The 56282-nt window shown below is 47.8% G+C and carries 55 protein-coding genes and 4 tRNA genes; 23 read left to right on the top strand and 36 right to left on the bottom strand.

Translation table 11 applies throughout. The annotated features are described in order from the left end of the window. The 5 genes from ACJB0T_RS18910 to ACJB0T_RS18890 all read right to left on the bottom strand — a co-directional run. A partial coding sequence (locus ACJB0T_RS18910) for a GTP-binding protein (RefSeq protein ID WP_244183175.1) occupies positions 1-388 on the bottom strand: 388 nt, incomplete at its 3' end. Between the two features lie 136 nt (positions 389-524). Next, positions 525-600: transfer RNA gene (locus ACJB0T_RS18905), tRNA-Thr, on the bottom strand. A gap of 13 nt (positions 601-613) precedes the next feature. Continuing rightward, positions 614-688 (bottom strand) — tRNA-Gly (locus tag ACJB0T_RS18900). A 35-nt stretch (positions 689-723) separates the two neighbouring features. Further along, positions 724-808, bottom strand: a tRNA-Tyr gene (locus ACJB0T_RS18895). A gap of 48 nt (positions 809-856) precedes the next feature. Further along, a tRNA-Thr gene (locus tag ACJB0T_RS18890) sits at positions 857-932 on the bottom strand. A 209-nt stretch (positions 933-1141) separates the two neighbouring features. On the opposite strand from ACJB0T_RS18890, the gene coaA reads away from it, so the two are divergent. Continuing rightward, positions 1142-2065 carry a type I pantothenate kinase gene (coaA, locus tag ACJB0T_RS18885; protein WP_479291932.1) on the top strand — a complete coding sequence of 308 codons (924 nt, stop codon included), beginning with the start codon at positions 1142-1144 and terminating at the stop codon, positions 2063-2065. Positions 2066-2111: 46 nt separating this feature from the next. Here the strand turns inward: coaA and birA are convergent, their stop codons facing one another. Both birA and murB read right to left on the bottom strand, forming a co-directional pair. Beyond that, positions 2112-3074, bottom strand: coding sequence for a bifunctional biotin--[acetyl-CoA-carboxylase] ligase/biotin operon repressor BirA (gene birA, locus ACJB0T_RS18880; protein ID WP_479291934.1), 963 nt, complete (start codon positions 3072-3074; stop codon positions 2112-2114). Beyond that, positions 3071-4105 (bottom strand): UDP-N-acetylmuramate dehydrogenase, encoded by a 1035-nt coding sequence (gene murB / locus ACJB0T_RS18875; protein WP_479291935.1) that lies wholly within the window; start codon positions 4103-4105, stop codon positions 3071-3073. Before murB ends, birA begins: the two co-directional genes overlap by 4 nt. 59 nt (positions 4106-4164) lie before the next feature. Here murB and ACJB0T_RS18870 point away from each other — a divergent pair, with 59 nt between their 5' ends. Then, positions 4165-4596, top strand: a complete 432-nt coding sequence (locus ACJB0T_RS18870; RefSeq protein WP_479291937.1) for a GNAT family N-acetyltransferase — start codon at positions 4165-4167, stop codon at positions 4594-4596. A 90-nt stretch (positions 4597-4686) separates the two neighbouring features. Continuing rightward, positions 4687-6027, top strand: coding sequence for a CDP-diacylglycerol--serine O-phosphatidyltransferase (pssA, locus tag ACJB0T_RS18865; RefSeq protein WP_479291939.1), 1341 nt, complete (start codon positions 4687-4689; stop codon positions 6025-6027). Between the two features lie 248 nt (positions 6028-6275). On the opposite strand, the gene typA is transcribed toward pssA, so the two are convergent. Beyond that, positions 6276-8108, bottom strand: coding sequence for a translational GTPase TypA (gene typA / locus ACJB0T_RS18860; protein ID WP_112461843.1), 1833 nt, complete (start codon positions 8106-8108; stop codon positions 6276-6278). 511 nt (positions 8109-8619) lie between these two features. On the opposite strand from typA, the gene glnA reads away from it, so the two are divergent. The 5 genes from glnA (at position 8620) to ACJB0T_RS18835 (ending at position 16098) form a co-directional block, all read left to right on the top strand. Next, on the top strand, positions 8620-10029 hold the full coding sequence (glnA, locus tag ACJB0T_RS18855; RefSeq protein ID WP_006074981.1) for a glutamate--ammonia ligase: 1410 nt from the start codon (positions 8620-8622) through the stop codon (positions 10027-10029). A 134-nt stretch (positions 10030-10163) separates the two neighbouring features. After that, positions 10164-10706: a DUF4124 domain-containing protein gene (locus ACJB0T_RS18850; RefSeq protein WP_479291942.1), complete on the top strand. Its 543-nt coding sequence runs from the start codon at positions 10164-10166 to the stop codon at positions 10704-10706. Positions 10707-10840: 134 nt separating this feature from the next. Continuing rightward, positions 10841-11890: a nitrogen regulation protein NR(II) gene (gene glnL, locus ACJB0T_RS18845; RefSeq protein WP_479291943.1), complete on the top strand. Its 1050-nt coding sequence runs from the start codon at positions 10841-10843 to the stop codon at positions 11888-11890. 47 nt (positions 11891-11937) lie between these two features. Then, positions 11938-13341: a nitrogen regulation protein NR(I) gene (gene glnG / locus ACJB0T_RS18840; protein WP_479291945.1), complete on the top strand. Its 1404-nt coding sequence runs from the start codon at positions 11938-11940 to the stop codon at positions 13339-13341. Positions 13342-13539: 198 nt separating this feature from the next. Then, positions 13540-16098 carry a bifunctional diguanylate cyclase/phosphodiesterase gene (locus ACJB0T_RS18835; protein ID WP_479291947.1) on the top strand — a complete coding sequence of 853 codons (2559 nt, stop codon included), beginning with the start codon at positions 13540-13542 and terminating at the stop codon, positions 16096-16098. A 53-nt stretch (positions 16099-16151) separates the two neighbouring features. On the opposite strand, the gene hemN is transcribed toward ACJB0T_RS18835, so the two are convergent. From hemN to lexA, 5 genes are all read right to left on the bottom strand, one after another. Beyond that, complete coding sequence (gene hemN / locus ACJB0T_RS18830; RefSeq protein ID WP_479291949.1) at positions 16152-17543, bottom strand: oxygen-independent coproporphyrinogen III oxidase; 1392 nt, start codon at positions 17541-17543, stop codon at positions 16152-16154. 200 nt (positions 17544-17743) lie between these two features. Beyond that, positions 17744-18238, bottom strand: coding sequence for a DUF2489 domain-containing protein (locus tag ACJB0T_RS18825; protein WP_479291950.1), 495 nt, complete (start codon positions 18236-18238; stop codon positions 17744-17746). 15 nt (positions 18239-18253) lie between these two features. Then, positions 18254-18811, bottom strand: coding sequence for a Der GTPase-activating protein YihI (yihI, locus tag ACJB0T_RS18820; protein ID WP_479291952.1), 558 nt, complete (start codon positions 18809-18811; stop codon positions 18254-18256). Continuing rightward, positions 18811-19449: a class I SAM-dependent methyltransferase gene (locus ACJB0T_RS18815; protein WP_479291954.1), complete on the bottom strand. Its 639-nt coding sequence runs from the start codon at positions 19447-19449 to the stop codon at positions 18811-18813. The genes yihI and ACJB0T_RS18815 overlap by 1 nt, the downstream gene beginning before the upstream one ends. Positions 19450-19609: 160 nt before the next feature. Beyond that, the gene (gene lexA / locus ACJB0T_RS18810; protein ID WP_479291956.1) at positions 19610-20233 is read right to left on the bottom strand and encodes a transcriptional repressor LexA; all 624 of its coding nucleotides are present in this window, start codon (positions 20231-20233) and stop codon (positions 19610-19612) included. Positions 20234-20516: 283 nt separating this feature from the next. Here lexA and plsB point away from each other — a divergent pair, with 283 nt between their 5' ends. Further along, positions 20517-22979: a glycerol-3-phosphate 1-O-acyltransferase PlsB gene (gene plsB / locus ACJB0T_RS18805; RefSeq protein WP_479291957.1), complete on the top strand. Its 2463-nt coding sequence runs from the start codon at positions 20517-20519 to the stop codon at positions 22977-22979. 109 nt (positions 22980-23088) lie between these two features. Here plsB and ubiA read toward each other — a convergent pair whose 3' ends face one another. After that, positions 23089-23949: a 4-hydroxybenzoate octaprenyltransferase gene (ubiA, locus tag ACJB0T_RS18800; protein WP_479291959.1), complete on the bottom strand. Its 861-nt coding sequence runs from the start codon at positions 23947-23949 to the stop codon at positions 23089-23091. Further along, positions 23946-24488 carry a chorismate lyase gene (locus ACJB0T_RS18795; RefSeq protein ID WP_479291961.1) on the bottom strand — a complete coding sequence of 181 codons (543 nt, stop codon included), beginning with the start codon at positions 24486-24488 and terminating at the stop codon, positions 23946-23948. Before ACJB0T_RS18795 ends, ubiA begins: the two co-directional genes overlap by 4 nt. Before the next feature lie 160 nt (positions 24489-24648). On the opposite strand from ACJB0T_RS18795, the gene ACJB0T_RS18790 reads away from it, so the two are divergent. Next, positions 24649-25056 (top strand): flagellar basal body-associated protein FliL, encoded by a 408-nt coding sequence (locus ACJB0T_RS18790; protein WP_479291962.1) that lies wholly within the window; start codon positions 24649-24651, stop codon positions 25054-25056. Between the two features lie 39 nt (positions 25057-25095). On the opposite strand, the gene glpG is transcribed toward ACJB0T_RS18790, so the two are convergent. The 6 genes from glpG to ftsY all read right to left on the bottom strand — a co-directional run bounded on the left by glpG (position 25096) and on the right by ftsY (position 30927). Then, positions 25096-25926, bottom strand: coding sequence for a rhomboid family intramembrane serine protease GlpG (gene glpG / locus ACJB0T_RS18785; RefSeq protein WP_479291964.1), 831 nt, complete (start codon positions 25924-25926; stop codon positions 25096-25098). Positions 25927-25937: 11 nt separating this feature from the next. Further along, positions 25938-26264, bottom strand: a complete 327-nt coding sequence (glpE, locus tag ACJB0T_RS18780) for a thiosulfate sulfurtransferase GlpE (RefSeq protein ID WP_479291966.1) — start codon at positions 26262-26264, stop codon at positions 25938-25940. 563 nt (positions 26265-26827) lie between these two features. Then, a complete protein-coding gene (gene rpoH / locus ACJB0T_RS18775; RefSeq protein WP_479291967.1) occupies positions 26828-27685 on the bottom strand; it encodes an RNA polymerase sigma factor RpoH in 858 nt (285 codons plus the stop codon). A gap of 263 nt (positions 27686-27948) precedes the next feature. Next, positions 27949-28902 (bottom strand): permease-like cell division protein FtsX, encoded by a 954-nt coding sequence (gene ftsX, locus ACJB0T_RS18770; RefSeq protein ID WP_479291969.1) that lies wholly within the window; start codon positions 28900-28902, stop codon positions 27949-27951. Continuing rightward, positions 28892-29563 carry a cell division ATP-binding protein FtsE gene (ftsE, locus tag ACJB0T_RS18765; RefSeq protein WP_042502875.1) on the bottom strand — a complete coding sequence of 224 codons (672 nt, stop codon included), beginning with the start codon at positions 29561-29563 and terminating at the stop codon, positions 28892-28894. The genes ftsX and ftsE overlap by 11 nt, the downstream gene beginning before the upstream one ends. A 62-nt stretch (positions 29564-29625) precedes the next feature. Further along, on the bottom strand, positions 29626-30927 hold the full coding sequence (ftsY, locus tag ACJB0T_RS18760; RefSeq protein WP_479291970.1) for a signal recognition particle-docking protein FtsY: 1302 nt from the start codon (positions 30925-30927) through the stop codon (positions 29626-29628). 203 nt (positions 30928-31130) lie between these two features. Here ftsY and rsmD point away from each other — a divergent pair, with 203 nt between their 5' ends. After that, positions 31131-31733, top strand: a complete 603-nt coding sequence (rsmD, locus tag ACJB0T_RS18755) for a 16S rRNA (guanine(966)-N(2))-methyltransferase RsmD (protein WP_479291972.1) — start codon at positions 31131-31133, stop codon at positions 31731-31733. Beyond that, on the top strand, positions 31730-32038 hold the full coding sequence (locus tag ACJB0T_RS18750) for a DUF1145 domain-containing protein (protein ID WP_479291974.1): 309 nt from the start codon (positions 31730-31732) through the stop codon (positions 32036-32038). The genes rsmD and ACJB0T_RS18750 overlap by 4 nt, the downstream gene beginning before the upstream one ends. 70 nt (positions 32039-32108) lie before the next feature. Here ACJB0T_RS18750 and ACJB0T_RS18745 read toward each other — a convergent pair whose 3' ends face one another. The 4 genes from ACJB0T_RS18745 to ACJB0T_RS18730 all read right to left on the bottom strand — a co-directional run bounded on the left by ACJB0T_RS18745 (position 32109) and on the right by ACJB0T_RS18730 (position 35034). Further along, complete coding sequence (locus ACJB0T_RS18745; protein ID WP_479291975.1) at positions 32109-32693, bottom strand: YhgN family NAAT transporter; 585 nt, start codon at positions 32691-32693, stop codon at positions 32109-32111. A 53-nt stretch (positions 32694-32746) separates the two neighbouring features. Continuing rightward, entirely contained in the window at positions 32747-32986 is a 240-nt protein-coding gene (locus ACJB0T_RS18740) for a YecH family metal-binding protein (protein WP_479291977.1), read from the bottom strand. Positions 32987-33085: 99 nt separating this feature from the next. Beyond that, complete coding sequence (locus ACJB0T_RS18735) at positions 33086-33718, bottom strand: lysoplasmalogenase family protein (protein WP_479291978.1); 633 nt, start codon at positions 33716-33718, stop codon at positions 33086-33088. Between the two features lie 944 nt (positions 33719-34662). Continuing rightward, positions 34663-35034, bottom strand: a complete 372-nt coding sequence (locus ACJB0T_RS18730) for a DUF4145 domain-containing protein (protein ID WP_479291980.1) — start codon at positions 35032-35034, stop codon at positions 34663-34665. Between the two features lie 258 nt (positions 35035-35292). Here ACJB0T_RS18730 and ACJB0T_RS18725 point away from each other — a divergent pair, with 258 nt between their 5' ends. Together ACJB0T_RS18725 and ACJB0T_RS18720 are read left to right on the top strand one after the other, a co-directional pair. Beyond that, positions 35293-35613, top strand: a complete 321-nt coding sequence (locus ACJB0T_RS18725) for a DUF2500 domain-containing protein (protein ID WP_479291981.1) — start codon at positions 35293-35295, stop codon at positions 35611-35613. Between the two features lie 96 nt (positions 35614-35709). Beyond that, positions 35710-36729 carry an amidohydrolase family protein gene (locus tag ACJB0T_RS18720; RefSeq protein ID WP_479291983.1) on the top strand — a complete coding sequence of 340 codons (1020 nt, stop codon included), beginning with the start codon at positions 35710-35712 and terminating at the stop codon, positions 36727-36729. A gap of 2 nt (positions 36730-36731) precedes the next feature. On the opposite strand, the gene ACJB0T_RS18715 is transcribed toward ACJB0T_RS18720, so the two are convergent. Both ACJB0T_RS18715 and rhtB read right to left on the bottom strand, forming a co-directional pair. After that, positions 36732-37958, bottom strand: a complete 1227-nt coding sequence (locus tag ACJB0T_RS18715; protein WP_479291985.1) for an EAL and HDOD domain-containing protein — start codon at positions 37956-37958, stop codon at positions 36732-36734. Between the two features lie 15 nt (positions 37959-37973). Further along, positions 37974-38591: a homoserine/homoserine lactone efflux protein gene (rhtB, locus tag ACJB0T_RS18710; RefSeq protein WP_479291987.1), complete on the bottom strand. Its 618-nt coding sequence runs from the start codon at positions 38589-38591 to the stop codon at positions 37974-37976. Between the two features lie 127 nt (positions 38592-38718). On the opposite strand from rhtB, the gene ACJB0T_RS18705 reads away from it, so the two are divergent. Beyond that, a complete protein-coding gene (locus ACJB0T_RS18705; RefSeq protein WP_479291989.1) occupies positions 38719-39729 on the top strand; it encodes an alpha/beta fold hydrolase in 1011 nt (336 codons plus the stop codon). A 159-nt stretch (positions 39730-39888) separates the two neighbouring features. After that, positions 39889-40710: a Cof-type HAD-IIB family hydrolase gene (locus ACJB0T_RS18700; protein ID WP_479291991.1), complete on the top strand. Its 822-nt coding sequence runs from the start codon at positions 39889-39891 to the stop codon at positions 40708-40710. A 139-nt stretch (positions 40711-40849) separates the two neighbouring features. Here the strand turns inward: ACJB0T_RS18700 and ACJB0T_RS18695 are convergent, their stop codons facing one another. Further along, positions 40850-41308 (bottom strand): EVE domain-containing protein, encoded by a 459-nt coding sequence (locus ACJB0T_RS18695; RefSeq protein ID WP_479291993.1) that lies wholly within the window; start codon positions 41306-41308, stop codon positions 40850-40852. A 43-nt stretch (positions 41309-41351) separates the two neighbouring features. Between ACJB0T_RS18695 and ACJB0T_RS18690 the strand changes: the two genes are divergently transcribed. Further along, positions 41352-42380, top strand: a complete 1029-nt coding sequence (locus ACJB0T_RS18690; protein WP_479291995.1) for a COG3650 family protein — start codon at positions 41352-41354, stop codon at positions 42378-42380. Positions 42381-42389: 9 nt separating this feature from the next. After that, positions 42390-42974 carry a tRNA-uridine aminocarboxypropyltransferase gene (locus ACJB0T_RS18685; protein ID WP_479291997.1) on the top strand — a complete coding sequence of 195 codons (585 nt, stop codon included), beginning with the start codon at positions 42390-42392 and terminating at the stop codon, positions 42972-42974. A gap of 3 nt (positions 42975-42977) precedes the next feature. Here ACJB0T_RS18685 and yigB read toward each other — a convergent pair whose 3' ends face one another. The 6 genes from yigB to lptM form a co-directional block, all read right to left on the bottom strand. Next, a complete protein-coding gene (gene yigB, locus ACJB0T_RS18680; RefSeq protein ID WP_479291999.1) occupies positions 42978-43697 on the bottom strand; it encodes a 5-amino-6-(5-phospho-D-ribitylamino)uracil phosphatase YigB in 720 nt (239 codons plus the stop codon). Continuing rightward, a complete protein-coding gene (gene xerC / locus ACJB0T_RS18675) occupies positions 43697-44653 on the bottom strand; it encodes a tyrosine recombinase XerC (protein WP_479292001.1) in 957 nt (318 codons plus the stop codon). Before xerC ends, yigB begins: the two co-directional genes overlap by 1 nt. After that, positions 44631-45347 (bottom strand): DUF484 family protein, encoded by a 717-nt coding sequence (locus tag ACJB0T_RS18670; protein WP_479292003.1) that lies wholly within the window; start codon positions 45345-45347, stop codon positions 44631-44633. Before ACJB0T_RS18670 ends, xerC begins: the two co-directional genes overlap by 23 nt. An 82-nt stretch (positions 45348-45429) precedes the next feature. Continuing rightward, positions 45430-46260 (bottom strand): diaminopimelate epimerase, encoded by an 831-nt coding sequence (dapF, locus tag ACJB0T_RS18665; protein WP_042502913.1) that lies wholly within the window; start codon positions 46258-46260, stop codon positions 45430-45432. Positions 46261-46270: 10 nt separating this feature from the next. Then, complete coding sequence (lysA, locus tag ACJB0T_RS18660; protein ID WP_479292005.1) at positions 46271-47524, bottom strand: diaminopimelate decarboxylase; 1254 nt, start codon at positions 47522-47524, stop codon at positions 46271-46273. Between the two features lie 36 nt (positions 47525-47560). After that, entirely contained in the window at positions 47561-47680 is a 120-nt protein-coding gene (lptM, locus tag ACJB0T_RS18655) for an LPS translocon maturation chaperone LptM (RefSeq protein ID WP_479292007.1), read from the bottom strand. 74 nt (positions 47681-47754) lie between these two features. Here lptM and cyaY point away from each other — a divergent pair, with 74 nt between their 5' ends. After that, on the top strand, positions 47755-48069 hold the full coding sequence (cyaY, locus tag ACJB0T_RS18650) for an iron donor protein CyaY (RefSeq protein WP_479292009.1): 315 nt from the start codon (positions 47755-47757) through the stop codon (positions 48067-48069). Positions 48070-48083: 14 nt separating this feature from the next. Here the strand turns inward: cyaY and ACJB0T_RS18645 are convergent, their stop codons facing one another. Then, positions 48084-50618 (bottom strand): class I adenylate cyclase, encoded by a 2535-nt coding sequence (locus tag ACJB0T_RS18645; protein WP_479292011.1) that lies wholly within the window; start codon positions 50616-50618, stop codon positions 48084-48086. Positions 50619-50962: 344 nt separating this feature from the next. Here ACJB0T_RS18645 and hemC point away from each other — a divergent pair, with 344 nt between their 5' ends. The 4 genes from hemC to ACJB0T_RS18625 are packed head-to-tail and all read left to right on the top strand — an operon-like array spanning position 50963 to position 55012. Continuing rightward, the gene (gene hemC, locus ACJB0T_RS18640; RefSeq protein ID WP_479292013.1) at positions 50963-51901 is read left to right on the top strand and encodes a hydroxymethylbilane synthase; all 939 of its coding nucleotides are present in this window, start codon (positions 50963-50965) and stop codon (positions 51899-51901) included. Positions 51902-51907: 6 nt separating this feature from the next. Continuing rightward, on the top strand, positions 51908-52666 hold the full coding sequence (locus ACJB0T_RS18635; RefSeq protein ID WP_479292015.1) for a uroporphyrinogen-III synthase: 759 nt from the start codon (positions 51908-51910) through the stop codon (positions 52664-52666). After that, a complete protein-coding gene (locus tag ACJB0T_RS18630; RefSeq protein ID WP_479292017.1) occupies positions 52650-53831 on the top strand; it encodes a uroporphyrinogen-III C-methyltransferase in 1182 nt (393 codons plus the stop codon). Before ACJB0T_RS18635 ends, ACJB0T_RS18630 begins: the two co-directional genes overlap by 17 nt. Then, positions 53831-55012 carry a heme biosynthesis protein HemY gene (locus ACJB0T_RS18625; RefSeq protein WP_479292019.1) on the top strand — a complete coding sequence of 394 codons (1182 nt, stop codon included), beginning with the start codon at positions 53831-53833 and terminating at the stop codon, positions 55010-55012. The genes ACJB0T_RS18630 and ACJB0T_RS18625 overlap by 1 nt, the downstream gene beginning before the upstream one ends. A 71-nt stretch (positions 55013-55083) precedes the next feature. Here the strand turns inward: ACJB0T_RS18625 and ACJB0T_RS18620 are convergent, their stop codons facing one another. Continuing rightward, positions 55084-56076: a protein kinase family protein gene (locus ACJB0T_RS18620; RefSeq protein WP_479292021.1), complete on the bottom strand. Its 993-nt coding sequence runs from the start codon at positions 56074-56076 to the stop codon at positions 55084-55086. Between the last annotated feature and the right edge of the window lie 206 nt (positions 56077-56282).

Here is a 56282-nt window from a genome sequence, read left to right as displayed (position 1 = left end):
ATGGGATACCAACCTGACGGCCTAGTAGGATGTGCTCACGAGTCTGAGGCATTGGACCGTCAGTTGCAGCAACTACAAGGATACCACCGTCCATCTGTGCAGCACCAGTGATCATGTTCTTAACATAATCCGCGTGTCCTGGACAGTCTACGTGTGCGTAGTGACGAGTTGGAGTATCGTACTCAACGTGAGAAGTTGCGATTGTGATACCGCGCTCACGCTCTTCTGGAGCGTTATCGATAGATGCGAAGTCTTTCGCTTCACCGCCGTACACTTTTGCAAGAGTAGTACAGATTGCAGCTGTTAGAGTTGTTTTACCGTGGTCAACGTGGCCGATAGTACCAACGTTTACGTGCGGTTTCGTACGTTCAAATTTTTCTTTAGACATGAGTTGTCCCTCTAGGTACGGATTTAAGTGGCTTTGAAGACCACGCAACCAAAAAATCTTGGTAATAAAGCTTCTTTCAACCAATAAACATAGTTTAGGTAAAAGAAAGTATCAAAAGGAAAATTGCTTTGAGAGCTGGTGCTGATAGGCAGACTCGAACTGCCGACCTCATCCTTACCAAGGATGCGCTCTACCACCTGAGCTATATCAGCACTCTAAATGAGTTGGAGCGGGCAGCGGGAATCGAACCCGCATCATCAGCTTGGAAGGCTGAGGTAATAGCCATTATACGATGCCCGCAACACGTAACTCTGAGAGCTATTCCCTAAAGAATATGGTGGGGGGGGACGGATTCGAACCATCGAAGGCAGTGCCGGCAGATTTACAGTCTGCTCCCTTTGGCCACTCGGGAACCCCCCCAAATTTTACTTACCATTTTCGTCATCATTGCCCTAGGCAAAGTGAAAATGGTGCCGACTACCGGAATCGAACTGGTGACCTACTGATTACAAGTCAGTTGCTCTACCTACTGAGCTAAGTCGGCATAAGTGGAGCGCATTCTATTGAATGAATCTTGTGGATGCAACCGTTAAATTGAAAAAAAATCCGATTTTCACCACATTCTTTTTGTTTGACGACTTTTTGTACACATTTCGAGAAATTAGCGTAACCCTATTGCATGAATTATTTGATTTATCCCTTGCTTCAGGTATGTTCAGCACTCAGTCACTTTATTCCATGGTTAGGTTACCTATGAGTCCCTTTATGTCATTCAGTCGAGAGCAATGGTCAGCGCTTCGTAACGCCGTACCCATGACCCTCACAGAAGAAGACCTAAAAGAGCTTCAAGGCATCAATGAAAAACTAACTATGCAGGAAGCCACTGACGTCTACCTGCCACTTTCTAGGTTGCTTAACCTTTATGTTGCAGCAAGACAGCGCCGTAACTCCGTACTGGGCGAGTTTTTAGGTAATACCGAACATACACCGCCGTTTGTCATAGGCATCGCAGGGAGTGTCGCTGTTGGTAAAAGCACCACCGCACGTCTGCTAAAAGCACTATTAAGTCGCTGGGACAATCACCCAAAAGTTGAACTGATTACCACTGACGGCTTCTTGTACCCAAATAAGACACTACTCGAAAAGGGGTTGATGGGTAAAAAGGGCTTTCCAGAGTCTTACGATATGCGCCGCTTGGTGCAGTTCGTGTCCGATGTGAAAGCGTGCAAAAGAAATGTTCAGGCACCGGTCTATTCACATATCACTTACGATATTACGGAAGAAGAAAAGGTCGTAGACCTTCCTGACGTACTGATTATTGAAGGGTTAAACGTACTGCAAAGTGGTATGGATTATCCCCACGATCCACACCACGTGTTCATTTCCGACTTTCTCGATTTTTCGCTCTATGTGGATGCCAACAGCGAACAAATTGAGCAGTGGTACGTCAATCGCTTTATGAAATTCCGCGATGGCGCGTTTACTAAGCCAGGGTCTTACTTCAGCCACTACACCCAATTGAGCAAAGCAGAAGCCGAATCAAAAGCAAAGAACATTTGGGCGTCGATCAACGGCCTAAACCTGGTCGAAAACATCCTACCAACCAAAGAGCGCGCTCAGCTGATCTTACAAAAAGGCGCAGACCACAGCGTTGAAACGGTATACCTAAGAAAGTAATAAAAGCTCTGATTTTATGCGCTTTATCCATAGGACCATAGGACCTTTAATCACTGGCTTTTCGTAACGATATTTCACCGCCAACGTACGACTCTATCCCTCGCTCAGTTTCAAGCAGTACCGCACCTGTCGCATCAATGCCTCGCACAATGCCTTTGATCTCACGCGGTCCCATGATGAGTTTGACTTCACGACCTAAGAAGTTGTCGTGCTGATTCCAGCGCTCGACAAAGCCATGCAAACCGCGCAGTTCATAATCTTCCAATGCCGCTTGCCAAGCTTTAATAAACGCGACGACTAAATCATTACGGCTAAACGGTGTGTCTACTACTTCATTGAGCGATGTCCAAGGCTGATCGATACCGGTCACTTGCTCACTCATGTTGAGGTTCATTCCCATACCAATCACTAGGTTTGCGGCGCCGCCGGCTTGGCCTGACATTTCAACCAAAATTCCGGCAAGCTTTTTATCTCGGTAATACAGGTCATTCGGCCACTTGAGCTTCACTCCCTCAATTCCTAGCTCTTGCAGTGCTTCAACTATAGCAACACCCACGACTAGGCTCAGCCCCATCGCCGCTGCCATCCCAGCTTCCAAACGCCAGTACATCGACAGATACAGATTACTGCCAAATGGCGATACCCATTGTCTGCCGCGGCGCCCACGACCTTTAGCTTGGTACTCTGAGATACAGACGCAGCCTGACTCTAAGGACTCTTGCTTGTCGAGTAAGTACTGGTTGGTTGAATCAATGATTGGGATCAACTCAAACGGTGTCGACACACTCTGTGCAAGGCGCTTTTCGCTCAATAGTTCCATCGGCTGAGCTAATTGATAGCCTTTGCCTTGAACTCGGAAAATATCTACGCCCCACTCTTGAATGCCTTTAATGTGTTTGCTCACTGCGGCACGCGAGATCCCAAGATCGTCGCCCAATGTCTCACCTGAGTGGAAGCCACCAGTGGCAAGCCTAGTGAGAATAGCCAGTTTCATTTGATGCTCTTTCATAGCAAGTCCTTCAAATACACTTCATGGCTTGCGCCCATAAAGCGCACCTCATGCTCAAGTTCAACACCAAATTTATCTAACACGGTTTGACGTACAAACGCCGCCAGGCGAACCACATCGTCAGCCGTGGCATCATCATGATTAACCAAAACCAAAGCTTGGTTTGGATGCACCATAGCACCACCGATTTGATGCCCTTTTAGACCACACTGGTCAATAAGCCAGCCGGCCGCGAGCTTCATTCCATTCTCGGCTGGATAGGCCACCACAGCATCGTGTTTAGCTTTAACTGAGGCATACAACGCATGACTGATGATTGGGTTTTTGAAAAAACTGCCCGCATTACCAATCACTGCTGGGTCCGGCAGCTTCTCTTGGCGAACCTTCACAACCACATCAAACACCTGCTTGGGTGTCACTGTGGTCAGATCCAGCGATTGCAAAGGGCCATAGCTAAGGTTTGGTCGCCACTGCTTGTCTAGCTCTAAGCCTATCGCAGTCACGATCGCCTTGTCTTTCAATGCATGTTTGAAAATGGAATCACGATAGCCAAACTGACATTCATCTCGAGAAAGCCTTTTAACTTCGAACGTTTGCAAACAAAGATAATCAACGTAACGACAGATATCTTTCAGCTCAATACCATACGCACCAATATTTTGGATCGGTGCACTGCCCGAACAGCCTGGTATCAAGGCCAGATTTTCAATGCCCGCATAGCCATGTTCCACACACCACTTCACCAAGCTTGGCCAATCTTCGCCGCCACAAATATGTAACTTGTGAGTGGTCGCCGTATCGCTTACCTCAATGCCGCTCAAGCGATTAATGATCACGACCCCTTCGAATGGCGCAGTGAACAGCATATTGCTGCCCTTACCTAACATCAGTTTTGGTAGATCATGCCACTCTGGGCGCTGGTAGACCGCAATTAAATCCTCAACCGAGTGAACCTCGACTAAAGCGTGACATTGCTGATCAATACCAAAGGTGTGATATGGGCGGAGCTGAGCGTTGTTTTGAATTTGCATGGGCGTCGATTGATGGCTTACACTGCCGCTATTCTATCCTTTTGGAGTCCGAATTGGCTATGGATACGTTAAATTTCGGTGTGCTTGACCCGATAAAGCTCCCTATTGCAAAAAAACTCTACAAAGCGCACTACCCTGCTGGTAAGCCAAAAAGCGATGAACGCATCCTGACACTAAGTCGCAATCAAACCCTAAGTGCTCTGGTTCGTTTTCGCTCCATTGAACAGTATCGGCTCATGACCGGTATGCTGGTCGTCCCCGAGCAGCGCGGTCTCGGTTTAGGTCACCAACTGATGGCGCAGCTACAACAAACAGAACTCAAAGATGGCGATTTTTGTTTCGCTCTGGGTCATCTTGAGAGTTTTTACGCACAGCACGGCTTTAAAACTCTAGCAGAAGAGGAGCTACCCAACCCACTTAAACAGCTGTTTTGTCGCTATATTCAGGGTGGTAAGTCGCTGGTTGCGATGCGTTACCTTGATCCCCGTTAAACTTATCAACGGTTTACTACCCATTTAGGACAAGAATTTGGTAAAATTCTAGGTTCGCAATTTTGCAATGACCAAAGGTACAGTCTCTACATGATGGCTTTTAGGAACTCTTTTGAACAGCTTCCCTCAATCGCGCAGGATCCGAGTAAACTCGATGTTTTGCTCTCTGCTAGCGACTATCGCGAACATCTCATTCAAGCGATACGCGAAGCAAAGTCAAGAATCTACCTAGTCGCACTGTATTTGGAAGATGACGACGCAGGACGCCAAATTTTTAGCGAGCTTTATCAAGCGAAACAAAATAACCCAGCCTTGGATATCGCAGTCTGTGTTGACTGGCACCGAGCGCAGCGCGGCCTTATTGGCGCTAAGCAATCTGACGGCAACGCGGTGATGTATCGCGAGTTTCGTGAAAGACATCAACATGGCGTCCCTGTGTATGGTATTCCAGTTCGCGGTCGTGAAGTGTTCGGTGTACTGCACTTAAAAGGCTTTATCATCGACGATACCGTCGTCTATAGCGGTGCTAGCCTCAACAACATTTACCTAAACTACAAAGACCGCTATCGTTTCGACCGCTATCACGTGCTCGAAAACGCCAAGCTTGCCAACAGCATGGCGAACTTTGTGGCCACAGAGATGATCGCTAACCCAGCTGTCAATGATTTGTCACTGCCACAAAAGCCAACCACAAAAGAAATCAAAGCGGAGATCCGCCAACTGCGTGGTTCACTGTCTCAAGCACGCTATGAATTTGATGCTGAGCCTGCGAACGAGAACCAAGTTTCGGTCACGCCGATTGTGGGTATTGGCAAGCGTCGCAATAAGCTTAACCAAAGCATCAATCAGCTTCTTGCTAGCGCCAAAGACGAGATCTTTATTTGTACGCCTTATTTCAACTTCCCTAAATCGGTCGCGAAAGAGATTAAGCGTGCACTAAAACGTGGGGTTAAAGTACGTATTGTGGTTGGTGATAAGACCGCGAATGACTTCTACATTTCACCAGAAGAAGACTTTAAGACCATTGGTGGCCTGCCTTATCTGTATGAGATGAACTTACGCCGCTTCGCCAAAGCCAATGAAGCACACATTGCTAGCCGCAACCTTTGTATTCGTTTGTGGAAACACGATGAAAACAGCTTCCACCTAAAAGGGATCTGGGTTGATAAACGCTACATGCTGATCACGGGTAACAACCTTAATCCACGCGCTTGGAGCTTGGATTTAGAGAACGCAATTCTGATTCAGGATCACTACTCTCACTTAGTTGAGAAGTTCGATGCTGAGATTGAGAATATTCTTGAGCATACTCAGTTGATTTGTACCTATAAGCAGCTTGAGAAGGTGGAGAACTATCCGGTGCCGGTACAGAAGTTGTTGAAGAAGATTACTCGGGTTAGGGCTGATCGGGTTTTGAAGCAGTTGCTTTAGAATTCAAAATAACGTCATTCTCATAAGGATGACGATGTTCCGTCATCCCCTTGAAAAAGGGGATCTCGCGCGGCAAGTGGTTCACTTTGTTTGAGCACAATACTCGCGGACAGAGATCCTCACTTTCGTGAGGATGACGATGTTTTAGTGAGGATGACAGCATCAGTTAGAACTAACAACTATCGACTGACGTTGGACACAAAAAAACCAGCCTCTCGGCTGGTTTTTTCATATCTCACCTAAGTCAATTAAGACTTAGCTTCGCGGCTTGCACGCTTACGGTCGCTTTCCGATAGGAACTTCTTACGGATGCGGATGCTTTCAGGTGTTACTTCTACTAGCTCGTCATCGTCGATGAACTCAAGTGCTTGCTCAAGAGTCATGATGATTGGCGGAGTAAGAACCTGTGCGTCATCCGTACCAGATGCACGAACGTTAGTTAGCTGCTTACCTTTAAGCGGGTTAACTGTTAGGTCGTTATCACGGCTGTGGATACCGATAACCATACCTTCGTAAACCTCAACACCGTGACCGATAAACATACGGCCGCGCTCTTGTAGGTTGAAGATAGCGTTGGTTAGTGCTTTACCAGCACCGTTCGAGATAAGCACACCGTTCACACGCTGACCGATCTCACCGCCCTTGAATGGACCGTAGTGATCAAACGTATGGTAAAGAAGACCAGAACCAGACGTTAGCGTCATGAACTCAGTTTGGAAACCGATAAGACCACGAGATGGCATCATAAAGTCCATACGGATACGACCTTTACCATCAGGAGCCATGTCAGTTAGCTCACCCTTACGAAGACCGATAGCTTCCATGATGCTACCTTGGTGCTCTTCCATAACGTCAATAGTTACAGTTTCGTACGGTTCTTGCTTCTGACCATCTTCTTCTTTGATGATAACTTCAGGACGAGAAACCGCTAGCTCGAAGCCTTCACGACGCATGTTTTCGATAAGGATAGATAGGTGTAGTTCACCACGACCTGATACACGGAACTTGTCTGGATCATCAAGTTGCTCAACGCGTAGTGCAACGTTATGAACCAATTCCTTCTCTAGACGCTCAAGGATGTTACGTGAAGTCACGAACTTACCTTCTTTACCAGCGAATGGAGACGTGTTTACTTGGAACGTCATGGTAACTGTTGGTTCGTCAACAGAAAGTGCTGGTAGCGCTTCTACTTGGCCTTGATCACAGATTGTATCTGAGATTTTTAGCTCGCCAAGACCAGTGATTGCGATGATGTCGCCCGCAGTTGCTTGCTGAACTTCATGACGCTCAAGACCTAGGTAACCAAGGATAGTACCCACTTTACCGTTGCGAGTCTTACCGTCAGCACCAACAACCGTTACTTGTTGGTTAGGCTTAACCGTACCGCGAGTTACACGGCCTACACCGATAACACCCACGTATGAGCTGTAGTCTAGCTGAGAGATCTGCATCTGTAGTGCACCCTCTGGGTCAACCGCTGGCGCTTCTACGTTATCAACGATAGCTTGGAATAGGGCTTCCATGTTCTCGCCTTCTTCGCCTTCTTCAAGCGTAGCCCAGCCGTTTAGTGCTGATGCGTAAACCACTTGGAAGTCTAGCTGCTCGTCAGAAGCACCTAGGTTGTCGAATAGGTCGAATACTTGATCCATAACCCAGTCAGGACGAGCACCTGGACGGTCAATCTTGTTGATAACAACAATTGGCTTTAGACCGTGTGCGAATGCTTTTTGCGTTACGAAACGCGTTTGTGGCATTGGACCGTCTACCGCGTCAACGATAAGTAGTACAGAGTCTACCATCGACATAATACGCTCTACTTCACCACCGAAGTCCGCGTGTCCCGGAGTATCTACGATGTTGATGTGGTAGTCGTTCCAGTTGATCGCGGTATTCTTAGCAAGAATGGTAATACCACGCTCTTTTTCAATATCGTTCGAGTCCATAACTCGCTCTTCAGTTTCACCGCGAGACTCAAGAGTACCGGATTGCTGAAGCAGCTTGTCAACAAGGGTAGTTTTACCGTGGTCAACGTGCGCGATAATCGCAATGTTTCTTAACTTATCAATCTGTGGAGTTGACATAGATTTCTTTCACTCAGTCAAGAGTCGCCGCACGATAGCCGCTGACTCGATTAAAAAAACGCCCGCAATATACCAGAAATAACGAGAGTTGTGATCTTCTTCGTTGAAATCTTGCTTAAACATAGTCGCTTTATACTGGTTTTGCCGTAAAACGACGCCATAAAGCGGTCGTTTCACCAAATCGACGCATGACGAAAGCCAAGCTTCACGTATCGGTTGACAGGTGAGTCAAAACCATGCTGAATGTATGGGCTATTTGATTCAACTTGGTGCAAGAATTTAACATCGCACACTTATGGTGCAATCAATGATCATTTTGGTGCAAACGTTTGCTCCAATTTGGAGCTGAGTTTTATATCATATTGAAAAATAACGGATTTATTTTTTGGCACGGTTCTAGCTTTATTAGAATCAGCATCGATTAACGCACTTCACTAAGCAGACGTTAATCAATGCCGATTAACACTAATCGAGCACTTAACCGCTTTAATAACACTGGAGGTTTTCCAAGATGTCAGTAGAAAATGTTCTATCGCTGATCCAAGAGAACGAAGTTAAATTCGTAGATCTACGCTTTACAGATACTAAGGGTAAAGAGCAACACGTTTCTATCCCTGCACACCAAGTAGACGCAGACTTCTTTGAAGAAGGTAAAATGTTTGACGGTTCTTCTGTTGCTGGCTGGAAAGGCATCAACGAGTCAGACATGGTGATGATGCCAGACGCAGCAAGCGCGGTTCTTGACCCATTCACTGAAGATGCAACTCTGAACATTCGTTGTGACATCCTAGAGCCTGCAACTATGCAAGGCTACGACCGTGACCCACGTTCAATCGCTAAGCGCGCTGAAGACTACCTACGCTCAACAGGTATCGCTGATACTGTTCTAGTGGGTCCAGAGCCAGAGTTCTTCCTATTCGACGACGTTAAGTTTGCAACAGACATGTCTGGTTCATTCTTCAAAATCGACGACGTAGAAGCAGCTTGGAACACAGGTACTGACTTCGAAGGCGGTAACAAAGGTCACCGTCCTGGCGTTAAAGGTGGTTACTTCCCAGTAGCTCCAGTTGACTCTTCTCAAGACATCCGTTCTGCAATGTGCCTAGTTCTAGAAGAAATGGGTCAAGTTGTTGAAGCGCACCACCACGAAGTAGCAACTGCGGGTCAGAACGAAATCGCAACGCGTTTCAACACGCTAACGGCGAAAGCGGACGAAATCCAAGTTTACAAGTACGTTGTACACAACGTTGCTCACGCATTTGGTAAAACAGCGACATTCATGCCTAAGCCACTAGTTGGCGACAACGGCAGCGGTATGCACGTTCACCAATCTCTAGCGAAAGACGGTGTTAACCTGTTCGCTGGCGACAAGTACGGCGGCCTATCTGAAATGGCGCTTTACTACATCGGTGGTGTTATCAAGCACGCTAAAGCAATCAACGCATTTGCTAACGCATCAACTAACTCGTACAAGCGTCTTGTACCAGGCTTCGAAGCACCAGTTATGCTTGCTTACTCTGCACGTAACCGTTCTGCTTCTATCCGTATCCCAGTGGTACCAAGCCCGAAAGCACGTCGTATCGAGCTACGTTTCGGTGACCCATCAGCAAACCCATACCTATGTTTTGCTGCAATGCTTATGGCTGGTCTTGACGGTATCAAGAACAAGATCCACCCAGGTGAAGCAATGGACAAAGACCTTTACGATCTACCAGCTGAAGAAGCGGCAGAGATCCCAACAGTGGCTTACTCACTAAAAGAAGCGCTAGAGTGTCTAGACGCTGACCGTGAGTTCCTAACATCTGGCGGTGTATTCTCTGATGACTTTATCGATTCTTACATCGACCTTAAGTCTCAAGACGTAGAGAAAGTAAACATGACCACTCACCCACTTGAGTTTGAACTGTACTACTCAGTTTAATCGACAAAATGGCATGAATTTCATGTTTTCATAAATATTAGGCTCGCCTCGCAGGCGGGCCTTTTTTCTATTCGAAATCCCCGCTTTGCACGTTAGCATAACCAGACTTTCTCACCCAATGTAAGGTCTATCGTATGATCGCTGCGCGATGCATTTTCCCTACTATCGCTGGCCTATTCGTCCTTGTTAGCAGTCCTATTTTTGCGACCGATATTTATCATTGGAAAGACGAGCAAGGGAACCTCCACTTTAGCGATTTTCCCGATAGCCAAAATGCGCAAATTTTATCACTGCCAGATGTGCCCACGCCACCACAAATCCTCAGCGAAGCCCCCGTGGATTGGACATCAAGCCCATTCTCGGATCAAAGCCAAGCCAAAACAAACGCGAAGCTCGCCCTGACCATTGCAAGTCCACAGCATGATGCGACGATACGAAATAACTCCGGTGATTTCTCTGTCAGCGCTGCTCTTAAGAGCTCGCTGAATGAGGAACAGGCATTGCAGCTTCTTCTCGATGGCAAACCTTATGGCTCCCCACAAACCACGGCAAGTTGGCGCTTAACCAACATAGATCGCGGTACTCACACCTTAACCCTACAAGTACAGCAAAGCGGCAAGGTAATTGCATCATCCGATACTATAACAGTGCATCTTCATCGTGCATCGGTGCAATAGTAAGCAGAACCGCCCTGACGCTTTTACTCTAGTTTGAATTGCGCCATACTTAGCTTATGCAATGCACCATTTTAGTGCACAGAGCGAACCTCGCTCGTGCAGTGCACCAAATTAGAACAGAGTAAGGAGAGCGTGTGGCAAACTGTGAACTGACCGATGCAATACTCAACAATGTTGTAACGGCAACATTGATGCTCAACGAAGGGCTGACGGTTCAATATGCCAACCCCTCTGCCGAACAACTTTTTTCTCAAAGTTCGAAACGCTTGGTTGGCTGCCATTTGTCGCAGTTTATCCAACACGCGTCATTGGATCTCGCACTACTCACACAGCCGCTACAGAGCGGTCAAAGCATCACCGACAGCGACGTGACCTTTGTGGTCGATGGCAAGCCTTTGTTACTCGAGGTAACGGTCAGCCCACTCTCTTGGAACAAGGAACTGATGCTATTGGTAGAGATGCGCAAGATTGGCCAACAAAAAAGACTCACACAAGAGCTCAATCAACACGCCCAGCAGCAAGCTGCTAAGCTTCTCGTCCGGGGCCTTGCCCATGAGATAAAAAATCCACTGGGAGGGTTGCGAGGCGCTGCTCAACTGTTGTCAAAGATGCTGCCAGATCCGTCACTCAATGAATACACCAACATAATTATTGAACAAGCCGACCGACTGAGAGCGCTTGTCGATCGACTACTCGGTCCACAAAGACCGGGCACCAAAAAACAAGAAAACCTCCATCTGATATTGGAGAAGGTACGCCAGTTGGTAGAGCTAGAAGCTGGGACGGGGCTCGCTATCGAGCGTGATTATGACCCAAGCCTGCCGCCTATTTTAATGGACACGGATCAGATTGAGCAGGCGCTGCTCAATATCACCAGCAATGCTGCACAAATTCTCAGCCGCCAAGACAATGGCAAGATCACCATGCGTACCCGCACCGTGCATCAAGCCAATATTCACGGCCAGCGTCATAAGCTCGCAGCTCGCATAGAAATTATCGACAATGGACCTGGTATCCCTGCCGAACTTCAAGACACACTGTTTTATCCAATGGTCAGTGGTCGAGAAGGTGGTACTGGATTAGGCCTGTCCATTTCGCAAAACTTGATCGACCAACACAATGGAAAAATAGACGTAGAAAGTTGGCCCGGTCGTACCATTTTTACTATTTATCTACCCATTTAATTGCCCTAAGAGGCCGTTGGGTAAGCTTGCTGTAAGGAAGTTTGGCTATGAGTAAAGGATATGTATGGGTCGTCGATGACGACAGCTCGATACGATGGGTAATGGACAAAACCCTATCGTCGGCAAACATTAAGTGTGAAACCTTCGCTGATGCGGAGAGCGTATTAATGGCATTGGAACGTGAAACGCCAGATGTGTTGGTGTCTGACATTCGCATGCCCGGCATCGACGGTATTGAGCTGCTCAACCGCGTTCAGCAGAGCGCACCAGAGCTGCCAGTCATCATCATGACGGCGCACTCTGATTTGGACGCAGCGGTCAACGCCTATCAAAAAGGGGCATTTGAGTACCTGCCAAAACCGTTCGATATTGACGAAACCCTCACCTTAGTCGAGCGTGCGATCACCCATAGCCAAGAGCAGAAAAGCGCCCTATCCACTGAAGAAACCATTGCCGCTGAAGCGCCAGAAATCATCGGTGAAGCACCAGCGATGCAAGAAGTGTTTCGCGCCATCGGCAGATTGTCACGCTCTTCCATCTCAGTGCTCATCAACGGTGAATCAGGTACAGGTAAAGAACTCGTCGCACATGCGCTGCATCGCCACAGTCCTCGTTCAAGCAAGCCTTTCATCGCCCTTAACATGGCGGCAATCCCTAAAGACTTGATCGAGTCAGAGCTGTTCGGCCATGAGAAAGGCGCATTTACCGGCGCCAACAGTGTTAGACAAGGTCGCTTTGAGCAAGCCAACGGTGGTACCCTGTTCCTGGATGAAATTGGTGACATGCCACTCGATATTCAAACCCGTTTACTGCGCGTATTGGCCGACGGTCAGTTCTACCGCGTTGGTGGTCACTCTGCTGTTAAAGTTGATGTGCGAATCGTCGCTGCAACGCACCAAAACTTAGAGAAGTTAGTGAATGATGGTGAGTTCCGTGAAGATTTGTTCCATCGCTTGAACGTCATTCGCATCCACATACCGTCTCTAAGAGAGCGTAAGCAAGATATTGAAAAACTCACGCTGCACTTCCTCTCATTGGCTGCGGAAGAGCTAGGCGTAGAAACCAAATCACTCAATCCCGATACGGTCGAGATCCTCAATCAACTTGATTGGCCGGGTAACGTACGCCAGCTAGAAAACACCTGTCGCTGGCTAACGGTGATGGCGAGCGGCAGTGAAATACTGCCTAATGACTTGCCACCAGAGCTACTAGATGAGCCGAAACGCATGACCGAGATGAGCGGCGGTGATTGGCAGCAACTGCTCTCATCATGGGCACAACAAGCTCTAGCCTCGGGAGAAACTGAGATCCTCAATCGCGCTCAACCGGAGTTTGAACGCATTTTGCTTGAGGCAGCGCTCTCGCATACCAACGGTCACAAACAAGATGCCGCCAAAGTGCTCGGCTGGGGTCGAAACACCCTAACCCGCAAACTTAAAGAGCTTTACTAGCGTAACCGGTGGCAGACAAAGGGCATTTTAGGCAAATAACGTTAGCAGCCATGTTAGTGTGTTGATTATTAACAAAATAGGTAGTTATTTGCCTCAATAGCCTAAACTTCCCACGGATTTAGCCGATAAAAAAACAAAGCGCGATGCCTATAAGCGCGCTACTCGAATTCTGTTTTATCGGTTAAGTGCCTTATCTCTATGCCTGGTTTGTTTACGCTCTCTCTCAAAAAAGCACTCATTGCGCCTTTTATCGTGGTGTTCTTGTGCTCGGTTGGCACTATTTTGTGGCTACAGAAGCAGCGTTACGATGACTTAGCGCTGGATGTGAGTGAAAAGCAGCTATCGAGTCTCACCACCAATGTGGTGCAGAGCTTGGATATCTACTTAGATAAACCGATGACCGCGGTAAAAGCGCTCGCTCACGCCATCGAATACCACAAGCTCTATACGCCGAACGACGCCGCGAAGCTCGAGGATTATCTGCGTTCCAGTTTCGCTACTCTCAATGTCCAATCACCACAAATCGACCTTATGGGATTTGGCGGCGAGCAAGGAGAATTCTTGGCCATGAGAGCGGCAGAACGCTCAGCAGAGCAGGCTAAATTCTCGTTAATGGTAAAAGATTCCGGTACCAACGGCGATCTACTGATCTACGCCGATGACCACAGAGACTCGGATATCCTTGGTCACATTGCAGCCTACGATCCACGTCAACGCCCTTGGTATTTACCGATCCGCCAGCAGCTTCAAGCCGCATGGTCTGAGGTGTACACCAACGCCGATGCTGCTCAAGAGGTCACCATTTCTGCCCTCGCCCCGGTGTTTCAATCGGATTCTGGGAAACGTTCTTTAGTCGGTGTTGCCGCTATCGATGTACAGATCGATACCTTCCGACAGTTTTTAGCCAGTTTGAATGTTACCCACCAAGCCAAAGTCTATGTGATGGATGCCAAACAAGCGCTAATCGCGCAAAGCGATTCGACAACGATCCTTGATGACTCAGGTCAACGCCGTTTACTGACAAACAGCAAAGACCCGATGGTACAGCACATTAGCCAAGCGATTGAATCGCTGTCCAGCAAACAGTCCGTGCTACTGACTCATCAAGATGAACAGACTCAATACATCATGGTCAGTCACTACCAAACCAGCACTCAAATCAACTGGTATGTGGTTGTCGTTATCTCGGCCGCAGATCTGATGGGTGATATTCCCGTCGTCAGCCAGCAAACGTTTTGGGTTAGTCTGTTACTGGGACTTTCTGGTATGGGACTAGGCATTTTTGTTCTCAACCGTCTCACTGTCCCACTATCGGAAACGGCAAAAGCGGCAAAACAGATCGCCAATGGTTCTTGGGATTACCCGCTACCTAAGCGTAACCAAATCACGGAAATTTCACAGCTGTTGCAAAGCTTCTCGGCAATGCGTTCGCACCTTCAAGCCTCGTTTCATGCGCTCAGAGAGCAACTTGTCCGAGACAACCTGACTAAGCTCTACAGCCGCCAGGGGTTTATAGAAACCTGCGATTCACTTAAAGCGCCACAAAACGGCTGCGGAGCCATGCTGCTGATTGGTATTAACCAATTTCGTGACATCAATGACAGCTTGGGTCACCATTATGGCGATGCACTGCTGACCATAGTCGCTGAGCGCCTTAAAGCTTGGGTACTCACGGAAAGTGGCGTGCTGGGACGTGTCGGCGGCGACGAGTTTGCCGTCTATCTGCCCAATCTCAGCTCGCAAGAAAAGCTCTGTTATCAACATCGTCTAAAGCAGATTTTCGCAGCGCCGTTTGTCGTCGCTGGAGAGCCACTCAGTCTCAATATCTCCATCGGTGTCGCCCACGACTGTGATAATGCCGATATGTGCTTGAGAAATGCCGGGATTGCCTTGAGTCACGCCAAAACCGATAACAACCGGATCAGCGTCTACACCCCAGTAATGGCAGAGCAATCTAAGAACAAGACTCGAATGCTAACTTATCTGAGGCACGCACTCGATCATGACCTGTTCGAAGTTTACTTCCAGCCCTTGGTCGATATCCGCACTGGCGCGCCTTTTGGCGCAGAAGCACTATTAAGGCTGCGTGACCAAGATGGAAAATTCATCTCGCCATTGAGCTTTATTCCTCTGGCGGAGAGCTCTGGCCTTATCAAAGCGATAGGGCAGCATATGGCGGCAGATGCGATGCAAACCGTCAAGCGCGCCATTGAACAAGGCAGGCTGCCACCGCAATTTCAACTGCACATCAATGTCTCCGTCATTGAGCTTTCTGATAAAGAGTATATTGGGCAGTTGCAGCGCTTGCTTGAGCAAACGAAGTTCCCAGCGAAGCAGTTGACGGTAGAAATTACCGAATCTCAGCTCGCTGATAACGATCCGGTTATCCTTGCCAATATGGCGCACATCAAAGCTCTAGGTGTGAGTATTGCGATTGATGACTTTGGCACCGGATATTCATCACTGGCCTACCTACACAAGCTGCCGTTTGACAGCATTAAAATCGATAAGGCGTTTGTCGATAGATTAACGCGCGACAACGTCGAAGACAGCGTTGTCGCGGCGATCAGCAAGCTATCACGAAGCTTTGGGTTTAGTTTGGTGGCAGAAGGCGTTGAAACGCCAGTACAAGCGGAGCTTATCCGTCTGTTGGGGTGTCATCATGCGCAGGGGTACTTGTTCAGCCCACCGCTACCGCTTGAACAGTGGCCTTCCTTACACTGGGGGCAAGAGCCCAACTTAGAACCAACAGCATAACAGGCACAAAAAAGTCCGCTATCGAGCGGACTTTTTACTGTCGGTATGAGCGGTTAAATCACTCGCGAGAACTGCTGTTGGCGCGCACGTTGACGTAAGTACTTATCAAAGCTCATACAGATGTTACGGATCAACAAACGACCACGGAGCGTCACATCAATCGTGCGCTCAGAGACACTCACCAACTCATCGTCAATGAAAGTCTGCAGCAGTGACATATCTTCTGCAAAGTACTGATTAAAATCGACAGAGAAGGTGTTCTCAATGAACTTCTTATCTAGACTAAAGTTACAGATAAGCTGCTTAATCACTTCACGGCGGATCAAGTCATCTTTATCCAGTACGACCCCTTTCCAAAGCGCGTGACGGGATTCGATGACCTGCACGTAGTACTTCTTCAGCTCTTTTTGGTTTTGTGCGTAACTATCACCAATCATAGAGATCGCCGACACACCAAAACCGACCAAATCACAGTCACCCTGTGTGGTGTAGCCTTGGAAATTACGATGCAATTCACCGGCACGCTGAGCGACCGCTAGTTCATCTTCTGGAAGTGCGAAGTGATCCATACCGATAAACTGGTAACCAGCACCGGTTAGCGTCGCGATAGTATCTTGCAAGATAGCCATCTTTTCTTCCGCTTGCGGTAAGTCTTCGTCTTTAATTTTACGCTGCGCTGCAAACAAGTTAGGCATATGAGCGTAGTTAAACACCGACAAACGGCCAGGACGCATGGTCAGCACTTGCTCAAGAGTTTTAGCAAAACGCGCTTGAGTTTGCTTTGGCAAGCCGTAGATCAAATCGAGGTTGGTTGAACGGAAGCCAAGCTCTTTAGCGCGCTTAGCCATCGCAAAGATAAACTCTTCGTCCTGCTCACGGTTAACCAAGGTTTGAACTTCTTTATTGAAGTCTTGCACGCCGATACTCAAGCGGTTAAAACCTTCTTCACGAAGGTGGTCAAGCATGTCCAGTTCGATTTCGCGAGGATCAACTTCAATACTGATTTCAGCGCCCTGTTCAAAGAAGAACTCACCACGCAGTATCGCCATCAAACGACTGATTTGACTCTTAGACAAAAACGTTGGTGTACCACCACCAAAGTGCAGTTGCGTCACTTTACGACCTTGCAATAAGGTCGCACGCTGACGAATTTCATGCTCAAGCACATCTAAGTACTCATCGGCCTTATGGGCATGACGAGTGATGACTTTATTACAACCACAGTAGTAGCAAAGCTTGTGACAGAATGGGATGTGTACATACAGAGACAGCGGACGATCTGGGTATTGGCTACATGCCATATCGAAATCAGAGATGGTATACGCTTCATGAAACTCAACCGCAGTCGGGTAAGAGGTGTAGCGTGGTCCCGAGTAGTTATACTTATCGAGAATCGCTTGATCCCATACAATTTGCGGTTGAGTGTCGGATTGATTTTGAGACATGGTCATACTTCCAATATACACGGTGCTGTCACCCTGCGACTGCCAACCTGTATTTGAGTCGGTAGCGCATTCGATAAGGCGCTATTTTGCCACACTAGTAAACCATATAGCGACTGTGGGCGTTTCGATCGCTATAGTTTGTGGCGAGTAATCGCCAAATTTGCTAGGGCGATCACTCGCCCTACCTTAAGCAAATACCCTTAGCCCACCAACTTAATATCAATTTGATCGTTAAGCGGCTTTACAGTGCGTTGCAGCACTTTCATCTCTTCAATGATACTGTCATTGAGACGCGCTTCGGCTTTTTGCCTAGCTAAATTGTCGCGCATGCGCTGCTGCTTTTCCATTGCTTGCCTTGCTTCTCCACGCGGCATGTCTTTGACGACATGATAAAGCTCAGCGGTGGCTGGAAAGTCCTTATCGAAGTCGACACGCTCTTCACCTTGAACATAGTCCATGATGTTGTAGAGACGAATCGCTGCTTCCGATAAATCGCACTGCCCCTGGATCGTTGCTAAGCAAATGGTATCAACACTTTCAAAAATGTTGGCATTACGCTTTTTAATCGCCAAATCACGATGCTGCTGTTGCAACTCCTTTTGCTTTTTAAGTTGCAGTAGCAAATACCCAGCGTAACCTGCCAAACCCACAATAATGAGCGTGCCAACAAGGGCTAACAGAGTAACGGTATTCATCTACTTTACCTCTCGCTATCCTTTGAACTGGTCCATATCGACATCTTCGAACTGAGACAGAAGCTCGTCATCGCTGCTCGCTTTCTTGTTTGGTGCAGACACGGGTTCTTCGAACATTTCTTCTTCGTCGTACTCAGGTTCCATCAGACCTAGTTGGTTCATCAGCTTCTCAATACGATCCAGCTTTTCATCAACATATTTCTGTAGGCCTGCACCTAGGTTCTCACCATTTTCGATGCGATCCAGCAACACATTCAGTTGTGCATCATTCTCGAGCATCTCTAGCTCTTGCTCAGCAGAAAGACGACGCTCAACCTTGGTTGGTTTCGTCTTCGGCTCCACAATCAGTGGGATCTTTTTCTTGCTGCCAAGGCGCGGATCCAGTTTTGCAGAACCTGTGCCCTGCTTCATTTCTTTGCCTTCAGAGTGGCGACTACCTGACTTCTGACCTTTACGCTTTTTCAAACGCTTGCGAAGGCGGCCGTCTACATCCGCTTGTGAACGGTTACGCGTAACCGCAACTACCGGCTCTGGATTCGAACCCGGTTTTCTTGATTTTTTCTTACGACTCATTACGTAAGCTTCCTCAGTAAAATGACATCATTACCAATGAATTCTATATCCAGCCCGTCTCGTTCTGCGAGGTACAAGAACGTGGCTCGACTAAAGAAAACAACATGTGTCTGGTCATTTTTGTAGTGCCATTTAGCAAATGCGTCTACATCGATGACCAGTTTTGTCATTAAGCCTAACCATCCACCAGGCTTAATGAGCGATAACCATTGTTGCCAAACCTGGTTTGGCTCATACAAGTGCTCGATCACCTCTGTCGCGGTCACCACATCGTAACTAGTATCGAGTACGGATTTATCCGGATAATAGTACAGATCGTACAGGGCCATGTCATGGCCTTGCTCAGTGAGCATCAGTGACAGAGTCGGACCCGGACCACATCCAAAGTCTAGTCCTTTTGAACCGGGCGCAATTCGCTGCAAAATTGGGTCTGCCAATCGAGACAAAAAACGTCGGTAACCTTGGTCTTGGGGATCGTTATTATGGAGGTCATAGTGTGCCTTTTCACTCACCGCATCTAGACGCTGCTCTCTTGGTACAAAGACCAGTTCACAACTCTCGCACTGTAAGTAATCACGCTTTTTATCACTATGGTAATGGTGGACGGATTGTCCCGAACACAGTGGGCAAGCTTCCACAATTCCTCTCCTTCTCGATACCCTGATCAATACAAGGGTGCGAAACATACCAGAAAGTGAGCACTGTGGGGAGTAGAGATGGGTATTTTTTCTACAATTTCGTCAATTTAATCGTGGAAAATCGGCGGACGGCCAAGGATGACCGTCCCGCCAAGAGGCATTACATCCAATCTGTGTTGCGAATAATACCTACCGCAATACCTTCAATCGCAAGGTGTTGTGCCGTCAGATCCACCTCAATCGGCGAAAACTCTTCATTTTCAGCATGCAGAAGCACAGTTGCCCCTTTGCGCTCTAAACGCTTCACGGTTACATCTTCGTCTACACGCGCTACGACGACCTGTCCATCGCGAACATCCTGCGTTTTGTGCACCGCTAGCAAATCGCCATCCATGATGCCGATGTCTTTCATACTCTCGCCGTTAACGCGAAGTAAGAAGTCCGCTTGAGGCTTAAACATACCCGGATCGACTTGGTAATGCGCTTCAACGTGCTCTTGAGCCAAAATCGGCTCACCCGCTGCAACTTGGCCAATCAAAGGCAAACCTTGGTCTTCGTTCGCAGGCTCTTGCTCAAGCAAAATGCGGATCCCGCGCGAAGCGCCAGGGATAATTTCAATCGCTTTTTTACGAGCGAGCGCTTTTAGGTGTTCTTCGGCCGCATTCGCTGAACGGAACCCAAGTTCCTTGGCGATTTCGGCGCGCGTAGGTGGCATACCTACATCGTCTATTTTGGCTTTGATTAAATCAAAAACCTGCTGTTGTCGGGCCGTTAGCGGCTTCATACATCACCTGTCTGTTTATACAGTTAACTGTGAGTATATCCAGTAATTGGCTAATTGCAACGATAATTGGTTGTTTTTTTAGCAAATTGGCACCATAACTAATCACAGTGGTGTAGTGATTCTTAAATCGACGGCTAGGTGCTTTTTTTAATAAAAGGTAAGACCAGTTTCTGGTATGCTTGGCGCGCGTTAAATTTAATGTCTAGGATTTATCTGTAACATGGTAATACCATGCTTACTCCTCGGCATTGTTTCTTTGAACAAATTGAGGCTGTGAACCTTTATGTCTTCAGGACAATCACTGTTCCGTTCCTTTATAAAACTGCCCATGTCGGTGCTAGTAAAAGGGACGGCGATTCCATCTAACCCCATCGAAGACCACAACATCGATATCTCGAAGCCTGTGGTGTATGCACTGCCCTTCAGCTCTAACGTTGATCTGCTCACTCTACAAAAGCAAGCTATTGCAGTAGGACTGCCAGATCCACTCGAGCCGATCGTGCTTAATGGCGAAGAACGTGATCGCTTTGTGTTCATTGCATCAAGGCCAACCTTGATTAATAGCGACCAGCATGTCCCGAACGAATCCATTGCTCTGTTCTCAGACTTACTCAAAGAGCACGAGAAAGACCCAACACTCGACGTACAAGTGATCCCAACGACTGTGTTGTGGGGGCGCAAGCCCGGAAAAGAAGAAACACCTAAGCCTTATTTGCAGCCGATGAATGGCCTGCAAAAGACCAAGGCTGTGTTAGCCTCGGGCCGCGACTGTATGGTGCGCTTTAGCCCAGTGGTCTCCCTGCGCTATATGGCTGATTCACACGGCACCGATGAGTCCATCGCCCACAAGCTGGCTCGTGTGGCGCGCATCCACTTTTCTCGCCAGAAACTGGCGGTATCAGGTCCCAACCTGCCGAACCGCCAAGTGTTGTTCCACCGTTTGTTGAACTCGCAAGTGATTGAGCAAGCGATCAAAGATCACGCACAGAGCAATAACGTACCGGAAGAGAAAGCGCGCAAAGAAGCGCAACAAATCATGGATGAGATCGCCGCGGACTTCTCTTACAAACTGGTGAAGAGTGGTGACCATGTCCTCACTTGGCTTTGGAACAAGCTCTATCAGGGCATCAACGTCAGCAATGCCTCGACGGTACGTCGTCTGGCGCAAGACGGTCATGAGATTGTCTACGTGCCGTGTCACCGCAGCCATATGGATTACCTGCTACTGTCGTACGTGCTATACAACGAAGGCATGGTGCCACCACATATCGCCGCGGGTATTAACCTGAACTTCTTCCCGGCGGGTCCGATTTTCCGCCGTGGTGGTGCATTCTTTATTCGCCGTAGTTTTAAAGGCAATAAGCTGTATTCGACGATTTTCCGTGAGTATCTCGCTGAACTGTTTGCAAAAGGCTACTCCGTCGAGTATTTCAGTGAGGGTGGTCGTTCTCGTACAGGCCGTCTATTGCAAGCCAAGACGGGCATGCTGGCCATGACTATTCAAGCGATGCTGCGCGGCCTAAACCGCCCTGTTACTCTCGTGCCGGTATACATCGGATATGAGCACGTAATGGAAGTGAGCACGTACGCGAAAGAGCTGCGCGGTAAGCGCAAAGAAAAAGAGAACGCTGGTCAGGTGCTCAAAACACTGCGTAAGTTGCGTAACTTCGGCCAAGGCTACGTCAACTTTGGTGAACCAATCCCGCTGAACCAGTATCTCAACGAGGCAGCACCAAATTGGACGCAAGATATCGACCCTATGGGCACCAGCAAACCTCAATGGCTGGCTCCTGCTGTGAATGAGCTTGCCACTAAGATGATGACCAACATTAACGACGCAGCCGCAGCTAACGCTCTGACCTTGTGCGCGACCGCGCTGTTAGCGTCGCGACAACGCGCGTTGTCTCGTGACAGCTTGGTCAATCAAATTAATTGCTACCTATCTGTGCTAAAACAGGTGCCTTACTCTAAGACTTGTACATTACCAAGCGCTTCTGCTGAAGAGTTGGTTGCGCACGCTGAGTCACTGGATAAGTTTGTGATTGAATCTGATACCTTAGGCGACATTATCTCGCTCGATCGACATCAATCCATCTTGATGACCTACTATCGCAACAACATCATTCACTTGTTTGCGCTGCCGTCACTGATCGCTCAGATGCTGATCCGTCAGCACAAGCTTTCGCTTGAGCAAATCCAGTACAATGTCCGTAAGCTATATCCGTTCCTGAAAAAAGAACTGTTCTTGAGTATTGAAGAGAGTGAACTGGAATCGGTCGTCGATAGCATTGTCCATGAACTAACCAGACAAGAGCTCGTGATCGTAGAGCAAGGTGTGGTGTCGATGAACCAATCGAACACGCAAACGCTGATGCTACTTGGTCGCACCATTTCAGAAACCTTGCAGCGCTATGCGATTTCTTTGAATCTTCTAGCCAGCTACCCTGAACTTGGTAAGAGCGACCTTGAACAGAAAAGCCAGGACATCGCTCAGCGCCTTGGCCGTCTGCACAGCATTAACGCACCAGAGTTCTTTGATAAAGGCGTATTTGCTGCCCTGTTCAGCACCCTAAAAGAGCAAGGCTACCTCGACATTGATGGCAACTGCGACATCGCGGCAACCGAGAATCTAGCAAGCCTGCTGTACGGTCTGCTTTACCCAGAAGTACGCCTCACTATCCAAGAGAGTGTGCATCAAAGCGAACCTTTACTAGAGGACGTGAACGACGAGCCTGAAGGTGCCTAGCAAGCTAAAACCCAATTAGAAAGGGCGCGTTCATTGCAATGAACGCGCCCTTTTTTATCTGTATTTCTATTTTTGAATCATTGAAGCCACTGTTTATTAAAGCCACTGTTTATTGAAGCAAGAAGGCACTCAGTAAGCCAACCGTCACCGCCATACCTACATAGTTATTATTAAGGAAGGCTTGGAAGCAAAGTGGGCGTTCACGATGACGAATAAGCCACTGCTGATACACAAACAACGCACTGACTGCTAGAAGGCACCAATAGAAACTCGCGCCCAGCTGATAACTATAACCGAGCCCCATCAGCATCAATAACGTAGTGAGCTGCAACACACCAATGATCAGCTTATCGCGTTTACCAAACAAAATCGCCGTCGATTTGATGCCAATTTTTAAATCGTCTTCTCTATCCACCATCGCGTATTGGGTGTCATAAGCGATCGTCCACAGCGCGTTGATAACAAACAAGAACCACACCACAGGCGGCAAAACATTGGCCTGAGCCGCAAAGGCCATAGGGATAGACCAGCTGAACGCTAAACCCAAGAACAGTTGTGGCAAATGAGTATAACGCTTCATAAACGGATAAATAAACGCGAGCGCGACACCCACAAACGACAGTTGAATCGTAAAGGTGTTCATGGTCAGCACTAATACAAAAGAGGCCAATGCCAAAAACACAAACAGGCCCAAAGCCTCTTTCGACGAAACCATGCCAGAAGGCAGTGGTCGGCCTTTGGTACGCTCAACGTGACCATCGACTTTTCGATCCGCAAAGTCATTGATCACACAACCCGCGCTGCGCATCATCACGACCCCAAGGGTAAACACCACCAGCACCAGTAAATCCGGCATACCTTCGGCGGCAATCACCAGTGCCCACAATGTTGGCCACAACAGCAGCAGCGAACCAATCGGCTTATCCATGCGCATTAGTTGCCAGTAGGCTTTCGCCTTAGTTGAGGTCATTGACCACTCTCCTGTTGGTAGATTGGCGACTGAGGTAAAAACAGCTCAGCAACCAAAATAGGGTGTCCCTTCACCCACAATCTTGAGCGACGAGCAAACAGCTCACCATTTGGCGTCGCAATTCTTGCCACTTGCAATGCATCACGCTTGGTGTCAGCACTTGAGAACACCGTGACCCCAATTGGCACTGTGCCTTGCTGGGAAATGTCATACTGGCTACGATCCATCGACTCTAGTGACATGAGAGTTCGACCGATAACCCAAGGCGTATCATCACCGTAGAGCACTACTTCGCGCAGCCAGCATGCTTCATGGTCAAGGAGCTCGACTTCATCTTGCAACATGTCCTGTGATGGGCTGGCCTCACTGCGTACTATCTCGACAGAAAAATGGTCACAGTGCGTAGCCAATTTATGAGAAAGCGATCCCTGCTCCGTCAACCACTGCAACGCATGGCGATTTAGGGAGGGAAACTCGTCGGGGGATTGCCATTGAGCTTGGCGTAATATTTTCAGATATTCGACAGCGGAATCATTCATTTTTGCTATTCAATAACACGCGCTAAGCGCGTACAATCATTATTCGTCTCGATGGTGTATTGTACCATCGATAGAGCACGTTCACTCCAGCGATATTACGTCATTGTAACAAAATTAGGCTCATGGAATATCGGCTAAATCGAGTTTGAAAGAGAGAAATATGCGTAAACGTTACCTGACCCAGTTTTTCCTGATCATGGGCTTGACTGTAGCGATGCCTGCTCTGGCATCCCAAGAGTCAGCGCCTAATCTCGCCTATTTCACCCTTGAGCCAGAACTGACCACCAACTTCTACACCAAAGGTAAGCGCCTTGGCTATGTTCAAGTGCGTATCGATGTCATGGTGGCCGATGTGAATGATTTGGCAGTGATTGAACATCACCAACCGCTGATCCGCGATGCGGTGATTGAACTGCTTGGCAAGCAAAATGCCGATGTGATTAAGTCGTTGGCTGGACGAGAGGAGATACGCCAAGCCTTAGTGAGCAACCTCAATAATCTATTGCTGGCAGAAACGGGCAAGGCAGTCATTGCCGACCTGCTTTTCACCAAGTATCTCTACCAATAACCGCTCAGCGCACTGATACACTGAGCGATTAATTTGGCTCTAACGCTTGAGGCGTTGGCAATCAATCAGTCCAAGCAACACACCCGCTGCCAATCCTGATAGATGCGCCATATTGGCGATCGCCATAAATGGCTGCACAAAACCGAGCACCAGCCATACCAACATAAAGCCGACGATAGGTTTTTGGATCTCGAGTCCAAGGTCTGGGCGTTTAATGGTTAGCATCCATAAATAACCAACTAAGGCATACACCACACCCGACAAACCGCCAAAGTTAGCGCCCTCAACCCAATATTGGCCTGTACCTGATACCGCCGCGGACAACAAAAAGATTTCTAACAACTTTTTCGCGCCAAGACGCTGCTCGATATCACCACCAAGCTGCCACCACCATAACAGGTTGAAGATGATGTGCATCGCCGAAAAGTGCAGCAGCGCATGACTGAACCAGCGCCAGATTTGCCATTGCTGACCATCAAACGCAGGGAAATGCAGCGCTGCGAAGATCGCGTTACCCAATCCAAGTTGCTGCAGGATAAAGATAACCGAACAGATCACCATGATGGCCAGTGTCACCACGCCCGCCTTGGCTTTGATCATCGACATAAAGCTTGGGGTTTGATAGCGAAATGAGTTGTGTCTCGTTTCGGCCATCTCCCAGGATGATGCTTGATACTTAGCATCGAATGGATTGTCGAGAAACTGCTTGAGCTCGACTTCGGCTTCAAGCTGATCTTCACTATTCATCAACCACAAGGCAAATTGACCCTCACCCTCAGGCATCATCTGCACATCAATACGCCTTGACGCCATATAGTCAATAAACGCTTGCCCCATTCTCGGGTTCTGAAGAGTGATAAGTCTAACCATGTTTGTCCTCGTTAACTGTGACTTTCTGTCGGCAGTGTGGCGCGGTGCCAAGCTTCAAAGCCGCCGTCCACACTGTATACCTGTTCAAAGCCTTGGTTCAGCAAATACTGAGCAGCACCTTGGCTACTAATACCGTGATAGCACATCACTAACACGGGTGCATCAAACTCAACTTGCTGCATGAAATCGACGATGCTGTCATTGGTGAGATGGTAAGCGCTGGTTGCGTGTGCAACCGAGAAACTTTGGATATCACGAATGTCCACTAGCCTCGCTTCTTCGTTGTCTTGTAGTAGCTGATGTGCCGCTTGCACATCGATGTGTTGAAACTGCTCCATAGAGTCTAATCCTTTACATTCATCACACATGGCGCCACATCAAAGTTAAGCGTATTCCATGCGTTTTTTTCATGATTTTATTAGCTTCGATAATAGCACTATTCAGTGCTAACAAAGTACCGACACCTTTTAGGGTTATCCACCCTAGTCTATATTTTCACCAGCTGTGAGTAACTCTGTGGATTGCGTTGATAAAGTGGTTTTGGATCTTTTGATCCACTATATCTGGGTATGATCTTGATCTAACTGTGGGTAAGGCAAAAGGTATCCCCAAGGCCAAAAGCGTCGAAACTCCCCATTTGTCGCTGCTTTCTGACAGTTGGCAAATAATTTTGTCACAGACTTATCCACAAGCCATAACAACAAAATCCGGATCGATGATCGGCAAGAGAAACGACGGTCGATCACCATTGCGATCAACATCATATACTTGGTCTGATTTTGAGTACGATAGGTGGTAGAGAGGTGATCAAACGCGAACCATCAAAAAGGCCGAAGTCTTTCGACTTCGGCCTTTAAAATTTGAACTGCGCGTCATGCTCAGTGATTCGAATTCAACGTGATTAAAACTCACCGACGGCGGCTTTGAGCTTCTTCATTGCATTCTTTTCTAGCTGACGAATACGCTCTGCAGACACACCATAGTTATCGGCTAGGTCTTGTAACGTCGACTTGTTGTCATCTAACCAACGAGAACGAACAATATGTTGGCTGCGCTCATCCAGTGTCGCCAGCGCATGGCCAAGACGATTATTGGTGTGCGCTTCCCAGTTTTGAGCTTCGTAGTCTTCAGCAAGATCTGAGCTTTTGTCTTCTAGGTAAAGTGCTGGCGCCGTGTATGTGGTGCCCGCTTCATCGTCATCGCTTGGCATTTCAAACGTTGCGTCTTGCGCGGCCAAACGGGATTCCATCTCGCGAACTTCAGAAGGCTCGACACCTAGCTCTTTCGCGACGGTTTCCACTTCGCCATTGTTAAACCAACCAAGACGCTTTTTAGACTTACGTAGGTTGAAGAACAATTTGCGCTGCGCTTTTGTGGTCGCAATCTTAACGATACGCCAGTTACGCAACACGTACTCATGGATTTCAGCTTTGATCCAGTGTACTGCGAACGACACCAGTCTTACCCCAACTTCTGGGTTGAAGCGTTTTACCGCCTTCATCAGACCAATGTTACCCTCTTGCACGAGATCCGCCATAGGCAGGCCGTAACCTGAATAGCCACGAGCGACATGAACAACAAAGCGAAGGTGTGACAAGATGAGTCCTTTCGCCGCATCAATCTCACCGTCGTAATGCAATCTTTCTGCTAGTTCACGCTCCTCATCAGCGGTCAGCATTGGGTAGCTATTCACTGAGCGGATGTAGCTGTCTAAGCTATCTTGTGTTACTAAAGCCATTGGATACGCTTGGTTTGCCATTCACTTCCTCATCTATCTCGAGCAGGGTTAACACCTTCTTAACCTGTCAATACTGAACCTAATCGGTAGCAGATTCAAGAAGGGGCTAGTAATTATGCATAATCAATGGGTCTAAACAAGTGTATTTGCCGATTAAATTTCACCCATTAATAGGTGAACACCTTGTTAATGAGACACAAATCTCACTATCTTGTTGAATCCCAGCATGATTATGACGCTAGCCCCTATCACGCTTTGTTACCGATTATTTTGACTGCAGTTCTCTAAACCGGTTCAATTTCTTTTAAGTGGCGCTTGGCAGAAATTCTCGCCGCTCCAGTGCCGAGGAACAGACCAAGCATCAAGATAAGCAACGTCTCATCCCAGCTAAGTCCTAGCAGGCGAAAATCACTGTCATACATCATCGCCAAGTCAGTCACAGTGCTATTGATAATTACCGTTAGCAAAGCCGTTAGTAGCCAAGCGACAAGTGCACCGATGAGACCGAACCACATACCAGAATACAGATAAGGCCTTAAGATAAAGGCATCGGTGGCACCAATCAGTTTCATGGTCTGAATGGCCTCTTTATTAGCTAGCACATTAAAGCGCAGCGTGTTGCCAACGATCAGGAATACTGACACCAGCATCAGCACCGACAAGCTCACCACCAACGTTGAGGCCAAATTCTTAATGGCATCGAAGCGGCCTAACCAATCTTCATCGCGGCGCACATCGGTAATGTCACCTCGAGTGCGCAGTTTCGAGACCAACTCTCGGTCAGTCTTTACGCTGGTATCACTGGGAATGATCACTAATACGCCAGGCAAGGCATAGCCATCAAGGAGGCTTAATGCTTGATCAAGACCGGAATGCTCGCTCAAATCAGCCAAGCCTTGCTGCGGCGTGATGAACTCCACCTTGCTGACGGTATCCCAGCTTTCGATGTCATCTTTGAGCACTAGCACTCTGGCATCGGCGACACCGACATCAATGAATGCAGTAATTTGCGACTGACTGGCTACATTGGAGGTCACAGCAGCGACGTTCTTACCCAGCAAGTACAAACAAGCGGGCATGGTTAACGCCATGGAAATCACCGCTAGCGTTAAGATATTGCCAAGCGGGCGCTGCCACATTTCGATAAGCGAGTTTTTCGCTTGGCGCCAATGCACAGCAAAAAAGCCATCGGATTTTAGGCGGTGTTTCACCTGTTTTTGTTTACGCTTAAACGCCATCACTCACCTCACTCAAAAAGCCTTGGTTCAGCTCAAGGTAGCGGTATTGTGGGCGCGAGCGCACCAAATTAATGTCGTGAGTTGCCAGCAGTATCGAGACGCCGGCACGGTTAAACTCTTCAAACAGCTTCAACACCTTGTTCGACAGCTCTGGGTCGAGGTTACCCGTAGGCTCATCGGCAAGCAGCATGGTAGGTCGATTAACCACCGCACGAGCGATACCGACACGCTGCTGTTCACCACCAGAGAGCTGGCTTGGCAAACACTTCATTTTGTCGAGCAGTCCTGTTTTATCCAGTGCCGCCGACACTCGGCGCTTGATTTCATTTTCTGAAATAGACTCGATGCGCATCGGCAAGGCGACGTTGTCAAACACGGTGCGATCCATCAGTAATCGGTGATCTTGAAACACGATACCGATATTACGACGCAAGAAAGGAATGTCTTTTGCTGGCAGTCGACTAATATCATAATCGTTAAACAGTATGCGACCATCAGTTGGTCGCTCGATAGCGCAGATAAGCTTTAATAGAGTACTCTTACCTGCACCCGAGTGGCCGCCCAAAAACGCCATTTCACCGCGTTTTAGGTGGAAGTCGACTTTTTGCAGTGCTTGTCGTCCCCCACGGTAGGCTTTACTCACTTGTTCAAATTTGATCACCGAATCATTCCTCTGATCTGGACGTCCTAGGTCAGAAAAGGGATGCCATGCATCCCCTTCCCTTACTCTTCGCGACTAAACAGTGCGTCAATAAAATCTTGCGTCTCAAATGGCCTTAAATCATCAATCCCTTCACCCACACCAATATAGCGGATTGGGATCTGGAATTGATCAGCGAGGGCAAAGATCACCCCACCTTTTGCCGTACCATCAAGTTTGGTGAGCGTAATACCGGTTAGCGGCGCAACATCGCTAAACAGCTTCGCTTGGCTAATGGCGTTTTGGCCAGTGCCCGCATCCAGTGTTAGCATGATTTCGTGCGGCGCCGAGTCGTCAATCTTCTTCATCACGCGTACGATTTTACGCAGCTCTTCCATAAGGTTAGCTTTGTTTTGCAAACGGCCAGCGGTATCAGCGATGACAACGTCAGCACCGCGAGCTTTCGCTGCTTCAATCGCATCGTAGATAACAGAGGCACTATCCGCGCCAGTATGCTGAGCAATCACAGGAACGTCATTACGCTCGCCCCATACTTGAAGCTGCTCGACCGCTGCTGCGCGGAAGGTATCGCCCGCGGCCAGCATGACTTTCTTGCCTTCAGCCTGAAATTGCTTCGCCAGCTTACCGATAGTGGTCGTTTTACCGACACCATTAACACCCACCATAAGGATCACGAATGGCGTTTTGGTCGAATCCACTTCCAGCGGTTTTTCAACCTGAACTAGGATCTCCGCCATTTCCTCTTTTAGAAGGCCGTATAACGCTTCACCATCTTTTAAATCGGCACGAGACGCTTTTTCTGTAAGGTTATCAATAATTTTTACCGTGGTGTTCATGCCCACGTCAGCAATTAATAGTTGCTCTTCAAGCTCTTCAAACAGCTCATCGTCGATTTCTTTGCCTTTGAACAAACCAAAGAAACCGGCACCAATGTTAGCTTTGGTGCGGCTTAAACTGCGCTTTAAACGTGCGAAGAAGCTTTCTGTTGGCTTCTCTTGCTCTTGAACTCGCGCAGCGACTGGCGCTTCTACTTCTACTTCTGCTTCTGCTTCTGCTTCTGCTTCTGCTTCTGCTTCTGCTTCTGCTTCTGCTTCTGCTTCTGCTTTTTCAGTATCTTGAGTTTCATCCTCAGCAACCACGTCTTGGTCCACTGATTCTAGAGCTGTTTGCTCTTCTTGCTGTTCTAGCGTCTCTTCAACACTGGCTTCAACCTTGTCAGTTTGCGGTTGCTGCTCATCACCTGATTCTACTGATGGCTGCTCTGATTCGGTCTGTGCAGACGTGTCTTGTTGTTTTTGCTCAGTTTGCTCTTCATCGCCAAAACCGAGCCAAGAGAGGAGTCCGCGTTTTTTCTTTTCTGTCATCTGAAACTATCCTGAATACTGTCTTTTCAAATGTCTTAAATTCGTCGTTGCCAAGACGCGATGATTTTACGTCTGACGTTGCAAAAATAATTGTGACAAAGCAGTGAAAACTTTTCTCAGAGATTGGTACACTTCGTCACTTATCAATTTAAGCTCTTTAATGAGCCCGTTATAGTATCACTTTATTGGCGGTCAAAAAATCTATGGTTAGACGTCGCAAGCAAACTCCATCACAAAAACCATCAAGCCAGATGGGCAGTGTTCGCATCATCAGCGGACTTTGGCGTGGTCGCAAGCTCCCTGTGCACGATGCAGAAGGGCTCAGACCCACCACCGATCGCGTCAAAGAAACGGTATTTAACTGGCTAGCTCAAGATGTTCCGCACGCCAAGGTGCTCGATCTGTTCGCAGGTTCCGGCGGTCTAGGTTTTGAAGCCGCGTCGAGACAAGCCGAACAAGTCACTATGATCGAGCTTAATGACAAAGCCTACAAGCAAATTGTCAGTAATATCGCACTGGTCAAAGCAGACAACATCAAAGCTCATCACGGTGATGCACTAAGTTTCTTGTCTCAAGTTGGGCAACCGCAAGACTTGGTGTTTATCGATCCTCCTTTTCGCAAAGGGTTACTACCAGATGTCATAGAACGTCTAGAGAGTAATGGCTGGCTCGCTGACAATGCGTTAATCTATATTGAAACGGAAAAAGAACTGCAGCTTGACGCTCTCCCAGAGCACTGGGATCTCCTAAAAGAAAAAACAGCGGGTCAGGTTAGCTACCGATTATTTGAGAGGGAATCACAATGAAAGCGCTATTAATGCTGGCAAAAATCGCCTTTGGATTTGTTTGGTTTGTGTTGATCTTAAACATCTTCCACCCATTTCCAGGTAAGGGCGCGATCGCGCTGTACATCATGACCGCATTCCTATTTATGATGCACGGTATTCAAATGGCGATTTTCATTGGTGCCTTTGGCGATAAGCTCAAACTCGGTACTTGGGAGAAGTACTCAATACTGGCGTTTGGTATTTTCGCTCTGCTGGATATTCGCCAAAAACACATGATGGGACCAGCGTCAGAGCAGGATGACGAAAGCCAAGAGCAAAAGTAGACGCCTTCTCAAACAAGCTATAGAAAAAGAGCCGCGAATGCGGCTCTTTTTTGTTACTTACGTTTCACGATTAACCTAGGTAGCTTTTCACACCGTTTAGGAACATTTGGGTCGAAATCATCACTAGTAATAGGCCCATCAAGCGCTCGACCGCTTTCAATCCCCTTTCTCCCAGCAGTTTGTGGAAAAAGTTATAGAACATCAAAATGAAGAACGTCGCACCCCAAGCAATTAACACCGCAGCAGACAGCTCAACCAAATTGTCTGGATTTTGTGTTGAGAGCAGTAAAACGGACGCAATCACCGATGGCCCTGCAATCATAGGGATCGCCATAGGGACAATGAATGGCTCTTCACCTGCGGCTAAACCTGTCACACTGCCCGCCTGTGGGAAAATCATCCTAATCGCAATGATGAACAAGATAATACCGCCCGAAATACTCAGCGTTTCCGGCTCAACGTGTAAGAAGCTAAGTATGCCTTTCCCTGCAAAAAGGAACAGAAGCAGAATGAGCAAAGCAAAGCACAGCTCGCGTACTAATATCTTGCGACGACGCTCAGGATCGACGTGTTTGAGTATTGAAAGAATGATGGGAAGGTTGCCAAGCGGATCCATGATGAGAAATAACATGGTCGCCGCTGAAAGAATATCCATGGATTACAGCCTGCTAACGAAATTTTCTGGGAGTATAGCAGGCTATTTATCGTTTAGTGAGAACAGACTCGCTCGATGTTTAGGCTCCACAGTCCATCATTCTCAATCACTTTTTGCTTTTCGACAAAAAATGCTAGCAAAGAGTCAAGGTCAAAACCATCGCGACTGCAAGTGCGAAAAGTGGCATTGACGCCAAACTGTTCAATAACGGTTTGCTCAAGTTGCGTTCGACTCATCGGCTGCTCGCGCAACAGATTAAGAACTTTATGAGCGTGAATGTCAGATGCTGTCATGATGAATACCTTACTAAATGTTCAGATCGCCATACTAGCCCAGTTTACTCCCCATCACGATGATCTATCGCAAAGGCACTGACTTAAACATAAGGACAGTTACTGCGCCGCGAAAGACAAAGCAGAAGCGATCAGCAAACTTTGCGCGGCATAGTAGCTGCCAGATACCACATAGCGAGCTCGCCTAGATTGAAAGTGATACTGGTCGAGTGCCAAAAGTAGCGCAGATAGCAGCAATACCAGCGCACCGGCAAAGCCTAGGGTCGATGATGATGTTCCGGCAATCAGCCACGCCTCTCCTGCAGCACAAAGCAAGTGCACTAAAGATAGCCCCATGAATGCCACAGGCATTAAAAATGAGTCCAAACGTGGTAAAAGTAACAAAAACGTCACGATAGCAATACACAGCAGTAGTGCAGGCAACCAGAGCACAAACTGACTGTCCACGACTCCCCAAATCGCCCAACTATAAACCAACTGAGCAAGAATAAAGCCCACAAAGCTAAATTTAGTATGCTGTTGCCACTGTGCTATCGCGTCGCTCACCGCGAACACGCCAAGCCCAAGCAACATCCATATTTGATAGGACTGCAAATGGTCAATGGCCAAAATCATTGTGGCTAACAGTGCATGCGTCAGCAAACTGAACAGCACCATTCTGACCTTGTCCCCTTTTTCATCCGCAAAAATATACAGCAAGCCCGAAAGCGCGACTGCCAGCCAACTCCACATACACATACCCAGTTCTTATTATCGCTCCCAGTGTATGAAGCTCACTGATCCTGTCCAGTGCTAAGGGGTAAAAGTTGGACTTGTCTTAAACTAAACCATTCTCGTTTTGACATTGGTAAATTTCACTCCTTTATACAGCCCGCTACTGACAACCGCATTAATTTAAAAAGCAAACGTTTGCCCTTACATTAGCCAATAGAGCTTCCATTTCTTCTGCTCTACTTGAGTATGGCAATGTATTTATTTCATACTTGCATCCAAAGTCACACATAAACCACTGTTTTAAATCATAATTAACCTAAAGAAAATCAACTAAAAGAAACGTTAACTTTCTAATGACCTAACAAAAACATCGATTTTCTATCACTGAGTAAGAAAATCTAGACCAATTTCTCACCTCTCAAGATAACTGAAGTTAAAAACCTTGCCACCAACATCACAACAAACACCACAGAGACCTGTGAGAACACCAAAGCCTCAAAAATGCACCTTGATTTATTGAGCAACATGTAAACACAATTTATTCCAAACAAAACAAACACTTAATACGGACTTGCATCACAAAACGCCATGCGGACAAAATTAACACAAAATAAATACACTGTTTCCTTGTGGCATTGAGATCAAATTAACGTTAGAAAACGTCATAAAACAGAAAGAATTGAAGAATATCATTGCCTAAAAGCCAAAAACAGTGCTATTCTTATTTCCAACGACAGAATTATTGAAAGGAGCAGTGTTATGATTTCATCTTCTCAGAAGCAAGGTCTAGTGATGATAGCCGTAGTAGTAGGGCTAATGACACTGCCGATGCTTTACTAGTATTGACTGAGTCAAAGCCGCAAGATCAAAAAAGGGACGCTTTCAGCGTCCCTTTTTCGTTTTCGTTAGATGAGTAGTCAGGCTAGCCACTCGCTTAAGCGTCAATCGACTACCTCGTACGATTATTTGGCGAGAATGTGCAGCACTTTTTCCCAGTGCACGTAGTAAAAGCCCATAGCAATTAGCGTAATCAACGCCATCAACCACATTGCTGTACGCCAGATAAATCGGCTACTGCGTGGAGTGAGTTCTTGTTCACACTCATCGCAAGTACGCAAAAACCCGGACTTGTCGTCCAACTCAAAATCATCCTCATGAACAATTTTATTGCGAATGGTAGCGATATAACGCAATTTACTGATTACATCATGAGGCAGGCGCTCCTCACAGCTCGTTACTAGCTGATGCAAACCTTTGCCATCTGCTCGATATTGCTGCCTGAGCAATTTTTCCAAACGTCGTGTGCGTACAACCACGCTTTCAATATCAGACATATCCATCCCTCCCAACACCAGCGAAATGTGAAAAAGCCGTGCTGGCTCATGTCTTTACTTTCGGTTCACTCCATTGTTAACCATCTGTATTAAGAATTCGACAATTGTTAGGTAAATTCAAGTAAAGATTTAACCCTAATTCCACTGCCTTTTGTGTGATATGAGCCTAAAATTCTCGGCAAAACCCACTAAGACAGCTTATTTTCTGCGGTTTTTGTGCGATCTTAGTTCCAGCGCATTGGAATATACGGGGTTAATATGCCTATCACTCTCATTCTAGCGGTGGTGCTACTGATCGGCGTCGCTGGCTATCTATTTGTTTTCATTCAGCAAAAACACACTTTTGGTATCGATGCACCGGAGCGAAAAGCCTCGGTCACTATTCTCGATAAGCAAGTGGTTGAGACAGAAGATCCCACACAAGAAGACGAATATTGGATCTACATTCAAAAAGGCGCCTTCGGTCCTAAGCGAGAGTTTCAGATTGGTGTCCACTACTACCACCACCTCAATCCCGGTGACAGAGGGATGTTGACCTATCAAGGTGATAAATTCCTACACTTCGCCCTAAAGCGTTAACAAAAACAACAAACCGCCTAGATTTACGTCACTTAGCTGTCGTGATAGCGTTAGCCGTGATAGCTTTAGCAAAGCTAAATCACAGGGACGTAAATCATGAAATTAGCCTCAAACGTGACACGCAATACAATAGTTGCGTGCTTTGCCATACTCACATCTGGCTGCAGTGCCGCCTATCAAGGTCGCGTCAATGACGCCGAAGTACACCTTGTTGACTATTTCCAACGCTCAGATGGTGCTGCCGCATTAATCAGCACCATGGACGAGCAAAACATCGATCATGCTTACGTTATGGGCTTACCCGTGATGAAAAAGTGGGATGCTAGCGCACCAAAAGCGCCCCGCTTTGTCTACGGTGACGATACTCCTGTGTATTACTACTCCTTCACCGATGAACTCATCGCCCGTGAAGTAGAATCATTACCCACCGAAAGCCAAGCCAGACTGCACCCATTTATCAGTGGTTTCAACACCACAGACATGAACGCCGCAGAGCATATCGAACGAGAGCTCAACTACCGCCCCGGATTTTGGCAAGGCATTGGCGAAGTGATTACCCGTCATGATCACCTAACCGCTTTGACTTCCGATGAAAAACCAAGAGCCAATCATCCTGCACTGAGCAAGGTGTATGATCTTGCCGCACAACATGATATGCCAGTTCTTTTGCATACCAACATCACATCTCAACGCGAAGATAACCCTTTATATTTGCAGGAACTTGAACAGGCCTTGAGTGATCACCCAGACACTCGGTTTCTATGGGCGCATGCAGGAACCACAACGACACTGACCAGAACCATCACCATGAAGTTTCTGTACCAGACCGTCGCTGATTTGCTGAGTGAGCACGACAACCTATACATTTTGGCATCGTGGAGTTTAATTGAAGTGATGATGCCTAAAGGGCAAATTGACCTCCGCTGGCTATCGCTGATTGAAGCCTATCCAGAGCGGTTTATGATTGGTAGTGATGTGGTTGGACAGTTCCAATATCAGGCAGGAGCCTTGGCGGTATGGTCGCCTATCTTGTCCGCACTGCCGAAGCACGTTGCCGACAAGATGGCCTACCAAAATATGCTGAGTGTGTTACCGAAGAAAACGCCGCAGAAATGAGATTAACTCAACGCTTGAACTTTTTGGCTCCAGCGCTGTGCATCGGCCAGCGCTGCAAACACTTGATTTTGTGACACACCAAGCTGCACCCGATGCTGCTCAAGCCCTTGCCAGTCTGCAGATTCGAAACACTCACCAATCAGCAATAAACGACCATAAGGCCCCTGACGCTCAAGCAAGGCGCGCTTTATCTCTTCACATAACGGCAGTTGAGTAATCAATTGCTCAAGAGAGAGGTCCATCAACGCATCCAAAATCGAGAACAGACCAATCATGAAGGCTTGATCTTTGTATTGCCTGAATGGCGGGTACTTGGTCATCAAGCGACAAAATTGCGCTCGCTGCAGTGATAACTCATACAGGGCTTTAGGCTTGTTGCTTGAGATAAAAGACGCGACGCTGAGCGACACAAACAGTTTGAGTTTGTCTTGTCCAAGATAGACCAAGGCTTGGCGGAATGATGAGATCTCTGACTCTAGACGCGGACTCATGGTATTGACGAACTGCAGCAGCTTATAGGACAAAGAGACATCCTTGGCGACAATCTGTTCAACCTTATCAAAGTCAACTTCAGGCACGCACACTTGCTGAAACAGCTCCATGGCCACCAGCTGTTCAGGGCTAATGTAGACCTGCTTTTCCATGATAGGTTTGCTAAAGAAAAAGCCTTGGAAGAACTTAAATCCAGACTGCTTGGTTAGTAGGAACTCTTGTTCGGTTTCCACACGTTCAGCCAGATAATGCCTTGGGCTGCCCTTAGCTTTTTGACACTCAACAAACTGACACGCTTGCTCGACTCCCATCGACATAATGTCGAGCTTAACTATCTGCACAAAGGGGAGAAAACGCTCCCACGCTTCTTTATAAACGAAGTCATCAAGGGCGATCATATAACCACTGCGTGATAACTCTTTGATAGCCTCATAAAGCTCATCGTTGGGCTCACAGGTTTCTAATATCTCAATCACCACTCGCTCTTTTGGTAAAATAAGCGGCAAGCGACGTATGAGGCTCTGCTGTGGGAAATTAATAAAACACCGAGAGTTCGAAAGAGCAGGGTTCACTCCAAGCGATAAGAAGTTCTCTGCGATGAGGCGATAAGTGGCTCGGTTGGCATCCACATGGACTGGAAACGCATTGCGTTCACCATCACGAAACAGTAGCTCATACCCCAAGGTATGGCGACGTGCATTGAAGATGGGCTGACGCGCTACGTAGGTAGCGTACATATCCAAACCGCCAGCCTACGACTTAGCCGCGGCCAACAAGGCGCCGCATCCCACGAACATAGAACCAAATACTTTGTTGATACGCCCCATCACTCGATCCGAACGAATATAGCGTCCCATCTGTGATGCGAGCGAGGTGTAGCCAAGCATAACCACCGCATCGATGACGACGGTGGTAATGCCCAAAATCATCAGTTGTTGAAACTGGTCGCCCGCAGGGTCAATAAACTGCGGAAACAGCGCCACCAAAAACACGATCGATTTCGGGTTGGTGAGGTTTATCAGTACTGCGCTGCGCAGCAGTTGTCCTGTACTGCGACTCTCATGTGCAGTTTTAGCGGATACAGATTGTGTATCTCGCCATTTTTGAATGCCAAGCCAAATGAGGTACACCACCCCAACCCACTTGATCACACTGAATGCCAATGCAGATTGCGCGACAAGTGCGCCAATACCTGCACCCACCAGCACAATATGAATCGCCAGCCCGATCTGCAAGCCAACAATGGCTGCAAGGGATTTGCGCGTCCCGTAGCTCAAGCCATTGCTGATCGAATTAACGGTGCCCGATCCCGGCGCCAAACTGAACACGATTGCTGTCACCACGTAAGCAAACCAAACATGATAATCCATTGTATTTCCTCACCACTGGTTTACTCTTAACTAAATAAGACACCTCGTGGACTAATCACCCTGCACATCGACACAAAAATGTCGAAAAAACAGTGCATTATACACAAATATTGAAGCAGGCCTATGTATGCACAAAAAGAATGCTACTGATATCTCTTATACTCAAGAACCTCAATTTGAGCAAGCAATAAACACACAAATAGCTCAATTATGGGAGAGTCGCCATGAGGGCAAGCTCAGAGCAAAGGATGGTAAACGGCTCTATTGGTGTAAGTTAACCCACGAAAGCCATACCAAAGCCCTTGTGGTCGTCAACGGACGCATCGAGTCAGCCTGGAAATATCAGGAACTGTTTTTTGACTTCTACCAGCAAGGCTACAACATTTATTCATTTGATCATCGCGGTCAGGGGCTGTCTACTCACCTAGCACCCAACTCTGAAATGGGTCACGTTAATGAGTTTGACGACTACCTCGATGACATGCAGTTACTGTTAGAGCACTTTGATTTGAGCCACTATGAGCAGCGCCACCTACTCGCGCACTCTATGGGCGGCAACATTTCTACTCGATATCTGCAAACTCGCCCTAATCATGGTTTTGATAAGATTGCACTGAGCGCCCCGATGTATGGCGTGAATGTTCCTTGGTACCTAAAACCGATTGCTATTTGGCTCTCGCAAATCATGACAGCGATTTACCCAACCCCAACCTATGCCCCGGGCTATCAAGGTTATGTGGCAAAACCGTTCGACATCAACCCGCTCTCTTCAAGTGAAGTACGTTATCACTGGTTTCGCGACCTGTATGAAAAGATGCCTGAGCTAAAAATCGGCGGCCCGAGCACGCGTTGGGTGTGGCAAGGCTTAATGGCAGCTAAGCAATGCATTCAACAAACTAGACAAGTCAATATTCCACTGCTTGTGGTCCAAGCAGGCGCCGATCAGATTGTAAGTAACCAAGACCAACTGCGCTTTATCAATAAACTGTCACGCACCAATGCAAACGCTGCCCTTGTTACAGTCGATGGCGCCAAACACGAAGTGCTGTTTGAAAAAGACCAATATCGCAACCAAGCACTGGATGCGATAACCACATTCTTTGGCGCTAACACGTCTTTTACAGATAAACAGTACTGAAAGCCATAAATTGCGGAAAAGTCGGTAAATGAGGAAACAAATCAATTCACCATTTACCCTCTTTTTCTGCGCCCAGATCCCCTACAATTGTCACCATTGTGACGGCTTTGTTGGCCGCGCCAAGCGACTCGCTTTTACCTGTGACACGAAGAGAGAACTATGACCCTGAATCGAGATTCCATCAAAATTGTTGCCTCAGATCTAGACGGTACCCTACTGGCACCCGACCACCTACTCAGTGCCAACTCTAAGCAAACCTTAAAAGAGCTGCACGCCAAGGGCTATACCTTTATCTTCGCCACAGGTCGTCATCATGTCGACGTAGCGGGCATTCGTGAATCTGTTGGCATTCCTGCCTATATGATCACCTCTAACGGCGCCCGTGTTCACGATGAGAAAGGTGAGCTGCTATACAGCGAAAACATTCCACAAGACATGGTTCAATCTGTAGTGGATGTTTTGAACACCGACAGCGAACTGTTTGTTCACATGTATCAAGATGACACTTGGTTACTAAACCAAGAAGATGAATTCTTGCGAAAGTTCCATACTGAGACGGGCTTTACCTATAACTTGTTTGATGCTAGCAACGCACCAACTCAGGGTATCGCTAAGATCTTTATCACCCATCCAAAGCAAGACCATGAACATTTGGTTGAGTTTGAGGATGCACTGCGTGAGAAGTTTGGTGATTCGCTCAATATCGCGTTTTCGACACCTTGGTGCTTAGAAGTGATGGCAAAAGAAGTGTCTAAAGGTGAAGCCTTGAAAGCTGTCGCGGAGAAGCTTGGATACGGACTTGAAAACTGTATCGCATTTGGCGATGGCATGAACGATGCCGAGATGCTAAGCATGGCAGGTCATGGCTTGGTCATGGAAAATGCTCACGAGAAAGTGAAAAAAGCCCTACCAAACAATACCGTCATTGGCAGCAATGCAGATGACGCCGTTGCAGAGTTTTTGAAGAAACACCTACTGTAACGAAGTCGTACCCTCCCATGCTCACCCCTATATGGCGCATATCCTCGCCATTGGGCATGGGAGCTTGCTGAACTTTATTCCCTGGAGCAAAAAGCTTCATAAACAAAAGTCCCAAGAACAGAAAGTCTCACGCACAAATCTAGCGAGCCACTCGCGCCAAAATCGCAGACCACTCAGACTCTGATACTGGCATCACGGACAAGCGATTACCTCGTTTTACCAACGGCATATTCTCAAGCTCAGGCATCACTTTAAGAATACTTAGCGGCAGAACGCGCTTAAACTTTTCGACATATTCAATGTCTACCATTAACCAGCGCGGGTTATCAGGATCGGACTTTGGGTCGTAGTAGTCGCTGTTGATATCAAACTGGAAATGGTCGGGATAGGCTTCTTTGGTAATACGAGCAATACCAGCCACGCCTATTGTCTTGCATGAGGAGTGATAAATGAGCACTAAATCGCCCAGCTTCATCTCGTCGCGAATCATGTTACGCGCTTGATAATTACGAACGCCTTCCCAGCATGAGCTCCCTTTTACACGCAGTGCGTCGATGGAAAACTCATCTGGCTCTGTTTTAAATAACCAATATGCCATAATGGTGTGGATACCTGTGATCGTTCTAAATAAGGAAAATTCAATGACAATGTCGCGTCTACCGCTCGCGGTTGCTCCGCTCATATTGCTTCAAGCCTGTTCGTCTTTCAACTCAGAGTCGCCGCAAAGCACGCCTCAAGTGACTTCTGCTGAGCTATCACGTCCAGAAACGATCACACCGCAAACCTATGTGATGCGTGGACAGGCCGTCATTGGTCACGAGACGCGTACTATTCAACCATGTGGCAGCCAGCACCAATATTGGCTCCAACTGCCAAAAGAGGTTCAATCAGAAGCTGAAAAGCTGACTCGCAAGCCTTATCAACCAGTCTATGCGGAAGTCATTGGCTACCTTGAGCCACCAAGCCATCGTGGATTTGATTCCGATTACACCGGTCGCTTTGTGGTGAAACAGGTCAACATGCTCACCGCAGAAAACCCAAAGCGTTGCGATCAGCCGCTTAGACCTACACAGGTGCTGGGCAACGAGCCTTTCTGGTCACTAAAATTCGACACCAGCAAACAAGCAAGCTTCGCGATGATGGGGGAAGACAAGCAGTCGCTGAAGCTTAAAGATCGTAAGGTTACCCAAACGACCCGCCGCTATGAGTTTGACGATGCAAATCTACAGATGAGCAGTAAGCTGTGTAACGACACCATGAGCGACACTATTTATGGTTGGACAGGCGTCATCACCATGGGTGACCAAACTCGACAAGGCTGCGCCACGCTGTCCAACTCAGATACTACGCTAAACTGGGCCGGCAGCTATGTTGCACAGTCCACTGAAACGGCTGGCTTCACTGTCTCAATGACATTGCTTCCTGATCATACCGCCATCACTCGCTATGAGTATCCAGATGACTCACCAGCCACCGAAGAGCGCGGTTTTTGGCAGCAACTGAATAATAAGCAAGTACAAGTCATCATGACGCGCCACCAGCAGCAATACTTAGTGTCGCAGCGAATCTTTACGTTAGACGGCAACAAGCTCATTGCTAAGCAAGAAAAGGTGGGAGATATCCTATACCCGATCGCCAATGGCGGCTTAGTATTATTTAAAGGCGAATAGATCCCAACTATGAAGCCAATGTGTACAACTTGTGGTTTTATCCACAATTGCTATTGTAAGGCGATCCCGACGATCGCCTTTGATCTTTGTTTTACCCTACTTACTCACCCTAACGAGTTTTCTCGAGCAACCAATACTGGAAAGCTGATCGATAGGTTGTTTGCGAGCAGCAAGGTCACAGAATGGCAACGTAAGCAGCCGTGTGAGCGCTGCTTGCCCGAAACCAGTCCTAACCTGCCCGTACTAGTATTTCCAAGTGAAGACAGCGTGCCTCTGGATGTATGGCAGGCGCAGCAGCAAAGACAAACAAGCAACTTCATCGTGCTGGATGGCACTTGGCAGGAAGCGAAAAAGATGCTCAATCGCAGCGCGTGGCTGCAATCGCTACCCAAAGTGCATCTGGATACGGATCAGCTGTCGAGATATGCATTGCGAAGAAACCAGCAAGCCGGAAATTTGTGTACCTTTGAGGTGTGTACAGAGATCACTCGACAAGTGGCGAGCGAGCATGACGCTAACGCCATGCTCACATTCTTTGACGAGTATATGCTGCGCTTTAAAGCAGAACGCAGCGGACACGCTTTGACGCGATAGTGCTTAGCGCGTTAGCTCAAGCAACTGCTCAATGCGGCTTATCTCAACGTCTGGCAGAAGCTTCATTCGAGGAATATCACGAGGCTCAACACCTTTATCGTTAAACCAGCAAGCACTAAAACCGTTGCGTTTAGCCCCTGCCACATCCGTCACCACATGATCGCCCACATGCAAGATCTGCTGGCGCGGCAAGGCCAGGAAATCGGCCGCTTTGTCGAACATATCCGCATAAGGCTTGGCCCGGCCATCAGGGCCTGCCTTTAGTACCAAGGAAAAGTAGCGCCCCAAGCCGATTTTATCGACATCCACATTACCATTAGTGATAGCCACCAGTGGCATCTTCTCACTCAAGGTCGTCAAAAACTGATGTGTTTCATGTGGAACATCGAAATCGCTGCGCCATTCCAACACATGATCTATTAGCGTTTTTGCAGCCTCGGTCGCTTTGGGATCATCGTAACCCAAATGCCCCAGCCCCTGTTTTATCTGCTGATAACGCCACTCGGTGACATCGTGTTTCAACATCGGATCTTGCTTAGCCAACTGAAATTTGAACGCTTGCCACTGTGCTTTGTCCCACTGCTGACTGATCGGGTGGTTTTGCTGCAACCACTGAGCCGCTTTTTGCTCGACCTCACGAATGATCGGCCAATTGTCATAAAGGGTGTCATCAAGGTCAAAGGTCATCGCCTTGATGGTCTCTAGGCTACGATAAAAGCGCATTAGGAATCCTCTTGTTGCTTAGGCTTACCTTTCTTATGGGCTCTAGGGTGAGCTTGATCATACGCTTGGGCAAGATGTTGGAAATCAAGGTGGGTATAGATCTGCGTGGTTGAGATATTCTCATGGCCCAGCAGCTCTTGTACCGCACGCAGGTTATTGCTCGACTCAAGCATGTGAGTCGCAAACGAGTGACGCAGTTTGTGCGGGCTAACATGACTTGCCAAGGACTGCTTTTGTCCCCACTCCGCCATACGCTTTTGTACACTGCGATGGGAAATACGCGTACCCAGTTTGGAGACGAACAATGCTGGCTCGCCCGGTTTAGCTAACTCACCACGCACCTTAAGCCACTTTTTCGCCCATTCCGTCGCATACCCAGAGAAAGGCACCTTACGCTCTTTGTTGCCTTTACCGATAACGCGAATTTCGCCACTCGACAAATTGAGGTGCTTAACATCAATCCCCACCATTTCCGCCAAACGCAGCCCTGCGCCATACATCATTTCCATCATGGCACGATCGCGAATCGCCAGCGAGTCAGTTTCATCCACTTCCAAAAGCTGGGAAACTTCATCCACATCTAAGTTCTTAGGTAGAGGTCTTTGCTTACGCGGCGCACTGACGCCTTTTGCAGGGTTCGCAGACAGTTCACCACGCAGAATAAGGAAATCGAAGAAGCTGCGCAGCGACGATAGACGCGTAGCGATACTGCTCGCTTTCATCCCTTCACGCATCCCCTTACCAGCTAGCTGCCTTACCCATCCAGCGTCCACTTTCGTCCAAGCATTTACGCCCATCTCATTTAGGTGCTGCCCCATTGTTTCGAGCTGCTGGCGGTAGTTGCGTTGAGTATGCAGGCTGAGCCCTTTCTCGCTACGCAGGTATTCGTAGAACTTATCTAGCGGCTTTTGCAGTCCGCTAGGAAGGTTGGCATTAGGCGTGGTTTGGTCTGACATTGTCTTCCTCTTGCACCTGCCAATCGAGGTGCTCGCATAGATAGGAAACCACCAGCGCGAGGTGGCGCAAAAACAGGGTATCCATATCCGGTTGGAAGTGACCTCCGTCGTCACTTGAAAAGATGAGCAGACCTTGAGCAAACTTACGCTTGAGCGGCAGAACCACATAAGAACCAAGCTCTGGCACTTGGCCATCGATGATCTGCTGCTCAGTAAATAGCATAGTGCGATCTGCTTGACGTAGACGACCTAAGTACGCCTCTTTTCCATTGAGATGATTGGTGATAAAGCGTTTCCAGCTTTCCATCGATAATGGGTCGGCATTGTCATCGCTGTCGATAAGCTTAAGGTAGCCACGCAAGTTCAGGCCGGTTGCGGTGTGTTTAATGGCCGAAACGACGCTTTGCAGATCATGGCACTTCAACAGGTTTTCTTGCAGCGACATAAACTCATAGAAGGTTTTATCATTGCGAGCCGCTAGCGACATCAAGGCGGTGATCTCTTCTTCCAGTGCTTCAATGCGTTCACGCTGTCGTTGCAGCTGAATTCCCACTAAAGACACCGCACCTTGCTGCTGGTGTGGTAAGGAAAGCGACTCTACTAGCGATTCTCTACCCTTAAAAAAATCTGGATGATCAGAAAGATACTCTGCTACCACTTCTGCTGTTAGGTGGCTCGCTTCAAACTCAGACAAAATGATTCCCTTTAGTCCCTGTCATATAAATAAAAAAATGACGGGTCTCGAAAGACCCGCCATTAGTATAATGGGTTATTGGCTAACAAGAAATCTGCCCATCGAAAACGTGAGCCGCTGCTCCTGTCATATACAGCGGATGTCCCGGACCTTTCCAGCTGATCTTCAAATCGCCGCCCGGCAAGTGCACCTCCACCGTTTCATCCAGCAAACCTTGCACTATGCCTACCGCGACCGCACCACACGCGCCGCTACCACACGCTTGGGTTTCACCCGCACCGCGCTCATACACGCGAAGATTCACTTCATCACGGCTAAGCACTTGCATAAAACCCGCGTTAACGCGCTCTGGGAAGCGTTCATGTGATTCTAATAGCGGACCTAAGGTATCCACATCCGCGGTTTGCGTATCGTCAACCACGGTAACGACGTGGGGATTACCCATACTGACGGCACCACAGAATAAGGTATGGTCGCCGGCACGTAGAATATAGGTCTTTTCTTTTTGCTTCGCTTTAAATGGGATCTTGCTTGGCTCGAACTCAGGTTGGCCCATGTTGACCGTCACCAAGTCATTCTCTTCTAACTTGAGCACCATTTTGCCTTTCTTGGTGCTGACACTGATGCTGTATTTGTTGGTGAGCCCTTTCATCTGCACAAAGCGAGCAAAACAGCGCGCGCCATTGCCACACTGCTCTACCTCACTGCCATCCGCGTTGAAAATGCGATAATGGAAATCCGTTTCAGGATCGTAAGGTGCTTCAACAATCAACAGTTGGTCAAAACCAACGCCTGTGTGCCTATCCGCTAAACGGCGGATAAGCTCAGGTGAAAAGAAAACGTTCTGGGTAATACAGTCAACAACCATAAAGTCGTTACCCAAACCGTGCATTTTAGAAAAGTGGAAGTGCATAGTGGTTCTGTTACTCCGGCAAAATGCTTTCTAGTTCCCAAAGACTCTCTAAGGTTTCACGCTTACGTACAAGGTGCGCCGTCTCGCCGTCAACCATCACTTCGGCAACTCGTGGTCGCGTGTTGTAATTAGAAGACATAACAAAACCGTAAGCACCAGCAGAGCGAACGGCCAGTAGATCATTTGGTTCGAGTGCTAAGGCGCGATCTTTACCAATGAAGTCGCCCGTTTCACAGATTGGGCCAACTAAATCGTAAGTCGTGGCTTCGCCTTCACGAGGCTTAACCGGGATGATATCTTGCCACGCTTGATACAGCGCAGGGCGCATAAGGTCGTTCATCGCCGCATCAATGATGGCGAAGTTCTTATGCTCAGTGTGCTTTAGGAACTCAACTTTGGTCAGTAGTACGCCAGCGTTAGCCGCAATCGCACGACCTGGTTCAAAAATCAGTTCAAGCTCAGGATGGTTCTCTAAGCGAGCCAGCAGTGCTTTGGCGTAATCCGATGGCTGTGGTGGCAACTCATCACGATAAACCACACCAAGACCACCACCGACATCTAAGTGGCGAATATCAACGCCGTCGGCACGTAATTGATCGATAAGCGCTAGCAAGCGATCGGTCGCATCAATGAATGGTTCGATATCCGTTAGCTGAGAGCCAATATGACAATCGATACCATGAACCGCTAGGTTAGGTAAGCTACTGGCAAATTTGTAGACGGCTGGCGCGCGATCAAACGCAATACCAAATTTGTTATCACGAAGACCGGTTGAAATGTATGGGTGAGTATTCGCATCGACATCTGGGTTAATACGCAATGAAATGGGTGCCACAACCCCCATCTCACCAGCGACTTGGTTAAGACGCTCTAGCTCAGGTTCCGATTCAACATTGAAGCACTTAATACCAAGCTCAAGCGCACGGCGCATCTCTTGCGCGGTTTTACCAACACCAGAGAACACCACTTTACTTGGATCGCCACCCGCGGCAACCACACGTTCTAGCTCGCCGCCAGAAACAATATCAAAGCCTGAACCTAAACGTGCCAATACATTAAGCACACCGATGTTCGAGTTCGCTTTCACTGCATAACACACCAAGTGTGGATGGTCGCCGACAGATTTATCAAATGCATTCCAGTGACGCTCAAGCGTCGCACGGGAATAAACATAAAGTGGTGTGCCGTATTGCTCGGCAAGTTTGGTAAGTGACGTATTCTCGGCCCAAAGCTGGCCATCGTCCTGATAGTTGAAATAATCCAAATCCTGTATCCCTTTACACTGTGTCGATGGCTATCGTTATTGTGCTTGCTCGTTGGTTGGTGCGTCTTCAGCAGGCATATACAATTCGCCAGTCTGGCCGCATCCCGCTAGTCCTACTATTACCAGCATAAACATTGCTGTAATCGTCTTTTTCATTTTGCATATCGTGATTATTGAATCAATGCCCCCTATAATCGCACCACGAATTAGAAAAGCAATAGGATTACAAAATGAACGACACGGAATTTCACCAACTGGTCGACGCTCAACTACAAAACATCGAAGAAGCTATCGACGAATCGGGTGCCGATATCGATTATGAAGTGACGGGCAACGTCATGACACTAGAATTTGAAGACCGCAGTCAAATCATCATCAACCGCCAAGAACCGATGCATGAGATCTGGCTTGCGTCGAAATCAGGTGGTTTTCACTTCAAACTCATTGAAGAGAAGTGGACATGCTCAAAGACCGGTCTTGAACTGATGGCTATGGTCAAAGAAGAGTGTGGGAAACACGCGGGTGAAGACATCGACTGGGTATAAGCCCAATCGATGCATCAAGCATTCACTGCTTTTGAATTACGAGAGTTGGAAGAGCCGCCGTCGTTACGGTAAGGAATGATATAAGGCTCTCCTTCTTCCGCATGAACCAGCTGGTAGTACTGCGGCAAGTTGAAGTTGATCAACTTGGATGACACCTCACTGTCATTGTTAACGTTTGAGGTGTAGAAACTGTTTACGCTAGCAATCATCTCATCTTTACTGCCGCGCATCTGGTGGTAAACCTCAACCTGGTTTGATTCATCCAACACATAGATGTTGAAGCCGTTGTCAGTGTCTTCGAAGAAGAACTGGATCAAACCTTCGCTGGCAAACCCGTCGACCACTTGAGGCAACTGATACTCGACTTCTTTATCCAGCATGAGTAGCGGTGAGCCTTGCAGTTTGTTAGTCGAAATACTGCGGTAGAAATCCACCGAGTTCTCCAATTTCTGCATCGAAACTCCACGACGTTCAAAGAACAAGCCATACATCTGGTTGGCGACTTTCAGTGCTTTGAAGCGGCGACGCTTTTCCTGGTCAATCGGTTTCAAACGCAGCTCAATACACTCCGCTAGCAATTGATAGACAGTGTTTCTTAACACGCCGCGCAAGTTTTTGCTATAGCAGAACACGTCCACCGACTCTGGCGGGAACGCATCTTGGTGCATTTTTCCGAGCACGGTTTTTAGTGCATCCAGCATTGCCGTTTCACCTTCAAAGTGAAGGGTGCGCACTTCATGCCAAGAGTTACGGTACACCAAATCGACCGAACCAATCAGGCTTTTACCTTCGCTGCCAAAACTTAAGATATCAACATTCTTCAAATCAACTTTAGACGCCTTCGCAGAAAGCTCCCGCGTCGGATCGTTCTCAAAGTTGATGAACATGGCAAGCTGGCTTATCTCACATGGACTACCCAATGCTTGCATACTCGGGCGACGCTTGCGCAACGAGAAGGTATTACGCAGATCACTGACCATCTGATAGAACTTATCGATATCAATATGCGCATCACGCACTACCGAGTTCAAACGTGTCGACTCAGTGATAAGGCCATTAAAGAACGCCCAAGCAACAAGCTTACTTAAGTATTCGTTATGCTCGAGTGGTGCTTGACCTAGGATTCGATGCGGGATCAGCGGCTGCTTATATAGATACCAACCCGACTGGTAACTCTTACCTTGCTGAACCTCAATAAACGTTAGATCGGGCTCATGTAAATCAGGTGAGATTTGCGGATTGAGCAGAGTGACTTTGCCCGGCAATACCTCAAACGCGGCATACAGCTTACGAGCAAGAATACTGATGTCTTGCGGACTGATTGCCGAGGTGATGTCATTGCGTCTCGCAAACTGAATCAGGTTACGATAGCTGAGCATCAGTGCATCAAGCAGAGAATTATGCACTTGCATCACCTGCTCAACCTTCCAATTACGGCGGTTGTCGAGCTCTTTGAGCACCTCTTGCGACCAATTCCAATTGGTGGTCATTTGCGTCAAGGCTTCACGGCGCCATGGCATCGAACCGACACCTGGCTCACGAGATAATTTCTCGTGCGTTTTGAGATAGAAACAGCGACGTACCAAATCCAAGCGGGTCTCATCGCCAATACGCTCAAGATAGCGCGTTACTTTCTCAAGCATCAGATAATACGCGTCCATACCATAGAGATCAGGTTCATGGGCAAAGAAGCGACGTTTAGTATCAATGCTTAGTAATTGAGTGTGCGGATATTCCCAAGAATACGCCTCAAGCAAAATAGCTTTAAGTACCGACTTATAAGGGGAGTCGATACTCTTATAGAGTTGCCACAGACTCGAACCAAAGTACTCTTCTGCAGGAATGCGATTCAGACGCCCGAAGTCAATCCACTCATCGCAGTTGATATGGCCTTCATCGCACATTTTGGCGACGTAATCTTCGTAGCACTCTTCCATCTCTGGCGGCACGATTTGCCACAACAGACGCTGGCCGCCTAGACGCACCGCAGAACGATAGAATTCATCCAGTAGCAATAGGTGTTGTGATGAACCACAGTTATCACCGGTCATCTCCTCAGAGATGTTGCTACGGAAACGGTCTTCATCCATTAAAAAGAAGTTCGCTTCCACCCCAAGGCCTTTTGCCCAGTCTGTTATCAGCAAACACTTATTGCTGAGCAGTTCTCTGGATTTAGTCGACATTTGCGGGGAGATACAGACCCAAATATCCAAATCACTTGACGTGCTTTGGCCTATCGATGAGGTACTTCCCATCGTGTACAGACCAAGGATCTCGTTTTGACTTGGCTGCGGCAAAGGTTGACCCAATGCGAGCGCGATATCATCGAGAAATTGCTGCTGGAGTTCGTTGGCTTCAAAACCAAACAAGCCGCTTGGGCTACTGGCTTCGTAAAAACCGGGAATGATCGGGTGGTTGAAGTGAAACAGTGCTGGAATAAGCTGAAATACACGTTGACCTTGCAGATCCATAAGCGCTAGCGCGCGCTCACTACGCTGCTGGTTTAGGGTATCTAACCTTTGTATAAGGGTTTGAGTGTATGCCTGCAAGGGTGATTCCTAGGTTCAATCTAACTGCTATTTTGCATAGGTTTTAAACAAACAAGCGTTCAAAACGTGATCAATGTATCATTTTTATTATAAGCGGTAAAGTGATACTCGGCACTACGACAACTCAACACCCACTGCGGTGACGTTTGGTTCAGCCTTCCAAATCATAGCGGACAATTCTAACAGTAGTTGCCACAACAAATGCGATTAACCTCACACTATTGATAATATCTGTGATCGCTAAAGTTCTCGTTTGAGCCCGGGTTTGGGAAATCGCTAAGCATTTCTTTGAGTCAATGATACGATTGACTCATCAGAACAAACGAGATGCTTACGAGAACACTATGACCCAGACTCAGCCTATTCGAATTGCCACCCGTAAAAGTCCCCTTGCGCTATGGCAAGCTCACTATGTGAAGGACGCTCTGATTGCTGCACACCCAGGACTCGAGGTTGAATTGGTGACGATGGTAACCAAAGGCGACATCATCCTAGACACGCCTCTAGCAAAGGTAGGCGGTAAAGGGCTGTTCGTTAAAGAGCTCGAAATGGCGATGCTGGAAGGTCGTGCCGACCTTGCCGTGCACTCAATGAAAGACGTCCCGGTTGATTTCCCTGAAGGTCTGGGACTTGTGACCATCTGTGAGCGTGAAGATCCACGTGATGCATTTGTCTCTAATACTTATGCGAGCATTAATGACCTACCGCAAGGCGCTATCGTCGGTACGTGTAGCTTGCGCAGGCAGTGTCAACTCAAAGAGCAGCGTCCTGATCTGGTCATCAAAGAACTGCGTGGCAACGTGGGTACCCGCCTAGGGAAGCTCGACAACGGTGAGTACGATGCCATTATTCTTGCCGCTGCTGGCCTTAAACGCCTTGAGCTTGAGTCACGTATTCGTAGCTTTATCGAGCCAGAAGAGTCTTTGCCAGCGGTTGGTCAAGGCGCGGTCGGTATTGAGTGTCGCCTTGATGATGAACGTCTTATCAAATTGCTAGAGCCACTAAACCACACAGAGACCTCTGATCGTGTGCGTTGTGAGCGCGCCATGAACCTGACGCTAGAAGGTGGCTGTCAGGTACCAATTGGCAGTTACTCTCTAATTGATGGCGACAACATTTGGCTGCGCGCCTTAGTCGGAGAGCCCGATGGTAGCAAAATCGTTCGCGGTGAAATCCAAGGTAGCCGTCAAGATGCCGAAGCATTAGGTATACAGCTAGCGAATCAGCTCCTCGCCGATGGCGCTAAAGAAATCCTTGAGAAGCTTTACCAAGATCACGAGTAATGCCTGATGAGAGTACTGGTGACAAGGCCTGAAACCCAAGGTATTGAACTCTGCGCTCTGATTGAAAAGATGGAGGGCTATGCCCTCCATTATCCCCTTATTGATATTCATCTGACTTCCCTCAATTCATCTCAACTCAACGAGCTTCGCTGCGCCGACATTGTTATAGCGGTCAGTCAATACGCCGTACATGGCCTTGCAAAGCCGCTTTCAACACACCCGGACAGCATGCCGAATCACGCTATTTATCTTGGGGTTGGTCAAAAAACCGCACATGAATTGAGCAAACTAGTGCAACAAAACGTACACTATCCCTCGGTTAGCGATAGTGAACACCTGCTCGCCATGCCTGAGCTAGTCGGCGTTGCCGGCAAGCGTGTTGTCATTCTTCGTGGCAATGGCGGGCGTGAGCTCATCTTCGATGAGTTGACGAAACGAGGCGCCCATGTGCATTATTTGCAGCTATATCAGCGCCAATATCGAGCCGTCGAATCTGCCGCGATAGAACAATGGCAACAAGCCCAGATAGATACCATGGTTGTTACAAGTGCGGAACAACTGGATCATTTAGTGGCTGCAATGCCAGAATCACAACAAGCATGGTTGAAACAACAATGGCTATTGGTTCCCAGTGAACGAATCGCCAAGCAAGCGATAGCCCAAGGATTTAATAACGTTACTAATAGCCAAGGTGCATCGAACTCTACTCTATTTGCTGCTCTCCAGCGTCTAAAAACAGGACTTAACAATGACGAACAAAAATAAAGACGAGCAAATCCAGTCTGAAGACAAAAAAGACGTAACTCTAGCCCCAGAGAACACCCAACAAACGAATGAATCGGAGACGAAAGCCGTCGATGACCAAGTCTCACAACCCAAAGCCCCTGAGTTTGAAGAAAAGCAAGGCAAGCGTGGTGTGAAACTCGGCACCGCCGCGATCATTCTTGCCCTACTGCTCGGCGGTGGCATGACCTTTATGATGCAAAAGCAGGCTGGCGACTACGAAGCTCGTATCACACGGCTTGAAGCCCAAATCAAAGCATCACAAAGCTCGCTAAGCTCTGAAATGCAGCAAGTGCAAGCTGACACATTAGAGCAAGCAAAAACCATGACCTACAAAGCGGAAGTGGTATTAGGTCAACAGAAAAAAAGTATTGAGAGCCTGCAACTTGCTGTCGCGGACGTAAAAGGCCGTCGTCCTAATGATTGGCTACTCGCAGAAGCGGACTACTTGGTAAAACTGGCTGGACGTAAACTGTTCTTAGAACACGACGTGGTCAGTGCGACACGCTTGATGGAGAGCGCCGACCAACGCATCGCTGCACTCAATGATCCAAGCCTGGTTTCTCTGCGTCAATCTATGGCAAACGACATCACTAAGCTGCGCACGGTACCTCTGATTGACCGTGATGGTTTAGTGCTTCGCCTGACTTCCCTGCAGCGCGAAGTCGACCAACTGCCACTTGCTAACGCTATCCTGCCTGATGCGCCGGCGGTAGAAAAACGTCAGGTATCGCAGGATATCTACGACTGGCAAGATAACTTGATGACTTCTTTGAAAGATTTCTCAGAGAACTTCATCACCTTCCGCAGCCGTGACGGCAATGTTATCCCACTACTGTCACCAGAACAGCACTTTTACCTGCGTGAGAACATCAAGTCGAAAATTGAGACGGCAATACGAGCTGTGTACGAAGAGCAAGGTGAGATCTACAAGATGTCACTGGAGACCGCAGATCAATGGTCAGAATCCTTCTTCGATATGGATAATAACAGCGTTAAAGAGTTTAATGCTGCACTGGGTAAGCTGAGTCAGCAAAACATCCAAGTGAACTACCCTGTGAAACTTGAAACACAAGCGCAGCTGTCTGATGTGATTAGCGAACGCCTGCGCCGTGAAGTGACAACCATTATCACGGAGGAGAAATAATGATTCGATTAATCTTCCTCTTCGTTGTACTGGGCGCAGGGCTGTTTGTCGGCACCCAGTTCACTGGTCAACAAGGCTATGTGCTGATATCGATTGCCGATAAGACCATTGAAATGAGTGTCACGACACTGGTTGTCTTTGTGATTGCCGCGCTTGCCGTGCTGTTTCTGCTGGAGTACATCATCAAGAAGATCCTCTACACCAGTGTGACCACATTCAACTACTTCAGCGTGCGTAAAATGCGCCGCTCTCGCCGCTACACTAACGAAGGTATTGTTAAGCTGCTAGAAGGTGACTGGAAACTCGCTGAAAAGAAAGTGACTCGCTGGGCAAATTACCATGATATGCCTTTGCTGTGTTATCTCGTGGCCTCTGAAGCCGCGCTAGGTCAAGGCGACAAAGCGAAACGCGACCACTATCTTGAGTTGGCTTCTCAGCAAGAAAACTCGGATCTTGCGGTTCAACTGACACGCGCTAAGCAAGCGGTACGTGAAGAAGAGTGGGAACTTGCTGCCTCAACACTTGAGACACTAAAAGCCGATCACCCTAGCAATACGATTGTACTTAGCCTGCTAAAAACCACCTATCGTGAACTTGGCGAGTGGCAAGCACTTATTGATCTACTGCCGAAGCTAAACAAAGCAAAACTTATCGATACTGAAGAGCAGATTGAACTTGAAGAGCGAGCTCAGTGCGGCCTACTTGAAGATATCGCTAGCCAGCAAGGTAGTGAGGGTCTTATCGGTCATTGGAACAAACTGCCACGTAAAACACGTCAAAGCACACACCTTGTGGGCTGCTTTACTAAACAGCTTATCGCTCGCAAGGCGGATGCTGAAGCCTTTACCGTGATTAAAGAGACACTGAAGAAGCAAGGTCACGACGACCTTTATACTCTGCTACCTGAGCTGAACCTAGCGGATGCTCACCCGGTAGTTGTGATGTTAGAAGATGTTGTCAAAAAGCAGCCTGACAACGCTAAAGCTCAGAGTGCTCTCGCTCAGTTCTACTTCCGCGAAGAGAAATGGCCTGAGGCACAGCGCCACTTTGAGTGTGCATTGTCAGTCCGCCCAGACGTTTCAGATTACGCTTACCTCGCTGACACGCTTGAGAAGCAAGACCTCACTAAAGCAGCAGGAGAGGTTTCTCGTAAAGCACTGACCTTGATTGACAGTAAGTAACTCAATCGCTTTCAGTGATAAAAAGCTCCCGCGGGAGCTTTTTTTACAACTGGTTTTTTACGGCTGGCTTTTTACAATTGAAAGTCGTTGAGTGCGTCTAAAGTCAGCTTACTAGTAAAGACATTCACTCGCACATGAACTGGGCTCCAGCCAAGCAAAAAACGTTGATAGTCAGCCCATGCCAGCCCTAGCAGCCTTCGCCACTCATGACACACATCACTTGCATCCACATTAGGCTGATAGCGAGCCAACGCCGCCTCTAAGGCTTCAAAATAAGTTTCAACATTGCTGTCGATAGATAACTGGGGGTCATCGAAATCGAGAACTGTGCAGAGAAATAACGCCACATCTTTTACACCCACACCACCACCAACATATTGAAAATCAACCGCACTGACCTGAGTGCCGATTTCGTTGAAACAAAAGTTAGCCAACTTGGCGTCACCATGCACTAAGGTTTGGTAACAGCAATCGTTGAGTATGTCATCTATACGCTCAGCGGCTGATTTGTATCGACTTGCCGTCATTGCCTGCCATTCATCTGGGCGAGTTGCTAAATGCCAATAGGTACCTTGCTGCCAAAGCCCTGTGGGCTCAGTACCTAACCAAAAAGCATGAAACTGAGCTAACCAACGAAGAACCGTTTCTATCTCTTGGTTTGATGGCGTTCTTACAACCCGAGCATAACCAGCAAGTTTAAGATCTTCCAGTACCAACTCATAATGTGAATCATGACTATCAGCGGCTAAGCAACATGGCGCCCAACCGATAGGCATTCGAGCAACATAGTTCCGGTACCAGTGAAACTCCACTTGATAAGACTTGAGCTTTCTTTGATTTGAAAGCTCGGTATTCCAACCTTTTGGGTGATGCTTAGGTGCAACCCTAGGGAGGTCAATGGCCTTAATGATTAAGCTAGGAAACTCAGGGCTATCGGTATGAATACGAAACAGCTCGCCATAACCGCTCCAGAGGCTCTGTATTGGATCTTTCGAAACCACATGATGTTTGTCACCAAGCAGTGTTTTCAGTGACTCTGCTGGCTCGTAAGAACAAGAACTCAAGGTTTAGCTACCTTTAGTGATTGAGAGTAAGGTTAACTTTGACAGACAAAGGCAGTAAACGGAAGGGCAACAGAGATCAATAACGGTTAGGTTGGCTTTTTATAGAAGCTCAGATATGAAAAAAGCCCGCTGATTCCTCAGCGGGCTTTCCAATGTGGCGGAGAGATAGGGATTTGAACCCTAGAACCGCTATTAACGGTTGCCGG

The organism is Vibrio sp. CB1-5 (genome assembly GCF_059412285.1).
Note: the sequence above shows the minus strand (reverse complement) of the source record. Positions and strands in the feature narration are given on the sequence as shown.

Coding starts and splice junctions, on each gene's coding strand:
- coaA (WP_479291932.1), top strand. CDS start 1,142: ATGAGTCCCTTTATGTCATTCAGTCGAGAGCAATGGTCAGCGCTTCGT.
- birA (WP_479291934.1), bottom strand. CDS start 3,074: ATGAAAGAGCATCAAATGAAACTGGCTATTCTCACTAGGCTTGCCACT.
- murB (WP_479291935.1), bottom strand. CDS start 4,105: ATGCAAATTCAAAACAACGCTCAGCTCCGCCCATATCACACCTTTGGT.
- ACJB0T_RS18870 (WP_479291937.1), top strand. CDS start 4,165: ATGGATACGTTAAATTTCGGTGTGCTTGACCCGATAAAGCTCCCTATT.
- pssA (WP_479291939.1), top strand. CDS start 4,687: ATGATGGCTTTTAGGAACTCTTTTGAACAGCTTCCCTCAATCGCGCAG.
- typA (WP_112461843.1), bottom strand. CDS start 8,108: ATGTCAACTCCACAGATTGATAAGTTAAGAAACATTGCGATTATCGCG.
- glnA (WP_006074981.1), top strand. CDS start 8,620: ATGTCAGTAGAAAATGTTCTATCGCTGATCCAAGAGAACGAAGTTAAA.
- ACJB0T_RS18850 (WP_479291942.1), top strand. CDS start 10,164: ATGATCGCTGCGCGATGCATTTTCCCTACTATCGCTGGCCTATTCGTC.
- glnG (WP_479291945.1), top strand. CDS start 11,938: ATGAGTAAAGGATATGTATGGGTCGTCGATGACGACAGCTCGATACGA.
- ACJB0T_RS18835 (WP_479291947.1), top strand. CDS start 13,540: ATGCCTGGTTTGTTTACGCTCTCTCTCAAAAAAGCACTCATTGCGCCT.
- hemN (WP_479291949.1), bottom strand. CDS start 17,543: ATGTCTCAAAATCAATCCGACACTCAACCGCAAATTGTATGGGATCAA.
- ACJB0T_RS18825 (WP_479291950.1), bottom strand. CDS start 18,238: ATGAATACCGTTACTCTGTTAGCCCTTGTTGGCACGCTCATTATTGTG.
- yihI (WP_479291952.1), bottom strand. CDS start 18,811: ATGAGTCGTAAGAAAAAATCAAGAAAACCGGGTTCGAATCCAGAGCCG.
- lexA (WP_479291956.1), bottom strand. CDS start 20,233: ATGAAGCCGCTAACGGCCCGACAACAGCAGGTTTTTGATTTAATCAAA.
- plsB (WP_479291957.1), top strand. CDS start 20,517: ATGTCTTCAGGACAATCACTGTTCCGTTCCTTTATAAAACTGCCCATG.
- ubiA (WP_479291959.1), bottom strand. CDS start 23,949: ATGACCTCAACTAAGGCGAAAGCCTACTGGCAACTAATGCGCATGGAT.
- ACJB0T_RS18795 (WP_479291961.1), bottom strand. CDS start 24,488: ATGAATGATTCCGCTGTCGAATATCTGAAAATATTACGCCAAGCTCAA.
- ACJB0T_RS18790 (WP_479291962.1), top strand. CDS start 24,649: ATGCGTAAACGTTACCTGACCCAGTTTTTCCTGATCATGGGCTTGACT.
- glpG (WP_479291964.1), bottom strand. CDS start 25,926: ATGGTTAGACTTATCACTCTTCAGAACCCGAGAATGGGGCAAGCGTTT.
- glpE (WP_479291966.1), bottom strand. CDS start 26,264: ATGGAGCAGTTTCAACACATCGATGTGCAAGCGGCACATCAGCTACTA.
- rpoH (WP_479291967.1), bottom strand. CDS start 27,685: ATGGCAAACCAAGCGTATCCAATGGCTTTAGTAACACAAGATAGCTTA.
- ftsX (WP_479291969.1), bottom strand. CDS start 28,902: ATGGCGTTTAAGCGTAAACAAAAACAGGTGAAACACCGCCTAAAATCC.
- ftsY (WP_479291970.1), bottom strand. CDS start 30,927: ATGACAGAAAAGAAAAAACGCGGACTCCTCTCTTGGCTCGGTTTTGGC.
- rsmD (WP_479291972.1), top strand. CDS start 31,131: ATGGTTAGACGTCGCAAGCAAACTCCATCACAAAAACCATCAAGCCAG.
- ACJB0T_RS18750 (WP_479291974.1), top strand. CDS start 31,730: ATGAAAGCGCTATTAATGCTGGCAAAAATCGCCTTTGGATTTGTTTGG.
- ACJB0T_RS18745 (WP_479291975.1), bottom strand. CDS start 32,693: ATGGATATTCTTTCAGCGGCGACCATGTTATTTCTCATCATGGATCCG.
- ACJB0T_RS18740 (WP_479291977.1), bottom strand. CDS start 32,986: ATGACAGCATCTGACATTCACGCTCATAAAGTTCTTAATCTGTTGCGC.
- ACJB0T_RS18735 (WP_479291978.1), bottom strand. CDS start 33,718: ATGTGGAGTTGGCTGGCAGTCGCGCTTTCGGGCTTGCTGTATATTTTT.
- ACJB0T_RS18730 (WP_479291980.1), bottom strand. CDS start 35,034: ATGTCTGATATTGAAAGCGTGGTTGTACGCACACGACGTTTGGAAAAA.
- ACJB0T_RS18725 (WP_479291981.1), top strand. CDS start 35,293: ATGCCTATCACTCTCATTCTAGCGGTGGTGCTACTGATCGGCGTCGCT.
- ACJB0T_RS18720 (WP_479291983.1), top strand. CDS start 35,710: ATGAAATTAGCCTCAAACGTGACACGCAATACAATAGTTGCGTGCTTT.
- ACJB0T_RS18715 (WP_479291985.1), bottom strand. CDS start 37,958: ATGTACGCTACCTACGTAGCGCGTCAGCCCATCTTCAATGCACGTCGC.
- rhtB (WP_479291987.1), bottom strand. CDS start 38,591: ATGGATTATCATGTTTGGTTTGCTTACGTGGTGACAGCAATCGTGTTC.
- ACJB0T_RS18705 (WP_479291989.1), top strand. CDS start 38,719: ATGCACAAAAAGAATGCTACTGATATCTCTTATACTCAAGAACCTCAA.
- ACJB0T_RS18700 (WP_479291991.1), top strand. CDS start 39,889: ATGACCCTGAATCGAGATTCCATCAAAATTGTTGCCTCAGATCTAGAC.
- ACJB0T_RS18695 (WP_479291993.1), bottom strand. CDS start 41,308: ATGGCATATTGGTTATTTAAAACAGAGCCAGATGAGTTTTCCATCGAC.
- ACJB0T_RS18690 (WP_479291995.1), top strand. CDS start 41,352: ATGACAATGTCGCGTCTACCGCTCGCGGTTGCTCCGCTCATATTGCTT.
- ACJB0T_RS18685 (WP_479291997.1), top strand. CDS start 42,390: ATGAAGCCAATGTGTACAACTTGTGGTTTTATCCACAATTGCTATTGT.
- yigB (WP_479291999.1), bottom strand. CDS start 43,697: ATGCGCTTTTATCGTAGCCTAGAGACCATCAAGGCGATGACCTTTGAC.
- xerC (WP_479292001.1), bottom strand. CDS start 44,653: ATGTCAGACCAAACCACGCCTAATGCCAACCTTCCTAGCGGACTGCAA.
- dapF (WP_042502913.1), bottom strand. CDS start 46,260: ATGCACTTCCACTTTTCTAAAATGCACGGTTTGGGTAACGACTTTATG.
- lptM (WP_479292007.1), bottom strand. CDS start 47,680: ATGAAAAAGACGATTACAGCAATGTTTATGCTGGTAATAGTAGGACTA.
- cyaY (WP_479292009.1), top strand. CDS start 47,755: ATGAACGACACGGAATTTCACCAACTGGTCGACGCTCAACTACAAAAC.
- hemC (WP_479292013.1), top strand. CDS start 50,963: ATGACCCAGACTCAGCCTATTCGAATTGCCACCCGTAAAAGTCCCCTT.
- ACJB0T_RS18635 (WP_479292015.1), top strand. CDS start 51,908: ATGAGAGTACTGGTGACAAGGCCTGAAACCCAAGGTATTGAACTCTGC.
- ACJB0T_RS18630 (WP_479292017.1), top strand. CDS start 52,650: ATGACGAACAAAAATAAAGACGAGCAAATCCAGTCTGAAGACAAAAAA.
- ACJB0T_RS18625 (WP_479292019.1), top strand. CDS start 53,831: ATGATTCGATTAATCTTCCTCTTCGTTGTACTGGGCGCAGGGCTGTTT.